The sequence below is a fragment of the Pseudomonas sp. E315 genome (assembly GCF_055406205.1).
In genome coordinates this window covers 631,960-689,630 of sequence record NZ_JBUZPJ010000001.1, presented here as the reverse complement: position 1 = coordinate 689,630, position 57,671 = coordinate 631,960, and the positions used below count along the sequence as shown (strand labels likewise).

The following is a 57,671-nucleotide window of genomic DNA, read 5'->3' as shown; positions in this document are numbered from 1 at the left end:
AGCAACTCTCGATCGTCAGGCAAATCCCCCGGGGTCCTGATGATTCGCACCACTTGCTGTTCACCTGCCCACAAACGAAACAACGAAGGCATGGCAATAAAGGGCGCCGCAGATTGCATGTCCTCACTGTCACCACTGATCCAAGCCTTGGAAAAATAGGCATTCGGTGCGCTGTTGCTGATTAATGTCGCGACACTGCGCTCATGGGCATTAAAAATGATTGGCGCTCGGCGCTCAGAAGCTGCCGCTTGAGCAATGCCTACGTCTATTAATATCAGCGCCAGCCACGGAATAATCCCCAACCCCTTTTTTACACACATATTGCCTCCCGCCCCAGTACCTAATTAACCGCTAAGTGGTGGCACGGCACTTAATGAATAACTGTGGCGCCCTGAACAGGCCCAGTCGTTAATAACCATACGATCGCCAAGCCACTGGCAGCCTGCATCGACATGAGCAACCAACGCTTATATTGTTGGCGCCTAGTTGGGTTCCACATGGCCCCGCCTTTGTTCTTGTGGCTTTAATTCGCTCGTTTGAAACGCACTCCCCAGCTTCGCGGTTTGGTTAAAGTTTTTGACAAGGACGCTGAACCGATCTTTAGCGTTTTTAAGATGTTTGAGATGTTCACGCAGCATCAGCACTCCGCGCTGCAATTCACCTTCGCGTTTTTGCAACTGCGCCAGCCGTGCCTCCAACAAAGCTGACAACGCTTCGGCGCGGGTGTTTTCCTGCTGCAATAAGTCGAAAAGCCGGGCGCTGGCACGCTCACGAGCGTCTAGGTCTTCGGTTAATTGCTGGAGTGCCGCACTGTGCTCAGAAATCATCTGAGCGCTATCTTGTGATGCTTGAGCTAACAAATCACGATCGTGTAACACCTGTTTATGCTGTTGGCGTAAGTCGTCCTCTTTATCACGCCACTGGTGCTCTTTTTCCTGTAACGCAAGGTCGCGCCCATCGAGTAATTGCTGCTGTTTGAGGGCGCCTTTTTTTTGTTCAGCTAAACGGTTGGCCATACCGGTCAACGAGCCAAGAGTGTCTTGGCTGACATTGCCAACATCCATCTCGAACACCTCCAACACGGGCGTAAGGCTGGTCACGCCCTCGTGGCCGAGCCCCATTTGTGACACGTCGAGCCTGGAAATCGCATTCATTAGCACCGATTTGTTTATCGCCAATGACTGGTGCGAAGTCACAACGTTCTGAAATAACACCTGATCGTCAAGACTGATCAAGTGATACGTCGGCGGTATCGTTTTAATTAACCTCATGTTGTTCAGCCTTTCACGATTTGATGCAGCACCTGCAATGCAACTGCCCGATCACGATCAGTTTCCAATGCGCCCAGGCTGTAACTGCCCGCCGTCTCAAACAACGTGGCCACATACAAACGGACAACGCCTGCGTGAGGTTCTTCATTTAAGGTGTACACCAAAAAGCTCTTGCTGATTTGTGGCACCGCAAACCCAAACAACAAGACGGCATTAAGATGCTCGCCCATTGGATTTAAGAGGGTGATACTTCGCAACAACATGTTTGAGCACTCCTTTTTAAACAGTAGCGAGTATCTGACTTAAAGAACGCTGATTTTACCTCGTCGCCCACGCAGACAACCCAAGAATAAGCCTGAGTGAAGCTGGATATTTCTTGTAAGTAAGCTGTTTTTTCTTGCGGCACATTAACTCCATAGTGAACTGTTATTCTTTACAGCTCATTCTGCTAAACACTCAAAAACATCAAATTTAATGGGCCGTCGCATTCGTAATAACAATGCGCTAACGCCTGCTATTAATTTTTTAATATCGCTCACGCGTTATCCCGTACTCGCTTGCACGGCCACGGTAAGGCGCGTGTCCCTATTTTTGCGCACGCAGTGGAAAACATGATTGAGGCCAAACAATTAACCCGACACTTTGCGGGAAAAACAGTGCTCGACAACCTTAGCTTTCAAGTCAGGCAAGGTGAAGTGCTGGGCCTGCTAGGGCCCAATGGCGCAGGTAAAACCACAACGTTAAAGCTGCTCACCGGTTTTCTGCCGGCCACATCTGGCAGCGCAACCATTCTGGGTTTTGATACCAGCACCCACTCGCGCCAGGGTCAACGGCTTATTGGCTATCTACCGGAAGGTTCGCCCTTCTACGGCGACATGAGCGTGGGTGGGTTTCTCGAATTTATCGCCGCCGTGCGCAATTATCGCGGGGCGAACAAACGCAGCCGTATTGCCAGTGTCATTGAGCGTTTAGACCTGAGCCGGGTGTACAAACAACCTATCGAAACCTTGTCCAAAGGCTTTAAACGGCGGGTCGGTTTGGCACAAGCCGTTCTCCATGAGCCGCCAGTATTGATTCTAGATGAGCCCACCGACGGCCTGGACCCACAGCATCGCCAGCAAGTGCTCGCGATGATCAGTGACTTGGCCCAAGACAAACGGGTGATTGTCTGCACCCACCAACTCGACGAGGTGCCGGGGCTCTGTACTCACGTGTTGTTGCTCAAGGGCGGGCGCAAAGTCGCCAATGGCACAACTCTGGAACTGACCAACCGTTCGCGCTTGCACAACGCCGTGCATCTGTACCCCGCGCATGCACTTGATCTGCTGGCGTTGGTGCTTTTACCCGGCGTGGCCAGTGTAGAGCCGACCCTCGGCACACCGGGCGCCATCACCTTACTGGCAAAGCCGGGCGCGGTGATTTTGCCTTTTGTCAGTCAATTGGTCACTGCGCGCCAGTGGCCGGTTAAACGCCTGCAATGTGAACCCGATAGTTTTGCAGCCGCGTATCGGCACCTGATGGGCGAGGTCGCTCAATGAAGTTGTTAATGGTCGTGACTCGACGCGAGTTAACGAGCTACCTGATCGCGCCACTCACTTACGTATTCATCATGGCGTTTGTCGCCCTCTGCGGGATCATCACCTTCTACCCCGGGGATTTTTATGAGCGCAATCAGGCTGATCTCATGCCATTTTTTGACGCTCACCCTTGGGTTTATCTGTTTTTACTGTCGGCTTTGGCCATGCGCCTGTGGGCACAAGAACGTCAATCCGGCTCCATCGAGCTATTGATGACATTGCCCGTGGGCGATTTCGCCAGGGTTGCGGGTAAGTTTCTAGCCGCATGGCTCGTCGCGGGTTTTGCGCTGACGTTGACCTTCCCAATGGTGCTCACCGTCAACTATTTGGGGGCGCCGGACAATGCCGCGATCCTTGTTGGTTACTTGGGCAGTTGGTTGCTCGCGGGGGGCTATCTGGCGATTGGTTCGTGCATGTCCGCCCTCTCCAAACAACAGACAACGGCCTTCGTGCTGACCTTACTGGTGTGTTTGCTATTCATGGGCAGCGGCTTGGCGCTTGTTCGTGACGCCTTATTACCTTGGGCACCCGTGGGGTGGGTGGACGCAATCGCCGGTTTAAGTCTGCTTGAGCGTTACAGCGCGATGAGCAAGGGCCTGATCGATGCTTTCGATCTGCTCTATTTCATCAGCTTGATAGTGGCCTGGTTGTGCGCAACTGCCGTGGTCATCAATCTGAACAAAGCCCGGTGAGGTCTTGGTCATGAAACGGCACTTTATCTCGGGGCTTGGCCTTGTTCTTATCGCGTTGGCTTTTTTGTCTTTTAATGGGCTGACGAAGCTGTTGCTGCCAGAAGTCCAACTCGACCTGACTGAGCACCAGCTTTACACCATCAGCCCCGGCACGCGCCAGACTCTGAACACGGTGCAGACGCCGATCACGTTACGCCTGTACTTCTCCGAGACTCAGGCCCGAGAACTGCCACCCCTGCGCAATTACGCTAAACGCATTGAGGCCTTGCTGCGCAGCTATGAGCGTTTGGCCCCCGGGCGTATCGCGCTGCACCTTATCGACCCCGAGCCGTTTTCCGAGGATGAGGAGCAAGCAGCTCGCTTCGGTTTGCAGGGCGTGCCTCTAGAACGAGGCGGCGGCCCTTTGTATTTTGGGCTTGCCGCAACCAATGCCCTTGGCGACACACAGGTCATCCCATTGTTCTCACCCAGTGAAGAGCAAATGCTGGAGTACGACATCAGTCGCCTGCTGCACGTACTCAGCCATCCCCAACGCCCGTTGATCGGGGTCATGTCGACACTGGCGATTGAGGGCGATTCGAACAACCCGCCTTGGGTGATGTTTGAAGCAATTGCCCAGCAATTTGAGCTGCGTGACATCGCGCCCGAAGCCGATGTGATCCCACCCGATCTATCCGTGCTGGTTTTGGTGCACCCTAAGCAACTGAGCGAACCCACGCAGTACGCCATCGACCAATTCGTGCTCGGTGGTGGCAAGTTACTGGTTTTTGTTGACCCTATGAGTCAGATAGACACCCGTGTTGAAAACGCTTCGGGCCTGCCTGAGCTGTTCAACGCTTGGGGCTTGCAATTGCTGGCTGGCAAGGTGGTTGCCGATGAGCGTTATGCCATGATCGCGCCTAACCAAAAACAACAACCCGAACGGCAAATGACTTGGTTGAGCCTTACGTCTGAGGCACTGAGCGCGCACGACATCAGCACCACCGACCTGCAGCATCTGAGCTTGGCGACTGTGGGTGTGCTCGAGCCGCTGGCACACGCCAGCACAACGTTTATTCCCCTGATGCAAAGCTCCGAGTCGGCGGCACTGTTGGATGCCCAAAGCGTTGGACTGTTGGGTGAGCTGGGCGCACTCAGGGCTGGAGGCCAGCGCTATACCCTCGCGGCGCGCATTCACGGGCCTGCGCGTTCAGCATTCCCCAAGGGTTTGCAAGGGAATGACGAGGGCCTTAAGCACGCAACCAACATCAATATCATCGCCGTGGCCGACACTGACATGCTCAGTAATCGGTTGTGGCTTGAGCCAACGCAGCCCTCAGACCCCGCGCCCCTGCGCTCATGGGCCGACAACGATGCTTTTGTCATCAACGCGCTGGATTACCTGACAGGCTCCGACGCGTTAATCAGCCTGCGTTCCCGAGGCCGTTTCAGTCGCCCGTTTGACGCAGTGGACGCACTGCGACAACAGGCGCAGGGGCGCTTTCAAACGACCTATGAGCAGCTCAGTAAGCACTTGTCTGAGACAGAACGCATGCTGGCGACCTTACGGCTCAACCCTGACCCTAACCAAGCACAACTGCCTGAAAAACAGCGTGAAGCGTTGATCCTGCACGAAAACCGGCAGCGCAAATTGCAGCAGGATCTGCGTCAGGTTCAGTTTGAGCTCAACAACGATGTAGATGCCCTGCACCACTACTTGAAACTTCTCAATATCGCCTTAGTGCCGCTGCTGGTCTGTGCCGTAATGTTGCTGGTGTTATGGGGCCGCCACCTGCGCCGTACAAAAGGGAACTAAACCATGCGTGCAAAAAGCTTATGGATTTTAGCCGTTGCCAGCGCCGCGTTTGTGAGTGCGCTGTTTTACTTGCAACCCAAACCTGCCCCCAAACCACCTGCCATGCCTTTGTGGTTGCCCCAGTTGGACGTGGGCCAAGTAACAGCCCTCGTCATTGCACGCCCCGGCCAGCCTGAAATCCGAGTTGAGCGCAGAGACTCGGGCTGGTTCGTGGCCTCATTGCAGCAATTTCCCGCTGCTCCCGCCGGGATCGTCAAGCTACTGCGCGCTCTGACCGAAGCTCGCACGCTAGAACCTCAAAGTTCTGCACCACAACACCGCGCCGCACTCGGGCTGGATGAACAGGCCTCTCGGCTAACCCTGGAGCGCTCTGGTGAGCAACCACTGACTTTATTGCTCGGCAAGCACGTAGAGCACGGTGGCCAAGTGGTGAACGTGCTTGATACCCAGGCCACTTGGCTGATCAATTCCAACCTTGAGTTGCCGCACGACTCACTGGCATGGATTGATCGGCGATTGACCCAAATCCCACTCGGACAAATCCGCCAACTGTCACTCACCTACCCCAATGGCGTTCGAGTGCAAATCTCTCGATCAGCAACAGATGAAAAACAACTGGTGGTGCAGCAACACCCGAGCCAGCCGCCACTTGCGGGCGAGATTGCAGCACATGACCTGCTTGGGCTTTTTAGCCAATTGAACATATTGGGCATCGCCGATGGGGCCGACGCACACCCCATGACCCAGGCTGATCTTGGCTTCGAGTTACTGACTTTTCACGAGGGCAAAGTCACAGGGCACCTTCGCCAGCGTGAAAATCAGTACTGGCTGAAGCTCAACGCAGTGGAGGGGCTCAGTGCGCAGTATGTTCGGCCACTCATGGACTGGACGTTGCGGGTTGAAGCCTCACTGTCATCGCAACAATAAGGCCTGTGTACATGTCATCGCTGGCACGCATGAGAGCCTGACATGCTGAACCTATAATTGAGCGCTTCTTAATACCCTTGATCGCCGGCAAATCCATTTCTATAAAGGCTAGTGATAGCCAGCCAAATCCGGTCAGTGCTAGTGTCGGGCGTCCGAATCCGTGCCATCATCCCCGCCGCCCCACAGAACACAGAGAGCTGACATGAGAGTCTATTTTGAGAGAGGCCATGTAACCCCATGATTGAGGTCACCGAGGTTTCCATTGCCCAATTGCGTGCTGCGCTCGAATCTGGTCAGACCACGTCGGTAGAACTGGTTCAGGCTTATCTCGACAGAATCAATGCCTACGACGGCCCCGACACCCCCACTGCCCTCAACGCAGTTGTGGTGCGCAATGAGCAGGCAATCAAGGAGGCCCAAGCGTCTGACGCCCGCCGTGCAAAAGGCGAAACGTTAGGCCCGCTCGATGGCATTCCTTATACCGCCAAAGACAGTTATCTGGTCAAAGGGCTCACCGCAGCCTCTGGTAGCCCGGCCTTTGCCAAACTGATTGCCTATCGCGACGCGTTCACCATTGAGCGGTTGCGTGCCGCCGGCGCCATCTGCCTGGGCAAGACCAATATGCCGCCTATGGCCAATGGCGGGATGCAGCGCGGGGTTTATGGCCGAGCCGAGAGCCCTTACAACGCCGCCTACCTGACAGCCCCTTTCGCGTCTGGCTCATCAAACGGCGCGGGTACGGCAACGGCTGCCAGTTTCGCAGCATTTGGCTTAGCCGAAGAAACCTGGTCAAGCGGGCGAGGCCCAGCCTCCAATAACGGTTTATGCGCCTACACGCCGTCGCGTGGGGTGATTTCAGTCCGTGGTAACTGGCCGTTAACGCCAACAATGGATGTGGTTGTGCCCTACTCGCGCACGATGGCGGATCTGCTTGAAGTGCTCGACGTGGTGGTCGCGCACGATCCCGAGACACGCGGGGACTTGTGGCGCATGCAACCTTGGGTGCCCATCCCAAGTGTTTCCTCCATTCGCCCCGCCTCTTACCTGCAACTCGCAGTAAAAAGTGATGCTCTGGCCGGCAAACGCTTTGGTGTTCCGCGCATGTACATCAACGCAGACCCTGAAGCAGGCACAGCTGAGAAGCCTGGTATCGGCGGGCCCACCGGACAGAAAATAATCACGCGCGCTTCAGTGATCAGCTTATGGGAACAGGCTCGCCAGTCACTTGAGGCCCAAGGCGCTGAAGTGATCGAAGTGGATTTCCCCTTAGTCTCCAACTGCGAAGGCGATCGCCCTGGTGCGCCAACCGTGTTTAATCGCGGCCTGGTGCCCAAAGAGTTCCTGCACCACGAACTCTGGGATTTGTCAGCATGGGCATTCGATGATTTTCTTCGTGCCAATGGCGATCCAAAGCTCAACCGTTTGGCTGACGTCAACGGCGCCCTGATCTTCCCTCACGACCCGGGCACATTGCCAAATCGCGAGGACGATCTTGCGGCGGGCATGGATGAGTATGTGCGGATGGCCCAACGTGGCATCACGCCGTGGAATGAAATCCCTACGCTACCTGACGGGCTACGAGGCCTTGAGCACACACGAAAAATAGACCTTGAGGACTGGATGGATCAGCTCAAGCTCGACGCAGTGCTCTTCCCTACCGTGGCAGATGTTGGGCCAGCAGATGCGGATGTGAACCCGGCGTCGGCCGACATCGCGTGGAGTAACGGCGTTTGGGTCGCCAACGGCAATCTTGCCATTCGTCATTTGGGCGTTCCCACAGTCACGGTCCCGATGGGGGTGATGTCAGACATCGGCATGCCCGTCGGCCTGACATTTGCCGGCCGGGCTTATGACGACTCGGCGCTGCTGCGCTTTGCGTGTGCATTTGAAGCCATCGGCACAAAACGGTTGATCCCGCCTCGCACGCCACCCTTAACCCAGTAGAAACGCTTCCAGCCATGACCCGATAGGGTCATGGCTTGAGTTGTATCCTCAACTCGCCCCTCATCAGCATAAGAAAACAGTGAAGCTGCATCAGCGGTCATATCAACTCTTAAAAAGACGCGGTATCCGTCCGGCCAGGACTTCTGCCCAGCCCTGCCCCCGCAAAGCCAAAAAATGCTATGCACTTAAATTTAAGTGGCCACCCGTTCTGGCCTTTTAAGCGAGTATTTCATGCAGCCACAACGCCATTCCTACTCCACGTTTGTCAGCTGCTTTAGCCACTTTCAGAACACTACGGATATTTGGTGAATTTCATTCGACGGCCATGAAGTCGAACGGTTTTGCAGTAACGAATTGGCCCGATACCTCCTCGGTAAGGACACGGCTCATGTCCACCCCGAGGTCTAGTTTGCGGACACGTGCGCCTTCAGAGAAGTCAAGTTTCTTCAAATCCACCCAGAAAACGTTGGGTGAAGTTGCCGATTCGCCATAGAAGACCATGCTTTTCTGATCCGCCACCACACGCCAGCGGGTTGTGGAAAGGTTCGGTGCTTCAGGAAGGCTTACGCCATAGGGCACCGAAGCGTTGCGGATAACGCTGAACACTGCGGCGGTGGCGATCCGGGGGTCGTCGCTTTGTGTCACTGCGTTGATGTAAAAGCCGGCGCGTACGAAACGATCTTCGGAGCGGCCACTGCCGGGAAGGAAGTTGAGGGGATCGACGGCGCTCCAATATTTCTGGTTAGCGAGTTGATTGCCATAGGGTGGGTCGTTCGTCACCACCTGATACTTGCGGTCATGATGGATGTTCAGCTTTCCGTCGATCCACTCGAAAACAGCACTGTCGCCGAAGGCATCGGAGAGCGTCAAATGCAGCGGTGCGAGACTTCCTGGCCGACCGGGCACTTCACCACTTACCACTTCAACGGGATTCTTGCGCGTATGTTCAACCGCCTCAGAGACCGTCGCGAATTGATCAAGATAAAACTGTGCCCAGATCGAGAGCGACATCCGAGGCGTCTTGCCGTCGTCCTCGGGAAATTCTGTGGCGTTGAGCCAGAGCAGACTAGCGTTTAGGCCTGCCTCGTTCATGCCGTCGACCGTCGAAATGTCATAGCCAGAAACGGCTAGGCTGCCGAACTTCGATGTCCACTCAATCGAACGTGAACCGGACGCCCCATTGCGCTTCATCCCGCGAGGAAAGACCCAGAAGTTGCTAACCATGGGGTCCTTGAAGTCCATGTTTCGGCCTGTAATATTCCTGCCATCAGGGCCTTGATAGACAGCCCTTGTACAGGCTTGGACCTCGACGCTCAGCAGGGCGGCAGCAGTTAAGGTTGCGAGGGCGAGTGCGAATCGAGACATAGTGAATATCCATTCCTTAGAAGGCTGTGCGAAACCTTTTCTGATTCAGAACCGATAGGTCATTCCGAGAGCCGGGCCGCTGAGGCGCGTGTCGTAGACGTGACCGTTGTAATCGTAATCGACGTCGAGCAACTTATAACCTACGGAAGCAGAAAGGCTATCTCTGAAGGCATAATTAACGGTAATTAGCGTCGACCATGTGAACTCGGAGCCAGCTCCAAACCCACCGATGTCGGCGAGGCCTTGAACGGAGAGGTTTTCCGTGATGGGAATGAATGCGCGCAGACCGACCAGTGGATCGACCCAGCCGAAGCTTTCATCGTAGCTGGCAGATCCGCTCAGATCGCCACGGCTCCCGGTAAGCTTTATTTTGTTAGAGATGTGCCACAAGCGCGCACCCGCAAGGGCGTCGAGGCTGAACTGAGGCGCATCGATGACCCGATAGCCGCCCATAAGTGTTGCAGTGAATTGTTTCGTGTCGACTTTCGCATCGATGTTCCCACCCGGCGGTATAACACCGACGCCTGGAATCGAGAATGCTGGCAGCGGGCCGACACCATGGATATCTGTGGTATCGACATACATGATGTCGCCCGAGAAGACCAAGCGCTCATGCCGACCCCAAATGTTTATGAAACCGCCAACGTTAAGATTATCCATTACGTCGGAGAACGACTTCTCGACGCGGATTGTCGGGCCTCGCTGAAACGGCGAAATATGCCCATCTAGACGGGCAGCCCAAACATAGGGTGTAACCTGCAAGGCCCAATGTTGGTGTTCCGCTGGGGCATGCTCTTGCGGCACGTTGAGTAAGGCATCCTCTCTAGGCTCAGCATTTGCGCTGCTGACAAATAAGGCAATGACGATGACATACCAAGGCGACAGAGTCTCGCCGGTGCAGGTAAGAATCTGCTGCCCTTCAGGGCTGTGACGGGCACGTTTCAAACCATGACCCAAGTATCGTGATTTGCTGCTAGATCGAAATAGCATGATGCCCCCATTCTTCGCGTCTTCAATAGCTAGTGTGGTGTTTTACAAGTAACACTTAAAACTACTTATCCTGCGCTTCAGCCAACAGGCCGACGTGGGCGTGGAAATGGACGCTTTCAGGTATAGACCTACATTATCGTGAAGCTTATTTAGAAACAGTGGATCGGTAGAAAGTTTGAAGGTATTCCCAAGAAGCGTGCCAACTTGAGAGACGCAACCGCCACCGAGCTACCACGCCTTGGCTGACACCAAGGCCCAGAGCAACGAAGTTCCCTGACTCCCTCTGTGAACAGGCGGGATGATTTTGCCGGGGAACAGACGCCCTGCGGGCCCTTGCGCAGGCTAACTCAGCGCAGTCGTTCGGCTTTGTTAGCTTCAGATAGAGCAACGGGAGGTACTTCTCAGAATTAAGCGTAGTGCGATTTTTTGTTCTAGTTGCGAGACACCACACTTGCAACCAGTGCGGCTAAACCGTCGCTATAAACGCCTTCAAACAACGCCTGTGCTGCTTCATCGCTCACGCCTTTGGGTGTGAACCGCCCCGACCACGTCACACGAGCCCCCTCGCCCAAGGCTTCAACCCGCAGCGTTGCCACATAGTCGGTTACCGGGAAAGGCGCTTGAACAATGGAATAGCTGTAAGTCCTGGCTGCGTTGTCGAACGTTTCTAGCCGTTCAACGATGATGTCGCCCGTTGGCGTGTGCAGGCGACGCAAGCGCCCGCCTTCACCGGACTCACTTTTGGCAATAATGGGCAGCCAGTCAGGCAGCGAGTTAAAGCCCCCCACCAATTGCCAAACCTGATCGGCCGAAGCCGGAATATCGATAAACGCTGAAGCTGATGCCATGTGGGTGTTCTCTTTAAATTAAGAAGCCTGAAACTGTTTCTGCTGCCGACCTTATCACCATCAACGCTATAAATAACGGCCCAATGGGTTCATTACCGCCCTTGGGCTTACGCACTAAGGGCTGACAAACCCTGAGGTTCAACTCAGGCATTCACGTATGATGACGCCCCCCGATGGCCGCCCCATTAGCGTCACTAATCATTCAGGAGTTCTAAATGCCCAGGCTTTGCCGGTCTGTCCAAGAGGGTGAGTCCGCCCCGCGTTTCACCCCCAATATGCTGACGCTCGCAATGCTGCTGGGCGGTGTTGTGTCTACAGCGCAGGCGGCTGAAACCGAGTTGCCTGCAATCAGTGTCACAGGGGAAAAAAGCACCAGCTATTGGGTCGACAGCGCCTCGGCCACCGGCATTGAAGCAACGCCACTTCTGGATACTCCGGCCGCTATTTCAGTGTTCAACGATGCTTTGCTCAAGGATCAGCAAGCGCGTCTATTGAGCGATGTACTCAAAAATGACGCGTCAGTGGGCGAAAGTTATGCCCCCATTGGCTATTACGAAAATTTTGTGGTGCGCGGCTTTTCACTGAACTCAGCCAGCAGCTACAAAATCAACAATCGCACCATCACTGGCGAACAGAACGTTGCCCTGGAAAACAAGCAGCAAGTGGAGCTGCTCAAAGGGTTGTCAGGCTTGCAAAGCGGCGTCTCAGAGCCTGGTGGCGTGGTCAATTACGTGACCAAGCGGGCCGCCGATGTGCGCTCTGTGACGGTCTCCACAGACGATCGAGGCAGCGGTTATCTGGCAGCTGATGTCGGCGGCTGGTTTGGTAGCGAGCAGCAGTTCGGTCTACGCGCCAACGTGGCTCACGAGGACATTCACTCTTACGTTGAACACGCCAATGGGCAGCGTGACTTCGTGTCTCTCGCATTTGACTGGAACATCAGCCCCAATGCCCTGCTGCAACTGGATGTGGAGTACCAAACCAAAGAGCAACGTTCTGTGCCGGGCTACCAGTTGCTCGGTGGCACCGAGCTGCCCCACCATGCCTCACCCAAAAAGTTGCTGGCACACCAGAGCGGCTCAAAGCCGGTCACCATTGACTCGCTCAACCTCAACGGCAACTTCCAATACCGTTTCAGCGATAACTGGACAGGCAACCTGAGTGCCTCGCGCAGCAAGGTGGTGATCGATGACTACAGTTCGTTTGCCTGGGGCGGCTGCACCGTCGGCTGTGTGACACCTAATGTCGGTAATTACTTCAGCCCTGAAGGCAATTACGACATTTACGACTTCCGCAGCCCAGACGACACGCGACGTAACGATGAGGTACAAGCAGCCCTCAGTGGCAACTTCGAGACAGGCACGATTGGCCATGAACTGACCGTGGGCACAAGCGCGTTCCGACGCGTCGTTGATAACCGTACGGCGATCAATCATTGGCTGGGCAGCGGCAACATCGACAGCGAGCCCGAAGACCTCCCCCGTTACGATGGCCCGCTCAATGACAGCCATCGCCGTCTGGACAGCCGCCAGTACGGGGCGTTCTTCAATGATCGAATCAGCTTCAACGAACACTGGCAGACCGTCATAGGGGGCCGTGAAGTGCGCTTGGATGAGCGCACCTTCGACGATGAGGGCACCACAACCCGCCACACACAGCGTTATGAGTTTCTGCCTCAGGTAGCACTGATTTACAAACCCATCAGCACGATGTCGCTCTACACCCGCTACAGCAAAGGCCTGTCGCTGGGCGGCACCGCGCCGTGGTATGCCAGCAATGCATTTGAAATTTTGGCGCCCACTGTTTCGCGGCAACTCGAAGCAGGCATCAAGTACGACTGGCGACGCATGAGCCTGAGCGCCACGCTGTTTGAAATACGCCAGGCTTATCAATATGCCCGCCCCGACAACGCCGCTGAGTTCACCTTCGTGCAACAGGGCGAGCAGAAGAACACTGGGCTCGAACTGGCCGCCAACGGCTGGGCCACAGAACGTTTGCAAGTATCGGCCAGTGTTGCGGCTATTCGCTCCAGGGTCACAGGCTCCGGTACCCCGGCCTATGAAGGCCACCAAACCATCAACGTGCCAACCCTGCGCGCAAGCCTTTATGGCGACTACGCATTGCCTTGGGTGGAGGGTTTAGCCTTGCTGGGCGGCATGCAATACAGCGGTAAAAAATACGCAAGCCAGCAAGGCGAAGTTCAGGCAGGTGCGTATGCCATCTTCAACATTGGCAGCCGTTACAGCACTCGTATCGAAGGTTACGACACCGTGTTTCGACTGACCGTCGACAACCTGTTCGACAAACGCTACTGGCGGGACGTGGGTGAATACATGGGCGACAACTACGTGTTTCAGGGCGCACCGCTGACAGCACGCTTGAGCGCCTCGATCAACTTTTAATAGCCTCGTGCTACTCGTTAAAGGCTACAAAGGCCGTGTTTTTTGTTGGCGCTGGCGAAGGCTGCGATCTTTTGATGTGTTGAGCAGGGACAACACATCGCAGCCTTCGCCAGCCCCCAGAAAACGATAGCCACCTAACGAAAACCGCAGGCTAGAGGGCTTGGTTCGGCTTTCTATCATTCCGAATGATAATGACCTTCGCTGGGTTCGATTCGTGTGCCAGCACCCGCGCCAGCATTATCCGCCCATCTTAATAGCTTGGCGGACTCCCTCTCATGGAACAGTCACTTAAACAGTTGCGCTTCCCACTGGCGGCCTTGGCCATCGTGGTAATGAGTGCATGCGGCAAAACCCCAGAAACGACTGCTCCAGCACCTGCTGCAAAAGTCAGTGTGGCCAAAGTACTCGAACAGCCTGTCAATGAATGGGATGAGTTCACGGGCCGGCTTGAAGCCCCAGAAACCGTAGAAATTCGCCCGCGCGTGTCAGGCCAAATTGATCTGGTGGCATTCAACGAAGGTGCGCTGGTCAAAAAAGGCGACGTGCTGTTTCAGATCGACCCGCGCCCATTCCAGGCCGATGTTCGTCGTCTTGAGGCGCAGGTTCAGCAAGCTCGCGCCAACGCAACGCGTACCCAAAACGAGGCCCAGCGCGGTGATCGGCTGCGCCAGAGCAATGCTATTTCCGCTGAGTTAGCAGACTCGCGCACCACTGCCGCCCAAGAAGCTCGCGCCGGTGTTGCAGCCATTCAGGCCCAACTGGACTTGGCCAAACTCAACCTTAGTTTTACTCGCGTCACCTCGCCCATCAGTGGTCGTGTCAGCCGTGCTGAAATCACCGCGGGCAACATCGTGAGCGCTGATGTCACGCCACTGACCAGTGTGGTCTCCACTGACAAGGTGTACGCCTACTTCGACGCTGACGAGCGTGTCTTCCTCAAGTACAGCCAACTTGCCCGCCAAGGTCAGCGCGGCCAAAGCACGCCGGTTTACCTCGGTCTGTCCAACGAAGACGGCAACCCGCATTTGGGGCAGATGAACTTCGTCGACAATCAGGTCAACCCTAAAACCGGCACTATCCGTGGCCGCGCAGTCTTCGATAACGCTGATGGCAGTTTCACCCCAGGGCTGTATGCGCGCCTGAAACTGGTCGGCAGTGGCACCTACTCCGCCGTGCTGATCAATGACGAAGCGGTCGGCACTGATTTGGGCAAAAAATTCGTCCTGGTGATGGATGGCGACAACAAGTCGGTGTACCGCGCTGTTGATCTAGGGCCAAAAATTGAAGGTTTGCGCATCGTGCGCAGCGGCCTGAACAAAGACGACACCATTATCGTCAAGGGCTTGCAGCGGGTTCGTCCCGGTTCACCTGTTACGCCTGAGGTGATCCCGATGGCAAGCGAACAAACCCTCGCCGCCTTGGCACAACAACGACAAGCCCTGGAAGCCAGCAACCTGCCGCCAATCAAGCCCGCCAATGGCGCGCCAAAGTTGGCCAGCGTTGCGACTCCTCGCGGTTAAGGGACGATAACTCCGATGAATTTTTCTCAGTTCTTCATTCAGCGGCCGATTTTTGCCGCAGTGCTGTCCTTGCTGATTTTGATTGCAGGCGGCATATCGCTGTTTCAATTGCCGATCAGCGAATACCCCGAAGTGGTGCCGCCTACCGTGGTGGTACGTGCCAACTTCCCGGGCGCCAACCCTAAAGTGATCGGCGAAACCGTGGCCGCGCCGTTGGAACAAGCAATCACTGGTGTTGAAAACATGTTGTACATGTCTTCGCAGTCCACCGCTGACGGCAAAATCACGTTGACCATCACCTTCGCGCTGGGCACTGACCTGGACAACGCGCAGGTACAGGTACAAAACCGCGTAACCCGCACCCAGCCCAAGCTGCCCGAAGAAGTCACGCGCATTGGCATCACCGTAGACAAGGCCTCGCCGGATCTGACGATGGTGGTGCACTTAACTTCACCCGACAAACGCTACGACATGCTGTACCTGTCCAACTACGCCATTCTCAACATCAAGGATGAGTTGGCGCGCTTGAACGGTATTGGTGACGTGCAAATGTTCGGCATGGGCGACTACTCGTTGCGGGTCTGGCTCGACCCGAACAAAACAGCTTCGCGCAACTTGACCGCCACTGACGTGGTAACCGCCATTCGCGAGCAAAACCGTCAGGTGGCGGCCGGTGCATTGGGCGCGCCCCCTGCCCCGAATGCCACCAGCTTCCAGTTGTCGGTGAACACCCAAGGTCGTCTTGTTACCGAAGAAGAGTTCGAAAACATCATCATTCGCTCGGGTGACGATGGCCAGATCACCCGCTTGAAAGACATCGCCCGGATTGAGTTGGGTTCCAGCCAATACGCCTTGCGTTCGTTGCTGAACAATCAGCCAGCAGTGGCGATCCCTATCTTCCAGCGCCCTGGCTCCAATGCGATCCAGATCTCCAATGACGTTCGAGCAAAAATGGCCGAACTCAAGCAGAGTTTTCCGCAAGGGATGGACTTCGACATCGTGTACGACCCGACGATCTTCGTCCGTGGCTCGATTGAAGCGGTAGTCCACACCCTGTTTGAAGCGCTGATTCTGGTGGTGCTGGTTGTCATCCTGTTCCTGCAAACTTGGCGTGCCTCGATCATTCCACTGGTTGCAGTGCCGGTTTCGCTGATTGGCACGTTCGCCGTGATGCACATGTTCGGCTTCTCGCTCAATGCACTGTCTTTGTTTGGGCTGGTATTGGCCATCGGGATCGTGGTCGATGATGCGATCGTGGTGGTGGAGAACGTCGAGCGCAACATCGAACTGGGGCTCAACCCGGTCGATGCAACCAAACGCGCCATGCGCGAAGTGACAGGCCCCATCATCGCAACGGCGCTGGTGCTGTGTGCGGTGTTCATCCCGGCGGCCTTTATTTCAGGGCTTACTGGGCAGTTCTATAAGCAATTCGCGTTGACCATTGCCATTTCAACGGTCATCTCGGCATTTAACTCGCTGACCCTGTCGCCTGCGCTGGCCGCGGTGCTGCTTAAGGGCCATCACGCTCCCAAAGACCGTTTCACCCGTGTGCTGGACCGCTTGTTCGGCGGCTGGCTGTTCGGGCCGTTTAACCGCTTTTTCGTCAAAGCCAGTAACGGTTACGTGGGCACTGTGCGCCGGATCATCCGCGGCAGCGGTATTGCCATGCTGGTGTACGCAGGGTTGATGGTGCTGACATGGGCCGGTTTTGCCCACACGCCAACAGGCTTTGTCCCCCCGCAAGACAAGCAATACCTGGTGGCTTTTGCTCAACTGCCCGATGCCGCGAGCCTGGACCGCACCGAAGACGTGATCAAACGCATGTCCGAGCTTGCGCTCAAACAACCTGGCGTCGCTAACTCAATCGCCTTCCCCGGACTGTCGATCAACGGCTTCACCAACAGCCCCAACAGCGGCATCGTGTTCGTGGCACTCAAGGACTTTGACCAGCGCAAAGACCCAAGCCAGTCTGCGGCGGCCATTGCCGCCACACTGAACGGCCAGTTTGCAGACATTCAAGAGGCCTACATCGCGATCTTCCCGCCACCGCCGGTACAAGGTCTGGGAACCATTGGTGGTTTCCGTCTGCAAGTTGAAGACCGTGCCGGCCTTGGTTATGACGAGCTGTACAAGGAAGTGCAAAACGTTATTGCCAAGAGCCATAACGTGCCGGAACTGGCTGGGCTGTTCACCAGTTATCAGGTGAATGTGCCGCAAGTGGATGCTGCCATTGACCGCGAAAAAGCCAAAACCCACGGCGTAGCTATCAGCGACATCTTCGACACCCTGCAAATCTATTTGGGTTCGCTGTATGCCAACGATTTCAACCGCTTCGGGCGCACGTATCAAGTCAACGTACAAGCTGAGCAGCAGTTCCGCCTGGAGCCTGAACAGATTGGCCAGCTCAAAGTGCGCAACAACAAGGGAGAGATGATCCCGCTGGCCACCTTTATCAAGGTCAGCGATACCGCTGGGCCAGACCGCGTAATGCACTACAACGGTTTTGTGACCGCTGAAATCAATGGCGCCGCCGCACCCGGCTACAGCTCCGGCCAAGCCGAAGCAGCCATCGAGAAACTGCTGAAAGAAGAACTGCCTAACGGCATGACCTACGAATGGACTGAGCTGACTTATCAGCAAATTCTGTCAGGCAATACAGCGCTGTTCGTATTCCCGCTGTGCGTGCTACTGGCGTTCCTGGTACTGGCAGCGCAATACGAGAGCTGGAGCTTGCCGCTGGCGGTGATTCTGATCGTGCCCATGACGCTGCTGTCTGCCATTACCGGGGTGATTATCTCGGGCGGTGACAACAACATCTTCACTCAAATCGGCCTGATCGTACTGGTCGGCCTGGCGTGCAAAAACGCGATTCTGATTGTCGAGTTCGCCAAAGACAAACAAGAGGAAGGGCTCGACCCACTGGCAGCGGTACTCGAAGCCTGCCGTCTGCGTCTGCGGCCCATTCTGATGACGTCCTTCGCATTCATCATGGGCGTGGTGCCGCTGGTGCTCTCCAGTGGTGCAGGTGCTGAAATGCGTCACGCAATGGGTGTGGCGGTGTTCTCCGGGATGCTCGGGGTGACCTTCTTCGGCCTGCTGTTAACGCCCGTGTTTTATGTGTTGATCCGCCGTTATGTGGAGCGCAGCGAAGCACGCAAAGCGGCCAGGCACCTGAAGTTGGAGTCGCAACAATGAGCGTGAAAGTCTTGTTCCCAAGCCTGCTAGTGCTGGCCTTGAGTGCCTGCGCCGTAGGCCCGGACTATAAAACTCCAGCCACCGAGCCTGCGCACATCAGCGCCGACAACCTCAAAGGATTTGACCGGGCGCATTTTGAGGGCATTTGGTGGCAGCAGTTTGACGACCCAACCCTGAATAAGCTGGTGACTCAATCACTGGCGGGTAACCGTGAGTTGCGCGTGGCCTTTGCCCGGCTGCGTGCCGCGCGGGCTATTCGCGACGACGTCAGCAACGATGCAATGCCGACCATCACCAGCCGTGCCAGCAGCAATGTGGGCAAAGGCCAGGTGCCGGGGCAGACAGAAAAACGCGTTAACAGCGAGCGCTACGATCTGGGGCTAGATATGGCGTGGGAAATCGACCTGTTCGGTCGTATCCAACGCCAACTGGAAGCCAGTGATGCCGATGAACAAGTCGCCGCTGCAGATTTGTATCAACTGCAAGTCACCATGATCGCCGAGTTGGTGGATGCTTATGGTGAATTGCGGGGGGCGCAACTGCGTGAACGGATCGCACTGGCCAACTTGAAAAACCAGCAAGACTCCAAAGCGATTACCGAAAGCCTGCGCGATGCCGGTGTGGGCGATCAACTGGACGTAATGCGCGCTGATGCACGCTTGGCCGCCGTTGAAGCCAGCGTGCCGCAATTGCAAGCAGAGCAGGTGCGTCAACGCAACCGCATCGCAACCTTGCTGGGCGAGCGGCCCGACACATTGAGCGTCGACCTGAGCCCGGCCAACTTGCCTGCCATCGCCAAGGCCCTGAATATCGGCAACCCCGGCGATCTGTTGCAACGCCGTCCCGACATCATGAGCGCCGAACGCAAGCTGGCCGCCGCCACGGCACGCATTGGCGTGGCCAAGGCCGACTTATTCCCCCGCGTCAGCCTCAGTGGCTTTCTTGGCTTTACGGCAGGTCGCGGGTCACAAATTGGCTCAGCAGCCGCCAATGCCTGGGCCTTGGGCCCAAGCATCACTTGGCCTGCGTTTGATTTAGGCAGCGTGCGCGCACGCTTGCGCGGTGCGGGCGCTGAGGCCGATGGAGCCCTGGCCAATTACGAACAGCACGTCCTGCTGGCCCTTGAAGAGTCAGAAAACGCCTTCAGTGACTACGGCAAACGCCAACAGCGCTTGGTGGCGCTCATTCGTCAGAGTGAATCGAGCCGCACAGCGGCGGACTTGGCGGCCATTCGTTATCGCGAAGGCACGGTGGACTTTTTAGTGTTGCTCGATGCCCAGCGCGAACGCTTGGCTGCCGAAGACAGCCAGGCACAAGCTGAAGTTGAGTTGTATCGCGGTGTTGTGGCGATCTACAAGGCCTTGGGCGGCGGCTGGCAAGTCGAAACAGTGGCCAGCGCCCATTGATGTAACAACATGATTTGAAGGCTCCTTTGGTTGGTCGCATCCAACCGTTTAGCCCCGCGCTCATTCGGTCGCGGGGCTTTTTTTGGCCGCCCGTTTTACAAGGCCGCAGGCCGCCGCTATTGCACCATCTGCCCAACACGTCACTTTAAATGACACACACAAGGCTTGCTTCCCGTCGCCTGCTGTCCCAATCTTGCAGCTCATCCGCATGACTGTTTCTGGATACTGCATGTCCCAGCCTCGCCGCTACCTCGCTATCAGCCTTCTTTCTGCCTTTGTTGCAGCAGGCCTTTGGTACGGGATGCGACCCGCACCAACCAGCTCAACGCCTGTTTTGAACCACAGCTATTCCAAGGCCCTGGAGCAAGCCCATAACGGTCAACCTGGCGCGGCTCGCGTGCTCTATCAGCAATTGGCCCGCACTGATTTATCAGACGTGCGACGGGCCAGCCTGCATGCCGAACTGCCCAATTACCCCAGCCCACAGGCGCTGAAACTGGCCGATGCTGATTTAAATCACCCTTCGCCGTTGGTTCGGGAAGCAGCAATCCGCAGTGTGGTTGGACTGGTGCCCAACGCCCAGCGCACCTTGTTGCTGGGGCCGATACTCGATGACCCTGAACAAAGCGTGCGTTTTGCCGCTGCCAATGCCCTGCTGGGTTTATCGCCCGACGAACAAGGCCTGTACTTTGGCCCGCTGCAGCAAGTGATCGATGAATATGAGCGGCAGCTTAAAAACCAACCAGACAATCCGACCGCTCAGGGCCAGCTTGCACGCTTGTATTTGCACGAAGGTCAGCTTGATGAGGCGCAGGCCGCCCTTGAAAGGGTCACTCAGCTAGACCCAGAAAACCTCAAAGCAGTAGTGGCACAGGCTGAATTGCTGGATAAGCGCGGGCAAGCCGATCGCGCACGCCAACTGCTGGCCAAACAACTCGAAGCTCACCCCGAATCTGCTTACTTGCAACATGCGCTGGGAATCTGGCTGCTCAATCATGGACAAACCGAATATGCGCTACTGGGTTTGGCCAAAGCGGTCGAATTGGAGCCGGACAACAGCGATTACCGTTACAAATTGGCGACAGCGCTGCATGACCTGGACCAGTTAGACGCCGCACAACGCCAGCTTGAAGAGCTGCTGCAACGCCAGCCGTCCAACCGCAAAGCACGCGTGTTGTTGATTCGTTACTGGAAGGAGTCGGGGCAATTGCAAAATGTACAAGTCTTGCTTGCCCAACTGGAACAGCAAAACCCAGATGATCCTGCATTGCAGCAAGGGCTTTAATCAGCCTCATAAATCACACGAACAAAAAAACCCAACCTATTGTTTTTATTCAACTAATAACTCAATAAAAACATATTTTCTGATGAATGCTTAGCCCATCCTTGCAGAGTCCAATCAATCACCAGCGCTCACGCCTGCAATTCATTTGAATATCCCTCGTAAAAGGTTGAACCGCAGCCAGACGTCACGGTCAAGACCTATACCCGCCCAAGAGCGGTATACGTTAAGTGGCTTTTTCAGAGGTGGTGAATCCTGTGATGGTATGTAGGCCTATTGAGGAGCGCGTTCTAATCCTTGCGCCATTAGGCCGGGTAGACGCTAGCACCGAGCAAGCGCTGGAGCTTACAGGCGTGAATGCGGACATCATCCTGAACCCTGAGCATCTGTGCGATGAGCTGCAATCAGGTGCGGGCATGCTGGTGATCATGAGCACAGACCTGCGTGACACCGACCTGCGGCCGCTGATCAACGTACTGCAACGCCAGCCCGTGTGGTCAGACCTGCCCATTTTCATGATCACACCATCGCCACACAGCTGTTCAACTGAGTTAAGCCTGGCCATCGCGCAGTTGGACAATCTGGTGTTTATTGAGGCCCAGAGCCCACTCACAACACTGTGCAGCCTTATCAACAATGCGCTGCGTTCGCGCCACCGTCAGTATGAATACCGCGATTGTTGTATTGCCTTGGCAGAAGCTAGAACTTTCATCACAAACACAGCCCAACCCATTGATTTAAAAGCACAAGAGCTGTTGTTAACACAGCAAAAAAACGAAGAAGATTTGCGCCACGCACAAAAAATGGAAGCCGTAGGTCAACTCACTGCCGGCATTGCCCATGACTTCAACAATATGCTGACCGGCATCATTGGCAGTCTGGAGCTCATGCGGCGACGCTTGGCACGCGGCAAAACCGATGATCTGGATAACCTGATTGATATGGGCATCACCTCGGCCAATCGCGCCGCCGGGTTAACCCATCGCTTACTGGCCTTCTCGCGACGCCAGTCATTGGACTCAAAGCCGGTGCTCATGAACCAATGGCTCTTGTCAGCGCATAACCTTGTGCAACAGCACACCCCTGAAAACATAGAAGCTCACGTCAGTTTCGACGATCACCTGTGGACCGCCGAAGTCGATCCGCAACAACTGGAAAACGCCCTCGTGCATTTGGTGTCCAACGCCCAAGACGCAATGCCCGACGGCGGCCAGCTCAAGATCACAATGTTTAATCAGACTCTGGATGCAGACTTTTGTGCGAGCAACGTCAACCTCTCGCCGGGCGACTACGTGGTGTTGAGCGTGGCCGATAATGGCCACGGCATGACACAAAACACGCTAAGACGCGCCTTTGACCCGTTTTTCACCACCAAGCCTATCGGCCAGGGCACAGGGCTTGGTTTGTCGATGATTTATGGGTTTTGCAAGCAGTCACGTGGCCACGTCCGTATTCACAGCCAGGAGTGCGCAGGCACAACGGTTGAGCTGTATTTGCCGCGATTTCTGGGCGGATCAGCGCATTTAACGTCTGCCTGCCCGTCCAGGGCGACCACCTTAGCCAATGCAGACAAGACGCTACTCATCGTTGAGGACGATCATGCAATACGCGATTTGGTCAGTGATGTGTTACGAGAACAAGGCTATGTGGTCATCAACGCAATCGATGCCAATAGCGCTTTACCGATCATTGAATCCACGCAACCCATCGACTTGCTGATCAGCGATGTGGGCTTGCCGGGCATGAATGGTCGACAGTTGGCCGAAATAAGCCGTCAGTGCAGGCCCGAACTCAATGTGCTGTTCATTACCGGGTATGCGCAGCATGCCACTGCACGTAGCGGCTTTCTGGAGTCTGGCATGCAATTGATCACCAAGCCGTTCACCTTTGACGTACTGACCGCCAAGGTCAACGAGATGATTGCTGCCAGCCGCACCCAAGTGCGGCCTTAAGGTGTCAGGCCAAGAGTTTCTGAATTTGTGCTTGCAGCGTGTCAAGGTCGAAGGGCTTGCCCAAAATCGGCGCTGTACGCGTAATTGGGCTGTCCGTTTCGCGGATTTCGGCCGGGTAACCGCTGATGAATATCACCTTCAAATCTGGCCGTAGCATGACCGCAGGCTCAGCGATTTGAACCCCGGTGATCCCACCTGGCAAGCGGAAGTCAGTGATCATCACGTCCAGATGGGGCTTGCTCGCCAATATCTCGAACGCTTGCTCGCCATTTTCAGCCTGCAACACGCGATAACCTTCGCCTGACAAATAGGCGGCCAAGACCATCAGGATCGAAGGATCATCCTCGACGATCAAAACAACATCTTGCGCATCTTCACTCATGAGAAAACCTTAATTCTTACGATTGCTGCCAATACGACCGTGATCGGCGTCATAGGTTGCGCCGACATTAAGTGTTTTGTACCAACGGCAAGCACACCTTGAACACAGCCCCCTCACCCAAGGCACTCTGCACGAGAATCTGGCCGCCGTGTGCGGCAACGATTTGCTCGGAAATAAACAGGCCTAAACCCAGCCCTGCCACCACTCTGCTCCCTGAAACCCGCTCAAACTGCTGAAAAATGCGCTGCTGGTTTTCTTCGCTGATCCCTATGCCCTGATCGCGCACTTCAATCACCGCCTGCTCGTCTTCAACATAGACAGACACATCGATCGGTTTTTTGCCGCCGTAGCGCAGGGCGTTGGTCATCAGATTAGAAATAACCTGTTCAATCCTGAATTCATCCCAATGCCCCACCACCGACTGCTTAGCGTTGAAATGGACGCTCGACTGCGCAGCACTGATTTGCGGCGCAAAATTCTCCAGCAAATTGGCCACTAGCACAGACAAATCGAACTGCCCCGGCCTGATTGACAGCTTGCCGGTGCGAATCCTCGACACGTCGAGCATGTCCTCGATCAACCGGATCAGGCTCTGGATCTGACGCTCATCGCGGTCAACCATGGCCTGCATTTTGTCCATCGTGAATGCAGTGGTGTTATTGCGAGCCAAGTGCATCTTGCGTAACTGGGTTTCAAGGATCAGCCCATTGAGCGGCGTTCGCACTTCATGGGACACGATGGACATAAAGTCGTCCCGCATACGTACAGCATGCTCAAGCTCACCTTGGGTGACTTGAAGTTGGGCCAACAAGGTTTCCTGCTCGCGACGACTTTGCTCCAGCGCTTGAACCTGAAGCTTCATGGCCTTGCTTTGTCGGTACAAATCGACAAATACATTGACCTTGCTCTTGACCGCATGAATGTCCAACGGCTTGTGCAGAAAATCGACAGCGCCGCTTTCATAACCCTTGAACGCATAGTTCATTTCACGCCCGGCCGCGCTGACAAACACGATGGGGATGTTCTTGGTTTTTTCAGTACCACGCATCAACTCGGCCAGCTCAAAGCCATTCATACCTGGCATTTGCACGTCGAGGATGGCCATCGCGAACTCATGTTGCAACAGCAACGACAAGGCCTCGTCAGCAGACAAGGCCTTGTAAACCGTACGATCCTCGCGCTTGATGAGCGCCTCGAGCGCCAGCAAGTTCTCCGGCAGATCGTCAACGATCAGCAGTTTGGCTTGAATATCACTTAGTAGCATTCGATTCGTTCCAGCTCGACAAGCAGACGGCCGATGCCGCGCAAAGGGAGGATGTAGTCGGGTTTCGAACGATCCAATGCGGCTTGCGGCATCGTCGAAACCAACGCTTCTTCAGGGTTCTGGATGATGGTCAAACCACCTGACTGCTTGACCGTGGCCAAACCCTGAGCACCATCCTGATTGGCGCCAGTCAGTAATATCGCGGCCAGACGCTGTTGATACGCATCGGCCGCGGATTCAAAAAGGTAGTCAATCGAGGGCCGCGAATAATGCACCCGCTCCTCTCGACTCAACGAAAAACTGTAATCGTGCTCCACCGATACGTGGTAGCCCGGTGCGGCAAAATATAAGGTGCCGGGTGCAATCAACTCTTTGTCATCAACCTCTTTGACCGGTAAACGCACTCTTCTGGCAAATACCTCGGCCAACTGACTGCGTCGCTCATCAGGCAGGTGCAAGACCACAATAATCGGCAAGCTAAAGCCCTGCTTCAGATCGGCCAAAATCGTCAATAGCGCTTCCACGCCGCCTGCGGACGCCCCCATAACAATGGCGTCTACTCGTCTCAGACCCGAAAACTCGAAGGATTGCTGAGTCATAACTTGCGGTAAATCCGTTCTTGTTTGCGCACGGGCGTGAACTGTTTGCTGTAATCCGAAAAATCCAGGGTTTCCTTACTGCCCAACATCAAAAAACCACGATGGCACAGTGAATCATGGAACAGACCAAAAGCCCTGTTTTGCAGGGTTTTATTGAAATAAATCAATACGTTACGGCAAGAAATTAAATGAGTTTCTGAGAACACGCTATCGGTCGCCAAGCTGTGATCGGCAAAGGTCACGTTCTCGCACAAGGTTTTGTCAAAAATCGCGTAGTCGTAAGCGGCAGTGTAGTAATCCGAAAATGAACGCTGCCCCCCGGCCTGCTGATAGTTGTGGGTGTAGGCACGGACATTTTCCATCGAAAAGATGCCCTGCTTAGCCTTCTCAAGCGAACGCGGGTTGATATCCGTCGCGTAGATGATAGTGCGTTCCAGCAGACCTTCTTCACGCAACAAAATAGCCATCGAGTACACCTCTTCCCCGGTGCTGCATCCGGCCACCCAAATTTTGAGCGAGGGATAGGTTTTGAGGATTGGCACGACCTCCTGACGTATCGCCAAAAAGTGCTCCGGGTCGCGAAACATCTCACTGACCGGAATCGTCAGATACTGCAGCAACTGCATAAACGCCGTAGGATCGTGCAACACCCGCTCTTGCAGCGCAGAGATGGTCGAGCAGTCAAACTGGCGCATGGCGTGATGAACCCGGCGCTTGATCGAAGCGCCAGAGTAATCACGAAAGTCATAGCTGTACTTGAGATAGATCGCTTCAATCAGCAGTCGCAACTCGATGTCGGTGTTTCGATGCACTTAGATACGTTCCATTTTGGGCAGCCATACACGAATCAACGAAAACAGTCGGTCCAAATCAATAGGCTTGGCCAAGTAATCATTGGAGCCCGCTTGCAAGCAGCGTTCCTGGTCATCCTTCATGGCCTTGGCGGTCACCGCAATGATCGGCAGCTTGCGCCAGCGCGGGTTCTTGCGAATTTCAACCGTCGCCTCGTAGCCATCCATCTCGGGCATCATCACGTCCATCAGCACCAGATCAATGTCATCGACCTCATTCAAACGCTCGATCGCCTCGCGACCATTTCGGCCAATCACCACAATGGCGCCCTTGTGTTCCAGAGCGCTGGTCAAGGCGAAGATGTTTCGCACATCGTCGTCTACCAGCAAAATCTTGCGGCCCTCAAAGACCTTGTCGCGGCTGCGAGCGGTCTTAAGCATCTTTTGCCGTTCATGGGACAACTGAGATTCGACTTTGTGCAGAAATAATGTCACTTCATCGAGCAATCGTTCAGGCGAGCGCGCGCCCTTGATGATGATGGAGCGCGAGTACTTGCGCAGCTCGGCCTCTTCATCGCGAGTCAGGTTGCGCCCGGTGTAAACAATCACCGGCGGAAACGAGCAAATGTCTTCCGTGGACATGCGCTTGAGCAACTCATTGCCCAGCATGTCCGGCAACTTCAAGTCGATGATCATGCAGTCGTAAATGTTGCCGCGCAGCAGATCCAGAGCATCCTGAGCCAACCCTACTGCCGTGATTTCGATGTCTTCGTCGCCGATCAGCCGTGCGATGCTGTCGCGCTGCAAGTCATCGTCTTCGACCAGCAGAATGCGTTTAACCTTCTGCGTCAGCTTGGCCTCAAGCCGTGCAAACACATCCTTAAGCTCTTCGCGGGTGGTGGGCTTGACCGCGTAACCGACGGCGCCCATGTGCATGGCCGCTTCAACACGGTCTTCGACAGAAATCACATGCACAGGAATATGCCGCGTGGAGGCCAGTTCTTTCAGGCGCTGCAACACCGTCAGCCCGGAATGGTCGGGCAGGCGCATATCGAGCAGGATCGCATCGGGAATAAATTGTTCCGCCAGGCTGAACCCTTCGTCAGCACCATGTGCAACCAAGCATTGGTAGCCCAATTCATGGGCAAGATCGAACAGAATGCGCGCAAAGTTGGGCTCATCTTCAATCACCAAGATGCAGCGGGTTGCGAATGGGGCTTTTTCACGATCATCGTTAAAGCGCGGGATCTGGGGCACCACAACCGGCAGCGGTAGTGCAACCGGCGCAGTTCTGGCGAGCGCCGGAGCTGGCTGCGCCACAACCTTGGCCAAGGGCTGGGGTTGCGACTCATCCATTTCTACAAACTGCTCAGGCAATACGAGGGTAAAAATACTGCCCTGCCCCGGCTCGCTGGTCACGCTGATAGAGCCGCCCAGCAAGGTGGCCAGATCGCGTGAAATAGACAAGCCCAGGCCCGTACCGCCATAGCGGCGATTGGTGGTGCCATCCGCCTGGCGGAACGCCTCAAAAATGCTTTCTTGCTGATCAGGGGCAATCCCGATTCCCGAGTCGCGCACCATAAAGGCGATGCTTTCACCCGGCTGGCGGGACACCAACAGGCTGACTTGGCCTTTTTCTGTGAACTTGATGGCGTTGGACAGCAGGTTTTTCAGGATTTGCTCAAGGCGCTGGCGATCCGTGAAGATCATGTGCGGCGTGCCCGGTTGCAGCTCAAGCTCGAAGTTCAGCGACTTCTCGCCCGCCAGTGGCTGGAACATGCTGCGCAGCCCTTCGGCCAAACGTGCAACGCTGGTGTTTTCCGGGCGCACTTCAAGCTTGCCCGCCTCAACCTTGGAGATGTCCAGAATGTCGTTAATCAGGTTGAGCAAATCATTGCCCGCCGAATAAATCGACTCAGCGAACTTCACTTGCTCGCCGGTAAGGTTTTCTTGTGAGTTCTCTGCCAGCAGCTTGGCCAGAATCAGCGAGCTGTTAAGAGGCGTACGCAGCTCGTGAGACATGTTGGCAAGAAATTCAGACTTGTACTTGCTGGAACGCTGCAACTCTTCAGCACGGTCTTCAAGCAAGACTTGTACCTGATTGAGCTCAGTATTTTTGCGGTCCATTGCATCGCGCTGATCAGCCAACGCTTCGTTGGTTTGCTCAAGCTCTGCCTGTTGCGTCTCAAGATGGGTCTGCGACTCTTTAAGAATCCGCGATTGCTCTTCGAGTTCTTCGTTAGCCGTCTTCAACTCTTCTTGCTGCACTTGCAGCTCTTCGTTGAGCTGCTGGGTTTCAGCCAACACCTCCTGCAAACGCTGACGATAGCGAGCCGCCTCGATTGAGGTGCCAATGTTATTGGCGATTAGCTCAAACAGTTCAATGTCACGGTCGGTCAACGGGCGCAGAAAACCCAACTCAATCACGCCATTAACGCGGTCATCGTCACTGGTCGGTACAACCAACACACTGCGTGCTGTGCCCTCACCCAGCCCTGAGCTGACCTTAAAGTAGTCTGCTGGCACATCATCAAGGCGAATCAGCTTATCTTGCTGTGCGGCTTGGCCGACGATGCCTTCGTCGTTGTGGATCAACTGGTCCCGGGCTTCTTGTTCGCGAGAAAACCCATAACTGGCGATGCGTTTAAGACTGCCGTGATCCTCACGCACGTAAACCGCTGCCACCACAGCGCCCAAGTATTGAGCGCAAAACTGCAAAATATTGCGCCCCAGCATGTTGATCGTCAGGCGCCCAAGCACTTGCTCAGCCAGTTCCGTTTGCCCGTTACGCAACCAAGCTTGACGCTCTAATCGCTGCGCACTCTTAAGTTTTGACTCAAGGCTATCGCTGTAACTTTTTGAAAGTTCGTATAAATCCCGCCGACCGATATAAGCCAAAAAGACGCTTAACCCCAGTACAAACACCAAGTACAGGCTGACGCAGATGACCGTCGTGCGGCTGACCTCTTCATTGCGATTAACCCGCAGCTGCTGCTCCATAGAGATGAAGTCATCGAACTCTTTGCGTATCTCATCGGTCAGGCGCTTACCGCGACCGGCCTGCACCGCAGCTCGGTAGTCGCCGTCTAGACGACGCATATCAATCATCGACTGGGCATACGCGCTCCAGTCTTCCTGCAAGGCCTCAAGGCGTTTGAGACGGTCGATCTGCTGCGGGTTGTCGCTGACTAACCCTTGCAAGCTGCGCAACTGCCCTAGAATTTGCGGCTTGGCCACTTCATACGGGTCTAAAAAATGCTCGTCGCCTGTGATCAGGAAACCCCGCATACCCGTTTCAAGGTCAACCGACAGCTTTACCGCTTCGTTAGCGTTGTTAATTACCCGGTCGGTGTGCTCCACCCACTGGATCACTGACAGCAGATAACTGATCATCGCCACAAACAACACAGCACTGAGCACACCTACGCCCAAGGGCAGGCCAACGTTGCGACTTAGCAATTTGCGGAAGCTTTGCTCATCAACCGATGCAGGTGATTTCATGTTTGCGGGCTCATGACAGTCATCAAAAGCGCAGAGTTTGCCGTATTACCGAGTAAAAATTCTATTTTCTTACTTTCATACGTACAATTTCGTACGCAAAAATTCCGATCGAGGCCAGCTAGGGTTACGCTTGCACCTCTTTTACGTCGCTTTTTTGCATGACTGCGGGAACTAGTTTGGGTCTATCGTTTACTGATAAAAGAAGTCAGCGAATGACTGGCCCCCACCCGCGCTTAAATTTTTTCGGGATAACCACTATGCCTGCAACACCCTCCACCATCCTTGTCGTTGAAGACGATGCCATTGTTCGTATGCTGATCGTCGATGTCCTGGAAGAGTTGGAGTTCAAGGTGCTGGAAGCTGATGGCAGTGAAACGGCTATACCGCTGTTAGCCGATATCAGCAGCGCCATTGACTTGCTGATGACCGATGTCGGCTTGCCCGGCATGAATGGACGCGAACTGGCAGAGAAAGCGCGTGAGTTACGACCGCTGCTGCCCATTCTGTTTGCCAGCGGCTATGCAGAAAACCTCGAACTGGGCCACAACATGCAAGTGATCGGCAAACCTTTTTCAATTGATCAGTTGCGCGACAAGGTCAAAAACATCTTGTCGGTAGCGGCATAGACTCATTCAAACCAGAGCAGCGCAATTGACGACCCTTTATCAGTCGTGCTCTCCTACACATCTTGTATCAGGTGCCCTTCACAGGGTGAAACGGGAAACCGGTGCGTCAGGCGTTAATCGTCCTGACTAGTCCGGCGCTGCCCCCGCAACGGTAAGCGAGAGAAACATCAAAGCCACTGTGCGCTGCATGGGAAGGTGATGTTTTGAGGCTCAAGTCACTTGAGCCCCTCGCAAGCCCGGAGACCGGCCTGATTACGTCGAAAAACAAACCCGCGGTGGGCGGGCGCTGTTGAACCCTGCGAGCTTCGTTCGTGGGGTTTTCTTGCGCTCTGAATTGCCCGCTGCTTGATCAGAGGGAAGCGCCATGTCAATCAGCACCCGTCAAACCCATACCGCTACGGCCGCATCAACCCAAAGCCAACGCATTGTTGCCGCCGTCAGTGCTGCCGTGCTGGGCGCTTTTCTCGTCTACTTTGCGGGTTTTTCGCACATCGAAGCGGTTCATAACGCCGCACACGACACCCGTCACAGCTCCGCCTTCCCGTGCCATTGAGATCTCACGTCCATGATTAAGCGAATTGCTCAAACGGCAGGCTTTGCGGGTTTGCTGGCAGCCTTGCTGTTGACCTTGTTGCAAAGCCTTTGGGTCGCCCCCCTGATTCTCCAGGCCGAAACCTATGAAACCCCGGCTGGCGCCCACGCGCATGAGCACGACGCGACAGCCGTCCCAGGCCACAGCCATGACGCCGAAGCTTGGGAGCCTGAAGATGGCTGGCAGCGCGTGCTCTCGACCACTGGTGGCAACTTAGTAGTAGCGGTTGGCTTTGCCCTGATGCTGGCGGGGTTTTATACCCTGCGCGCCCCCACCCGCACGTCACAAGGCCTGCTCTGGGGCTTGGCGGGTTACGTCACTTTTTGTTTGGCGCCGACCCTCGGCTTGCCGCCTGAACTACCCGGCACAGCGGCTGCCGACTTGTTACAACGCCAGATCTGGTGGGTGACCACGGCTGCCTCTACCGCCGTGGCGATTGCACTGGTGGTGTTGGGCAAGCATTGGGCGTTGAAAATACTGGGCGTGGTTATTCTGGTCATTCCACACATCATGGGCGCACCACAGCCACTGGAGCACTCAAGCCTGGCCCCCGAAGCGCTGGAAACTCAGTTCAAAATAGCCTCACAACTGACCAACCTTGCGTTCTGGTTGGCCTTGGGCGCTATTAGCGCTTGGTTGTTTAGCCGCAAACCTGCAAGTAACTACTCGGCATGAAACCTGACAGTACAGCGCCAATACTGGTGATTGGCCTGGGCTGTCGACAAGGTTGCAGTGTCGATGACGTGTTGGCGCTGATCGAGCATTCATTGAGCCACGCCGGGATCGCGATAAGTGAACTCTCGGCGATGGCCAGCCTTGATCGCAAAGCCGACGAGCCGGGGCTGACGCAATTGGCCGAACAACTCAATCTTGCGTTTGAAGTGTTCAGTGCCCAACAGCTTGCCCCTTTCGTATCACGCTTGAGCCAACGGTCTGAGCGGGTATTCGAGCAAACGGGGTGTTGGGGCATTGCAGAAAGCACCGCATTAGCCTTGGCCGAGCGCCTGGGCGGCGCGCCGGCGAGGCTATTGATCACACGCCAAAGCACGCCGATGGCAACGTTTGCATTGGCCTGCACTGAGCAAAAAGCGCGATAATCCGCCGCCTCACTATGAGCGTTGTTCAAGAGCAGCTCTATTTCGCCCCTTTCAAGAGACTCCCATGACTGTTTATTTCATTGGTGCCGGCCCCGGCGATCCAGAGCTGATTACCGTCAAAGGCCAGCGTTTGATTCGCACCTGCCCAGTGATTATCTACGCCGGTTCATTGGTTCCCACGGCCGTGCTGGAAGGTCATCAGGCCCAGCAGGTGGTCAACAGTGCCGAGTTGCACCTTGAGCAAATCATCGAGCTGATCAAAAGTGCCAACGCCAAGGGCCAAGACGTTGCTCGCGTTCACTCAGGCGACCCAAGCCTGTATGGAGCGATTGGCGAACAAATCCGTTGTTTGCGTGAGCTGGATATTGCATTCGAGATTGTTCCGGGCGTCACTGCCACGGCCGCCTGTGCAGCCTTGTTGGGCGCAGAGTTGACCCTGCCTGATATTTCACAAACCGTGATTTTGACCCGCTATGCCGAAAAGACCTCGATGCCTGCGGGTGAAGAGTTAGCCAGTTTGGCGCAGCACAAAGCGACAATGGCAATTCACCTCGGGGTAAAAAACCTTAAGAGCATCGTCGGCGAATTGACCCCGCATTACGGCAGCGACTGCCCGATTGCCGTCATCCATCGCGCCAGCTGGCCCGATCAAGATTGGGTGACCGGCACACTGGCAGACATTGCCGAGAAGGTTCAGGCAAAGGGTTTCAAGCGCACAGCGCTGATTCTGGTAGGCCGGGTGTTGGCCAATGACAGTTTCTGCGCGTCATCGCTGTACCGTGCGGGGCATGCGCACCTTTATCGGCCCTGATCACATCCCTCGCCCCCACAAAGTTTTGTGGCGTTTGGCGATTCACAGCCATAAAAAAACGGTGCTCACGGGGCACCGTTTTTCTTCATGCTAGCAGCGAACACCCTGTTACTGATGGCTCAGTAGTAGGCGTTTTCTTTCTGCGAGTGGTCGGTCACGTCACGCACACCTTTGAGCTCTGGCACACGCTCAAGCAAGGTACGTTCAATGCCTTCACGCAGGGTAACGTCTGCCTGACCACAGCCTTGGCAACCACCACCGAACTTGAGGACGGCAATTCCGTCTTCAACCACTTCAATCAGGCTGACCTGACCGCCGTGACTCGCCAAACCGGGGTTGATCTCGGTTTGCAGGTAGTAGTTGATGCGCTCGTTAATCGGGCTATCAGCATTGACCATTGGCACTTTGGCGTTGGGCGCCTTGATGGTCAATTGGCCACCCATGCGATCAGTGGCGTAGTCCACGACCGCATCTTCAAGAAACGCTTCGCTGAACGAATCGATCCAGGCCGTGAAGCTTTTAAGGCCGATGGCTGTATCTTCAGGTTTCACTTCATTGGGTTTGCAGTACGCAATGCAGGTTTCAGCATACTGGGTGCCCGGCTGGGTGATAAAGACGCGGATGCCGATGCCCGGGGTGTTCTGCTTGGACAGCAGATCAGCCAGGTAATCGTGGGCGGCGTCGGTAATCGTTATGGCGCTCATGGAATCTCCTCGCAGACATGGGGCGCAGTTTACGCCAATCGGCGCGCCTGACAAAGTCCTAGTATTTTTGTCAGGAAAGCTGCACCCCACGCAGTAAAACAATCGGGCCGACTACAGGTTCTCGTAGCGGTTCATATCCAGCACCCCAGCCTCAACCGGGTCAGTCTCGTTGATGTACTCGCCCAAGTCGTGAAAGTACTGCCAAAACTGCGGGTGGCTTCGGCGTATCCCCCAACGCTCAACGATGGCGTCAAAAGCCTCTTGGTCCTTGCATTGCTCCATCGCCTCGACAAAAGCCTCCACCTCGCCCGCCGCAATATTGAACATAAAATTGGGGTAGCTGCTGAGCACTCCTGGATACAGAGTCAACGTATCCAGGCCAGGTTGCAGGCGATATTCCTCACCCAGCATGAAGGCCACGTTGGTGTGCGCGCGGTTGCGCAACAAGCTGTAAACCTCGCGCTTACCGTTGGCATCCTCGATGCGCAGCATGGTTGCTTCAGGCAGTTGATTAATCACTGCCAGCCCCGCCGCCGGGCGTGAAGTTAAACGACTGAGCGACTGTTCGGCGTACTGAAACGCCTGAGCCACATTAGGTCGCGAACAATAAGCGCCGGTGCAGCGATTTATCGGATCAGGCCGCGCATTCAGGGTGCCAGTGCGCTCAATCAGCTTGAGTGCGAAGTCCCGCTTAGGGTCCGACAGGTCAAGCTTCATGCCGGTCGGGGTGTCAGTGTCGATTTTCTGGTAGTCCATCCACATCTTCAGCTTGCCGCTGTTTTGATACCAATCGCTGAGAATGCTCGCCCGTGAATTGGCAGGCATCAAACGCAAAAAGTTAACCTCGGCGCCATTACGGATCAAATCGAAATACAAACGGGTTTGCGCTTGATGCGACACATTACCGAATACATCGAAGTTAACCGCCAACTGATAGTACGTGCGCTCAAGCAACGGATAGTCGAACAGCCACAGCGTTTGCGGCACATCGCCGATCAACCCTTTGGTCACGCTGGCACTGTCAAAGTGCCGGAAGATGGTCAGCAACGCGTTGTCATTGCCCGCCCACAGGGTCGACCAGCTCGGCGGTGGCATTTCGGCATAGGCTTGCTGACGCAATTGCTCATAGTCATTACGTTTGTCGCGGTACGAATGCCAAAGGGTAATGATGCTGCCCACATCATCAATTTGCCCCGGCATCGCCAGCAGCGGCGTGGCTTCACCTCGATAAGCGGCATCAACGACATAACGATCGCGCGCAGGCTCCTGGAACACCGCCCAGAAATTATCGCGGATCACGTCCGTCGCAATTTGCCCTCGGCAAACCGGGCCTCGAATAAAGGTGCGCACAAAGTACTCGGCGTTATCGAGCATGAATTGGTAGCGCGCGACAGCCGGGATAGCTTCAAAAGTTTCAAACGGGTTAGCCCGCCCCCGTGGCCCATAACCGGGCAGCTTGGCCGCATGCCAATCACCGCTGTAAAACAGCTGTTTAACTCGCGCCAGCTTACGTGCGCCCATCGGGTAAGTGATGTGGGTTTTGTGCACAATCACGCCTTGCACGGGCATCAAGCGGTAGTAAAACCCAGTGCCAGGGTCGTCATTGGGACGGCGCGTGGCGATCAGATCAATCGGTTGACCGCTGGGTGTACGCGAACGCACCCACTGGAAGAAATGCCCGGGTACACCGTTATCAAAATAGGCATGGGCCAAAAACAAATGCTCGTATAACCAGCGCGCAACCAGTGCTTCTGTTGAGCCCGGACGATTGAGCAGAGCTTCCCACTCATCAATCTGCGCAGCCTCAATGTCGCTCGGTTTGATTGCATGCTGGTCAACCGGCGCGCCTTGAGCTAGCCAGGCCTGAACTGTCATGTACTGCTTGTCCGTGAGACCGGTAACGGCCAAAGGCATGCCTTCTTTGGGATGACTTTGCGCATAAGCATTGAATTCGCCCGGCGCTGGGCAGGTATTTTCCCGGTTCAGGCCCAGTACGATCTCTTGAGGTAACTTGGCATTGGGTGTGAGCGGCGTGCTGTGCCCCAATTCGAGCATTCGCGCCATCAGTGCTGCTTGTGCGCCCTGGGCATCCAGCACCGAATAAAACCCTTTGCGCTGCCACGCTTGTGGCCCTTGGGCGTCATAGAAAATACGCGTGGGCGGCACGGCTGTGGTGCGGTCACCTTGGTAAACCGGCACCTTGGTCGCGCCACGGGTTGCCCCTTCTGCGCTGCCCAAATTTAGCTGGCAGGCGGCATCGTTACACGCATGGCAAGCCACGCATTTTTCAGTGAGGATCGGCTGAATGTCACGGGTATAAGAAATAGCCGGGCTGGCAAGGGGTACTTGGCCCAGCGCAGTACTGCACACCACCAGCATCACGGCGCCGGAAAGGAGGCGAAAAAACATGTGCCATTGTCCTGATATTAGAAATGTCGCGATTCTACCCGTGCAGCACTCGTATCAACATGAGCGAAATTCATGTAAATCGGCAAGTGCTCAAATCCCACGCAGGTTTGTTATGATTTGCCATCTTTTGCATGGCTCTAACAGGTAGTCCTATGTCTGACCGCAGCGCTCGTCTCAAAGCACTTCAGCAAGCCCTCAAAGAGCGCATTCTGATTCTCGATGGCGGCATGGGCACTATGATCCAAAGCTACCGTCTAGAGGAACACGACTATCGTGGCACACGCTTTGCCGATTGGCCGAGCGACGTAAAAGGTAATAACGACCTTTTGATCCTTACGCGCCCCGATGTGATTGGCGCGATTGAAAAGGCGTATCTGGATGCCGGTGCCGATATTCTCGAAACCAACACCTTTAACGCCACCCAAGTGTCTCAGGCCGATTACGGCATGCAGGCACTGGCCTACGAGCTAAACGTAGAAGGCGCACGTCTGGCTCGCAAGGTTGCCGACGCCAAAACCCTAGAAACGCCGGACAAGCCCCGGTTCGTTGCTGGCGTACTCGGCCCGACCAGCCGCACCTGCTCGCTGTCCCCGGACGTAAACAATCCCGGCTACCGCAACGTGACCTTTGATGAACTGGTGGAAAACTACACCGAGGCCACCAAAGGCTTGATCGAAGGGGGCGCGGATCTGATTTTGATTGAAACAATCTTCGACACCTTGAACGCCAAAGCAGCGATTTTTGCAGTGCAGGGCGTGTTTGAAGCGCTTCACATTGAGCTGCCGATCATGATTTCCGGCACCATCACCGATGCGTCCGGCCGCACATTGTCTGGCCAGACCACCGAAGCCTTCTGGAACTCCATCAGCCACGCCAAACCGATTTCAGTAGGTTTGAACTGTGCACTGGGTGCCAGCGAGTTGCGCCCCTACCTCGAAGAGTTGTCAAACAAAGCCAGCACTTACGTCTCGGCCCACCCCAACGCCGGCCTGCCAAACGAGTTCGGTGAGTACGACGAACTGCCCGCGCAGACGGCCAAGGTCATTGAAGAGTTCGCCCAAAGCGGTTTCTTGAACATTGTGGGTGGTTGCTGCGGTACCACGCCGGGTCACATCGAAGCCATTGCCAAAGCGGTGGCCGGTTACGCTCCGCGCCAAATCCCCGATATTCCCAAGGCCTGCCGCCTCTCAGGGCTTGAGCCTTTCACCATCGACCGCAACTCGCTGTTCGTAAACGTCGGCGAGCGGACCAACATCACCGGTTCCGCCCGTTTTGCCCGCTTGATCCGCGAAGACAACTACACCGAAGCGCTGGAAGTGGCCTTGCAACAAGTGGAAGCCGGCGCCCAGATCATCGACATCAACATGGACGAGGGCATGCTGGATTCGAAGAAGGCGATGGTGACCTTCCTCAATCTGATTGCCGGTGAGCCTGATATCTCTCGCGTGCCCATCATGATCGACTCCTCCAAATGGGAAGTGATCGAAGCCGGCCTTAAGTGCATTCAAGGCAAGGGCATCGTCAACTCGATCAGCATGAAAGAAGGCGTAGAGCAGTTCATCCATCACGCCAAACTGTGCAAGCGTTATGGCGCGGCCGTCGTGGTAATGGCGTTCGACGAAGCCGGTCAGGCTGACACCGAGGCGCGCAAAAAAGAAATCTGCAAACGCTCCTACGATATTTTGGTTAACGAAGTGGGCTTCCCCCCGGAAGACATCATCTTTGACCCGAACATTTTCGCCGTCGCTACCGGCATTGAAGAGCACAACAACTACGCTGTGGACTTTATCAATGCGTGCGCCTACATCCGCGATGAGCTGCCTTATGCTCTGACGTCGGGCGGCGTGTCCAACGTATCGTTCTCGTTCCGGGGCAACAACCCGGTGCGCGAGGCGATTCACTCCGTGTTCTTGCTGTATGCGATTCGCAACGGCCTGACGATGGGTATCGTGAACGCTGGCCAGTTGGAGATCTACGACCAGATCCCAACCGAGCTGCGCGACGCGGTAGAAGACGTAGTACTCAACCGTACGCCTCACGGCACTGACAACTTGCTGGCAATTGCCGACAAGTACAAAGGCGATGGCAGCGTCAAAGAAGCCGAAACCGAAGAGTGGCGTGGCTGGGATGTGAACAAGCGTCTTGAGCACGCACTGGTCAAAGGCATCACCACCCATATCGTTGAAGACACCGAAGAATCACGCCAATCCTTCAAGCGCCCGATTGAGGTGATCGAAGGCCCACTGATGTCAGGCATGAACATCGTCGGCGACTTGTTTGGTGCCGGCAAAATGTTCCTGCCGCAGGTGGTCAAGTCTGCCCGCGTGATGAAGCAGGCGGTGGCGCACTTGATCCCCTTCATCGAACTGGAAAAAGGCGACAAACCCGAGGCCAAAGGCAAGATCCTGATGGCCACGGTTAAAGGCGACGTACACGACATTGGCAAGAACATCGTGGGCGTGGTACTGGGCTGTAACGGCTACGACATTGTTGACTTGGGCGTGATGGTCCCTGCTGAAAAAATCCTTCAGGTGGCCAAAGAGCAAAAGTGCGACATCATCGGCCTTTCCGGCCTGATTACGCCGTCGCTCGATGAAATGGTTCACGTTGCACGCGAAATGCAGCGTCAAGACTTTCACCTGCCGCTGATGATTGGTGGCGCGACCACGTCCAAGGCGCACACAGCCGTCAAGATTGAGCCCAAGTATCAAAACGATGCCGTGATCTACGTGACCGACGCCTCCCGTGCTGTGGGCGTGGCCACGCAATTGTTGTCCAAAGAGCTCAAGCCAGGCTTTGTCGAAAAAACCCGCCTGGACTACATCGAAGTTCGCGAGCGCACTGCCAACCGCAGCGCCCGCACTGAACGATTGAGCTACCCGGCTGCCGTGGCTAAAAAGCCGCAGTTCGACTGGGCCAGCTACCAGCCCGTCAAGCCGACCTTCACGGGCGCCAAAGTGCTGGATAACATCGACCTCAAGGTACTGGCGCAATACATCGACTGGACGCCGTTTTTTATCTCGTGGGATCTGGCCGGTAAGTTTCCGCGCATCCTGACTGATGAAGTTGTCGGAGAAGCCGCGACTGCGCTGTATGCGGACGCACAAGAGATGCTCAACAAATTGATCGACGAAAAACTGATCAGCGCCCGTGCCGTGTTTGGTTTCTGGCCTGCCAATCAGGTCAATGACGACGATCTGGAGCTATATGGTGACGATGGTCAACCATTGGCCACGTTGCATCACTTGCGCCAGCAGATCATCAAGACCGACGGCAAGCCAAACTTCTCGCTGGCCGACTTTGTTGCACCAAAAGACAGCGGCGTAACCGACTACGTGGGAGGCTTTATCACCACCGCAGGGATCGGCGCCGAAGAAGTGGCCAAGGCGTATCAAGATGCGGGGGATGACTACAACTCCATCATGGTCAAAGCACTGGCCGACCGTTTGGCTGAAGCCTGTGCCGAGTGGTTGCACCAGCAGGTACGTACCCACTACTGGGGTTATGCTCAGGACGAGCAACTGGCCAATGAAGACTTGATCAAAGAGCAATACAGCGGCATCCGCCCTGCTCCCGGCTACCCGGCTTGCCCCGATCACACCGAGAAGGCCACGCTGTTCAAATTGCTGGACCCTGAGGCTGAAGAGATGCGCGCAGGCAAAAGCGGCGTGTTCTTGACCGAGCATTACGCCATGTTCCCTGCCGCAGCCGTCAGCGGCTGGTACTTTGCCCACCCGCAAGCCCAGTACTTTGCAGTGGGCAAGGTCGACAAGGACCAGATCGACAGCTACACCGCACGCAAAGGTCAGGACCTAAGCGTGACCGAGCGTTGGCTGGCGCCGAACCTGGGGTATGACAACTAAATAATCGCAACCTGCACCAAATCCCACGCAGGGTGTGGCCCGCAGGTGCTGCCCGGGCACGAAGGCGGCGATCTATAGGATCTACAGATCGCCGCCGACGGCAGCTGCTCAATTACTGGACTATGCTGACCCAAACGCTACACGCGTGGAGGGATGTATGGACGATCCAGCCAACAACAAACCACCTACCTTCTGGCAGGTGCTGCACAGCGTCATGGCTGCCGCTTTTGGGGTGCAAAGCGCCAAAAACCGAGCCCGTGATTTCACCCACGGCAAGCCCAGCCAGTTCCTGTTCATTGGCCTGTTATTTACCGCCGTTTTCGCATTAACCCTGTTCGGCATCGTCAAGTTGATTTTGCATCTAGCAGGCCTTTAAGGCGCTTTAAGGACAGGTTTCAAACTGAAGGGATAGCGGTAAGTATCAGGTTTGCCCTGAGCCGAGTACCGCGAAAAGTCCAGCTTATAAGTGCCACTGCGAGTGACCGCCAATAACTGCTGTGCCTGCTTGATATTAAGCAGTTGCAACAAGGGTAACTGCCGATCTCTGCCACCGAATCGTGAAGTGTCGACGCCCTTGGCATCATCACTGAGCAACACCATCGCCCAACCCCCAACCGTAAAGTGCCCAGCGACCAAGGCACTCAATCGACCGCTCACCCTAGCCTCCAACGCAGGTATCGAACTGTTTACAGCACTGAACAAGAGATCGCGGCCGGGGATGCGCCCCGCCTCTTCTGCTGCGCGCATGGCACCGAAGGCCATTTCGTCATTGGCGCACCAGACCATCGCCGTTTCGGGATAGCGCTTAAACAGCAAGGCTGCTTGTTCATAAGCGCGCTGCTGGTTCCACTCGCCATAAACCACTTGTCGCAAACGCACCTCAGGGTGCTCTGCCAAAGCTCTGCGCAGCCCCTTTTCGCGCAATTGCGCAGCAGGCGTATTCTTCACACCCGAAAACGCAAGCAGATCCACCTTTTGCCCTGCGACCAATGGGCCGTACTGGCGAATCAACTCGTTGAGCATCAAGTAGCCAGCCTCTTCATCATTGGCAACCATGCTGCCAATCCAGCCGGGGTAGTTTGCCTCTATGGGCTGAACGAGCTTGGTTTGCTCGGGGGTCAGGGCGTTATTGACCATAAACAGCTTCACCCCGCTGCCTTGAGACAGGCGCAGAATTTGCGGTGCTATGTATTGTTCATTGACGAAAACCAGATAGTCAGGACGATTAGCGCCCTGCAAGGCTTCACGTGCCTGATGGATCGCTGTTTGCGCCGAGCGCTCGGCGTATTGGATGTCTAGCTGCAAACCTAATTCACTGGCAGCTGCCTGCATGAACTGCGAATAGGTCAGCCAAAAGGTTTCTTTCGCATTGCCAGGGTTAAGAAACACGACGGAGGCTGCCTGAGCCATTGCCGAACATAAAAGACACAGTATCAACGCACTGCTGCAGATGACGTTAACAAGCATGGCGACCCTAACCTTGGCAATGGATGTGCTAAACAGCCCGAACAATACCATCTCATGCTCGAAGAATAACCTTTCTCGTCAACAGGATGATCTGAAGCCCACTCTTGGGAAGTAGTTCAAAAAAATAGAGCTAACAAATTGCATGACCCAAGGTCGCGCTATCGTCTAGCGCGATATATATTGCGCACTTTCAAAAATATCTTAATTCAAGAAGGGAGAGCATTAACCCCCTCAACACTCAAGAACTTGGTACTCATTTTTTACGCAAATGAAGCCAAATGAGAAGCATGCTACTCCTGCCATGCTTCTCACCAACAACACCTAAACACTATATCCGCACAACTATCCAACCACGTGTCCGCTATATTTTAACAAGCCGCCAAGAAGTTTCCCTCTCATGTCCATCAAGACCCTGCTCAAAATCTACATTGATGCCCAATACGCCCAAATACACGTCATCGGAACCTGGCGCGCTTTTAAAAGCCCCAGGAAACTGCTCCAAATACCCATCGTCCTTATCAAAGGTGTTGAATAATTTTACTTCGGCGCCAGAGCGTATTGGGTGCGGGCTCACGCTTGGCCCTTCGTTTGGAGCTTGATTTTGATTTTGACTTTGACTTTGGCTTTGGCTTTGGCTTTGGCTTTGGCTTTGGCTTTGGTTCTGATTCTGGCCTTGGCCTTGGCTTTGGCTTTGATTCTGATTCTGGCTTTGGCTTTGATTCTGGCCTTGGCTTTGATTCTGGCCTTGGCTTTGATTCTGGCCTTGGCTTTGATTCTGGCCTTGGCTTTGATTCTGGCCTTGGCTTGAACCCTCTAATGGTAAGGGCTCTTCACCCCCTACAATCAACCACTCTCTATTGCTTGTGAGTTGATCGTTCACAACTGCAACTATTTCATATCGATCCGAAACAGGATTTATATTACCGACGGCTAGGTGGCCGGCAATTTTCACATCTTCCCCTGAAGCCCCGAAAGCATTTCTTAGTAATATTCTCTGACCACTCAATACTTCCATGCCTGGTAATACAGCGACATTCTCAGCAGAAGGCTCAATTATCCAAAACAGTTGAGGCGCAGTATTATTATTATCAAACTTACCCGACACAATGTTACACGATGCGTAAGGGCTATCAGTATATCCAAGAAGACAAGAGTCTCTTGAAACGCACTCTATCTTGACTTTATCCCCATACACTAAAATTTCATTAGCCATGCAACACCTCCAGACAGCGTGATTTTGCTTACATCCCAAACCAAGTATCCAAACCTACCTTCCTGCTGTCTACTATCAGAAGTCACAGTAGACAATTCATGATTTTCATCGTATGAAAATCAAAACCTTGAATAGACTTTAAGCCGACGACACTAAATCCATCTACATATTCAAAACAACGTCTTCTTATACTATGTGTATGCGGGCAGCTAAATTACCGATATTCAAACGCCATTAAAGAGATGAGCACGGCCCCTTAAATTCTCTTGGACCGTTCCAAATTTTTCTGATGAATGCACACTAGTTCTTACGCGCCCATAGGGCCGCCCAGCTTAAAGAAGCTGACCGCACCTACGCGCACATCGTGGATGTGATGGTGATGGAGGGCAACGCACACATTAAAGCCGTGTGCTCTTACGGCTGATGACGGATTTTCTCATCACTGGTGAACAAGGCTTTTTCTGATCAATTCACCAGCCACGGATTAGTACAAGCACCACCCGTGATGTTGCGCCGAGCTTACTGGTGGCTAACCCAGAAAACAGCCGCTGAAACCACCAGCACAATCAGAAAAAAAATGGCCCAAGCGTCGACCTTGCTATCGTTTTTACGTGCCTTGACAGGAGTACTCATCGCATCGCCTCTTTTCGGTTTTATGGGTGAATGCTTCAAGACTTCTTCACAGTTAAGTCGAGCAATGCCCTTCTCACAAGTAAGGTATTGAGAATCAACCTCTTATAGTCGTTTTGGTTCTTTGCATATGCTTAAACATCACTTTTGCGCATAACAGCAAACTGGTATGGTGCCTCGCTCCGTGGGGAGTGCGCGGCCGTGCGCGCAGATAAGCTGTTAGCAGCCTGAGAACAGGACCTATATGTACGTATATGACGAGTACGATCAGCGGATCATCGAGGACCGCGTCAAGCAGTTCCGAGATCAGACCCGACGCTATCTGGCAGGTGAGCTGAGCGAAGAAGAGTTCCGCCCCCTGCGCCTGCAAAATGGCCTTTATGTTCAACGTTTTGCCCCGATGTTGCGGGTGGCGGTGCCTTATGGCCAGTTGACTTCGCGCCAAGCGCGCATGATGGCCAAGATCGCCCGCGACTATGACAAGGGCTACGCCCACATCAGTACCCGGCAGAACGTGCAATTCAACTGGCCCGCACTCGAAGACGTGCCGGACATTCTTGAAGAGCTGGCCACCGTGCAAATGCACGCCATCCAGACCAGCGGCAACTGCTTGCGCAACGTGACAACCGACCAGTTTGCCGGTGTTGCCGCCGATGAGGTCACCGACTCGCGTCCGTGGTGTGAAATCGTTCGTCAATGGACGACCTTTCACCCTGAGTTCGCTTACCTGCCGCGCAAGTTCAAAATCGCGATCAACGGCTCTGCCTCTGACCGCGCGGCCATCGAAGTGCATGACATTGGCCTGGAGCCCGTGTTCAACGATGCGGGCGAGTTGGGCTTCCGTGTATTGGTAGGGGGCGGCTTGGGCCGTACGCCTGTCATTGGCGCATTCATCAACGAGTTCTTGCCGTGGCAAGACTTGCTCAGTTATCTCGAAGCCATCCTGCGGGTTTACAACCGCTATGGCCGTCGTGACAACAAGTACAAGGCGCGGATCAAAATTCTGGTCAAAGCGCTTACGCCAGAAGTCTTTGCAGAACGCGTAGAAGCCGAAATGGTTCACCTGCGCGGCGGTTCAACCACGCTGACCGAAGCTGAAGTTGAGCGCATTGCCAAGCATTTCGTTGACCCCGATTACAAAGCCCTACCCGACTTCGGCGCCCAATTGGCCGAGCTCGACCAGCAGCACCCGGGTTTTGCCCGTTGGCGCTCGCGCAACACCTTGGCTCACAAAAAGCCTGGCTACGTTGCAGTCACCCTGTCGCTTAAGCCCACAGGCGTTGCGCCCGGCGACGTGACGGATAAACAGTGGGATGGCATTGCCGACATGGCAGATCGCTACAGCTTCGGCCAACTGCGAACCTCCCACGAGCAAAACATCATTTTGGCGGACGTTGAAGAAAGCCAGCTGTTCACCATGTGGGGCGAGTTGCGCGAGCAAGGCTTCGCCACCCCTAACATTGGCTTGCTAACCGACATGATCTGCTGCCCTGGCGGCGACTTCTGCTCGCTGGCCAACGCCAAGTCGATCCCGATTGCCGAATCGATCCAGCGTCGCTTTGATGATCTGGACTACCTGTTTGATATTGGCGAGCTGGACCTGAACATCTCCGGCTGCATGAACGCCTGTGGTCACCACCACGTCGGTCACATCGGGATTCTGGGCGTTGACAAGAAAGGGGCCGAGTTCTATCAGGTTTCCTTGGGCGGCAGCGCCAGCCGTGACGCCAGCCTTGGCAAAATCCTGGGGCCATCGTTTGCTCAGGACGACATGCCGAATGTGATTGAGAAGCTGATCGACGTGTACATCGAAAAACGCACTGAAGATGAGCGTTTCATCGACACCTACCAACGTATCGGCATCGACCCTTTCAAGGAGCGCGTCTATGCAGCGAATCATTAAAAACAACGAGGTCATCGACGAAACCTGGCACTTGCTGCCCAAGGACGCGAGCTTCGATGGTATTTCCAACTGCGACGACCTGATCGTTCCATTGGTGTTGTGGCGCGAGCACGGTCACGCGCTCAAGGCCCGTGATGGTGGCTTGGGCGTATGGCTGGACAGCGATGAAGAGGCCGAAGAAATTGGCCCGGACGTGGAACACTTTCAGGTGATTGCCTTGAACTTCCCGGCTTTCACCGATGGTCGTAGCTACTCCAATGCTCGCCTGTTACGTGACCGCTATGGTTACAAGGGCGAGCTGCGGGCCATTGGCGATGTGCTGCGCGACCAGTTGTTTTACCTTCATCGTTGCGGCTTTGATGCGTTTGCCATCCGGGCCGACAAAGACCCGTATGAAGCGCTGCAAAGCCTGAAAGACTTCAGCGTTACCTATCAGGCTTCGTCGGACCAACCACAACCGTTGTTCCGTCGCCGCTAAAACGACAAAGGAGCCGTGCAATACACTGCGCGGCTCCTTTGTGGGCGTGTTTACTGGCGCTTTGATAAGCGCCAGTTTTGTTTGTGTCACCAGAAACGCTGTTGGGTCAAACGGCTCCACAACGAATCTACCACGCGCTCTGCCGAGGTACTGGCAGCCAAACCCACGCGTTCCTGCAAGCTTTTACGCTGGGCGTAGTGCAAGTGATACAGCTGTGCTTGCTTGGCCCGTTCCGACAAATACTCATCACTGGTTTGCAGCTCGTCGACCAGTTGCTTTTCGACTGCCGCCACACCCAGCCAAACCTCACCTGTGGCCACCTCATCAATCGCCAGTTGCGGGCGATATTTAGCCACAAAGTTTTTGAATAACTGGTGAGTGATGTCCAAGTCCTGCTGAAACTTCTCACGGCCTTTTTCAGTGTTTTCACCAAACACAGTCAGGGTTCGCTTGTATTCGCCTGCCGTTAGCACTTCGTAGTCAATGTCATGTTTTTTAAGCAGACGGTTAACGTTCGGCAGTTGGGCCACGACACCAATGGAACCCAAAATTGCGAACGGCGCGCTGATAATCTTCTGCCCAATGCACGCCATCATGTAACCCCCGCTGGCCGCCACCTTGTCGATGCAGATGGTCAGCGGAATGCCCGCCTGACGAATGCGCGCCAGTTGTGACGATGCCAAGCCATAGCTGTGAACCATGCCGCCGCCGCTTTCAAGGCGTAAAACCACTTCATCAGTGGGGGTGGCCAGCGTCAGCAAGGCAGTAATCTCATGACGCAAGCTCTCGGTGGCCGAGGCTTTGATATCGCCGTCAAAATCCAGCACAAACACCCGAGGCTTATCTTCAGGTTGCTTTTTGAGCTTTTTATCCGTTTTGCCTTGCTGCTTACGCAGTGCCTTGAACTGATCCTTGGACAGCAGTGACTGCTCAAGCTTTTCACGCAGGCCCTTATAAAACTCGTTCATTTTGGTGACCTGCAACTGCCCGGCAGAGCGGCGACGCCCCTTGCCACGCAAGGCCGCAATCGTGACCAGCACCACCATAATGGCAATCACCAACGTGACGGTTTTAGCCAAAAAACTGGCGTAATCGGCAAAAAATTCCACAGCCTCTCCTCAAATGCCTGTGCAGCCCTTGGGTCAGGGCCGCGTAATGCCCGTCAGCATACCGGCGTGATCTACTCGCGACCAGCCGTGAAACACCTTGCAGCAAGCACTTACGGGCAATTCAAACAAGCGTATGTTTTTTCATTGACAGGTTCCCGGCATCCTCCTAACCTCGCCAGACTTTCAACGTGGCTGGATGACGCAGACGTGGGCAGCATCTATTTGATTCGACATGGCCAAGCTTCCTTTGGGGCCGACAACTACGACGTGTTGTCGCCACTGGGTGAGCGTCAGGCGCAAGTAGTTGGTCAGCACCTTGTTGATCTGGGCCTGTCATTCGACCGCTGCATTGCTGGCGACTTGCTGCGTCAACAAGACACCGCGCGCCATGCCATGAGCCAATTCAGTGCTGCTGGCCTGGCGGCTCCCACACTCGAAACAGACGCTGCCTTCAACGAATTCGATGCGTTCGCCGTTCTGAGTGCTCTGGTGCCAGGTTTGCTGCCTGATGAGCCCGAAGCGCTAACCACCTTAAGTAATGTGGCTGCGAACCCACAGGAGTTCCAGCGCATCTTTGAGCGGGTCATCGCCCGCTGGCTCAGCGGCACCTATGACACACCTGAGCTGGAAAGCTGGCTAAGCTTTGTCGAGCGTGTGCAAGGCGGCTTAAACCGTATACTCGACGCTGCCAGCCACTCGCAAAATATCGTCGTGTTCACATCCGGCGGTACCATCACTGCCCTGCTCCACATACTGACCCAAATTCCGGCCAACGATGCCTTCAAGCTGACTTGGCACATTGCTAACACCTCGCTCAACCAACTCAAGTTTCACGGTCGCGAGGTCACCCTGGCTTCCTTTAACAGTCATGTGCATTTGCAACTGTTAAAGACGCCATCACTCATCACTTACCGATGAACGATGGCAACCGCAGCCTGCGAGCTGTAGTCACCCACCATAAAAGGATCGAACCATGACTTCTGTAGCTGATGCCGTTCAAGCAATGAAAGCTAAATTCAACCCAGCCGCTGCTGCGGGCCTGGATCTGGTCTTCGGTTTTCGCATTGATGACACCAAGAACTTCTCCCTGATCGTTAAAGACAGCACCTGCGAGCTCAAAGAAGGCGAGAACCCGGACGCTCAAGTAACACTGGTAATGGATGGCGAAACACTGGAAGGCATCGTCAGCGGCGAGACCGACGGCATGCAAGCATTCATGGGCGGCAAACTGCGCGCTGAAGGCGACATGATGTTGGCCATGAAGCTGAGCGAACTGTTCCCGGCTTAAGCCACACGCATCACCCAAAAAACCGAAGCCCACGCCGCTTCGGTTTTTTTTGGTCTGAGTTTCACTCAACCGCTATCAAGGACACTGATTAACCACTAACACCCCTGCCTATAGGGCTTGTGGGCTGCAAGACGGCTCATTAGATTAGCGAATGTTGTCAGGCCTCAAAAATAAGCAGAAGAGATAGACATGGCCCTTACCGACTCGTCCACTCACATCCGTTCTGGCGAAGAACTTGACGTCAGCCTGATTGATTCCTACCTCAAGGCCCACATTCCAGGGCTGACGGGCCACCCCCTGATCAGCCAATTTCCGGGTGGCGCCTCCAACCTGACTTACTTGATTGAATACCCGGGCCATGAACTGGTGTTGCGTCGACCGCCCTTTGGTCAAAAAGCCAAATCAGCCCACGACATGGGGCGTGAGTTCCGCATTCTCAATCAGCTCAAGGACGCTTTTCCCTATTGCCCAAAAGCCTATGCCCATTGCACCGATCCAACGTTGATTGGCGCTGAGTTCTATGTAATGGAGCGGGTCAAGGGGATTATCTTGCGCTCAGACCTGCCGGCCGAGCTCAGCATGACGCCACAGGACACGCGCCGACTGTGCCACAGCTTTATCGACAAAATGGTCGAGCTGCATCAGGTCGATTACACCGCGTGTGGTTTAGGCGAGCTGGGCAAGCCTGAAGGCTATGTGCAGCGCCAAATCAGCGGTTGGTGCGAACGTTACGAAAAGGCCCTGACCCCGGATGCCCCTCGCTGGGAGGCCGTCAAAGCGTGGCTCAAAGCCAACATGCCGGCCGATCACCCGACACCCGGCATCGTGCATAACGACTATCGCTTCGACAACGTGATTCTGGACGCCAATAACCCGATGCAGATCATCGGCGTGCTGGATTGGGAGCTGACGACCCTTGGCGATCCGTTAATGGACTTGGGCAACACGCTCGCCTACTGGATTGAAGCCGATGACCCCGCTCCCGTACAACTGATGCGCCGCCAGCCGAGCAATGCGCCCGGCATGTTGACCCGCCGCCAGTTCGTTGATTACTACGCCGAACGCTCGGGGATTGAGATCGACAATTACGACTTTTATTACACCTACGGGCTGTTCCGCCTGGCGGGCATCGTTCAGCAAATTTACTACCGCTACTACCACGGCCAGACGCAGGACAAACGCTTCGCCCAGTTCGTGCAAATGAATGGGCTGCTTGAGCAGATGAGTCTCAAGGTCATTGAGCAGTCCAGCCTCTAAATTCGCGATCACGAAGGAATCAGCATGTCCAAGACTCAACTGTTCGACCTCGATGGCAAACTCGCTTTCGTTTCCGGCGCCAGTCGCGGCATCGGTGAAGCCATCGCCAAGTTACTGGCCCAACAGGGCGCACATGTCATTGTCTCTAGCCGCAAGCTGGACGGCTGCCAGCCAGTGGCCGACGCAATCATCGCTGCGGGCGGTAAAGCCACAGCCATTGCCTGTCATATCGGCGAAATGACGCAAATCACTCAAGTGTTTGCACGCATCCGAGAAGACTTTGGCCACCTCGATATTTTGGTCAACAACGCCGCCACTAACCCGCAGTTTTGCAACGTACTGGACACCGACCTCAGTGCCTTCCAGAAAACCGTCGACGTTAACATTCGCGGGTATTTCTTTATGTCCGTTGAAGCAGGCAAGTTGATGCGTGCCCACGGCGGCGGCAGCATCATCAACGTGGCCTCGATCAATGGCGTGTCGCCGGGCGAGTACCAAGGCGTTTACTCGATGACCAAGGCCGCGGTGATCAATATGACCAAGGTGTTTGCCAAGGAATGCGCGCAGTTCGGCATTCGTTGCAATGCCTTGCTACCCGGCCTGACTGACACCAAGTTTGCCTCGGCACTGGTCAAAAACGACACCATCCTGAATGCTGCCTTGCAACACATCCCGCTCAAGCGTGTGGCTGCGCCCAGCGAAATGGCCGGGGCCGTGCTGTATTTGGCCAGCGACGCATCCAGTTACACCACTGGCGTGTCACTGAACGTGGACGGCGGCTTTCTCTCATAAATGATCGTGAGCAAGCGCGTGCCTACAGCCATGCAAGACGTGTAGGCGCGAGCGTGCTCTCGAAAGCGAAACCCAGAGCTACAAAGGCCGAGCACCGACGGCTACCAAGCAACGCTCTGCCTCTTGCACGATCTCGGTAATCAACTGCTCACAACTTTTAAGCTCAGCAATTGCAGCGGCCACTTGCCCACAGGGCAAGATGCCTTCATCCGGTACACCGTCCACCATCGAGCGCTGCAACAGCACTGGCTGATTGGCCGCCATCACGGTTTGGGACAACGCGCCCGGGTCTTCCTTCACTGATTGTGCAAACACACTGAGCATGTGGCCCAAACTCATGCCAGTGTGTTGCTTCCACTGCCATGCGCTGCCCAATGCAATGCGCAAACGGCCAAACGCACTGGCCTTTTCCAGACGATTGATAAACACGTTTTCGATCATTCGGTGGCGCATCCCGTCGACCGCCGTAGTCACGCGAATTTTTTGCGGGTCCGCGACCTTAACGTAACGCTCAAGCGTCGCCAGCGGAGTGGGTGACTCCTGGGTCATCAAAAACCGCGTGCCCATCGCAATGCCCGCAGCGCCCGTCGCCAATGCGCCTGCCAAACCGCGCCCGGTTGAATACCCTCCGGCAGCCAGCACCGGCACTTGCACCGCATCCAATACTTGGGGCAACAAAATGGTGCTCGGCACACCGCCGGTGTGCCCTCCACCCTCGCCGCCCTGCACGGTGATCATGTCGGCGCCCAACTCAATCGCCTTGATCGCGTGCTTGACCGCGCCCACGGTCGGAATACACAGCACCCCGGCTTTTTTAAATCGCTCAATGGTCTGACGATCTGGCCCGCGCCCATAACTGACAGCACGCAAGCGGTATTCAATCGCCAAGTCGACGCACTGCGCGGCGTTCTCCTGAAACATATGAAAGTTCAGGCCGAAGTTGCTGCCACCTGTGGCCGCAATTACCCGCTGAATTTCACCTTCCAGCTCTTGCGCCCCAATGGTCGCGCCAGCCAAAAAGCCAAAGGCTCCAGCCCGAGTGCTGGCAATCACCAGATTGGCGTCAGCCACCCAGCCCATTGCCGTTTGCACGATGGGGTAACGGCAACCCAAGGCTTGGGTCAGTGCGGTTTGCAGATAAACACTCATCCGCGCTCTCCCGCAGCGGCTTTATTAGCCTGCGCCATAGCCTTGGCATCAAAGCCGCCCAGCTTGTCACCTGACAACAGCTCGTTATGGCTGTGAGCAAAGTGATGCCAGGCAAAAGCGGCATCCATCGCTGAACGCTTGCCCTGCAAATCCTCAACGTGATTAATCGCCTGCTTGGTCAGCGCCAGCCCCATGCGTGGCTGTTTAGCAATTGCTGCGGCCAAGGCATACGTGCCGGCTTCCAGTTCATCGCGCTTGAACAGACGATTGACCATGCCCATTTGATAGGCGCGCTCGGCGTTCATGCGGTCGCCGGTAAACAAAAACTCTTTGGCAATTCGTGGGTTCAGCTCATACGGGTGAGCAAAATACTCCACCCCCGGAATCCCCATGCGCACCACAGGGTCCTGAAAGAACGCATCGTCACTGGCCACAATCAGATCGCACACCCACGCCAGCATCAACCCGCCGGCAATGCACGCACCCTGCACCATTGCGATGGTCGGTTTGGGCAGTTCACGCCAGCGCCGACACATGCCCAGATACACCTCTTGCTCGCGGGCATACAAATATTCACCCCCTGGCTTATTGGTGTGGTCCCACCACAGGTGCGCGCGGTCAAACGACTTATTGATGTCGCGCCCCGGCGTGCCAATGTCATGCCCGGCTGAAAAGTGTTTGCCATTGCCCCGCAGCACAATGACTTTCACCGCGTCGTCATTAACCGCCCGGCGAAACCCTTCGTCCAACGCATAGGTCATCTGCGAGTTCTGCGCGTTGTTCACCGTAGGCCGGTTAAGCGTCAGCGTGGCAATGCCATCTGCCACGGTATACAGCACCGGCTCTTCGGTCTCATACACAGCGCCATCAGCCCGCTGCACAAATTCATTGTCACTGCTCATGCTGACTCCTTGGCCTCAGGCCTGGCGAATACCAGGCGGATTGCCCTTAAGCGCAGCGGCGCGGTAGTCATGAGGATCAAGCCTGCGAATCATTGCCAGTTGCTCCAGCGTAGGAGCCACGGTTTGCTTGAGATCAGCAGCCTTAAGCAAGGGGAAGCCCGTTTGTGCCTGAACGTCTTCAAAGCTCACTCCCGGGTGCAACGAGCGCACTTGAACAGCCCGGCCCGGGCCACCAAAGTCCATCACGCACAAATCGGTAACGATCAGACGAATGTCCATCAAATCGCGGCGCATGCCCTCTTCCCAGCGCTCATCCTTAAAACCCACGCCAGACACCATGTCCACTTCGCCTGAGACAAACGCCCGGGTGTTATGGGCCGGCACAAAAAACGAGTTGATGTGATTGATGCTGTTACCCGGCAAGCCGCGCACCCCCAGCATTGCCACTTTAGGTTTTTGATAATCGCCAATACACGACAGGTTGGTCTGCCCCCAGCGGTCGATCTGGGTCGGGCCGATCATTGCGTGGCGGCGACCACCCCATACACATTCAAATACCCGCTCAAACGACAAGTACCCTGAATAACGCGGCACAAAGTCACCACGAGGCCCAAGCGGAATCGGTTCTTCAACCAAAAACGCCTCGCTGTCGGTCATCAACAGTTCCGGGCTATGGCTTAACTTCGCCAGGCTCGCGCCCAGACGCGGGATCACGCCCAGCCCCGAAGCGACCACTTCACCGTTGTCACGCCAGGCTTCACTCGCCGCCACGATCAACAGTTCCGCCAAGGTAAATTCACACGTCGCAGTCATGGTCATACTCCTTAAAACACAGGCAGAGGCAAAGTGCTCAACCGATCAACACCGCCATTGCTGGCCTGATAAGCGCTTTCGCCCGGCGTCACAAACTCGGCCATATAGCCTTGCCAACCGCCGTCCTCCCCAGCACTGGCGCTGTAACGCTTCAAATGGCTCATGTCCCAGCCGTAATCAGACGGACACGACGTGGGGTGGGCGCCAAACGGCGCGTGTACTACGCCACTCACCAAATAACGCTCGAAGGTGTTAAAGCGCGCTTGCGCCGCTTCCAGACTCAAACGTTCTTCAATGCGCTCACACGACACAAAACACTGCTTGGCTGCACGAGCAAACAGGTGATCAAAATACGGGTCGGCGCCAGTCACCAATGTATTGCCCAGTCGATCGGCCACGTTGACATGCAAAAAAGCGATATCCAGATTCAGCGCGGGCATCGCCAGCAGCACTTCACCATCGTCATAAGGTGACTGCACCTGCTTGATGTCTGGGCTCATACGGCTGACATCGGTGGCCAACCCGCAGCGTGTTGGCAAAAACGGCAAACGCATGCCCGCGGCACGCAACCCCCATTGCAGCATGCCTTCATCCAGCTCCATCAGCTCCAGTTCACCGGCCTCACGGGCTTTGCGAAAGTAAGCTTCCAGCGGAATCGCATCCAGCGTGGCAAAACCAAATACCAGCTTTTTGACCTTGCCCGCGGCACACAACATGCCGACTTCAGGGCCACCGTAAGCAACCACAGTCAAGTCCTTGACGTCCGAACGCAGGATCTCGCGAACAATCGCCATCGGCTTGCGCCGTGGGCCCCAGCCACCAAATCCGATGGTCATGCCATCACGCAATTGGCCGACCACGTCCGCCGCTGTCATTTGCTTGTTCATGTGATGCTCCTTACTGCGCAGACACAGAAAAATCGTGGCCCCACAGGCTTACCCGGGTGAATTCAAATGCGCTGTGGTCTTTCCAGTCCACCAGCAGACCGCCATAGCCGTACTCCAGATCAAAACCTGAAGGGGTTTTCATATAAAACGAGGTCATGCGGTCATTCAGGTGCTGGCCGAGAGTGGCCGACAGCGGCACGTTATGGGCGATTCGTCGATCATGAGCACGGCCCACTTCCGTCATCGACTCAACCTCAACCATCACGTGTACACAGCCCGAAGGCACTGGGTATTCGGCCAAAGCCAAACTGTGGTGGCGGCTGTTTTTGCAATGCAAAAAGTGGATGCGAACCGGCGGTGCTGACGGGTTTGGCCGGAAGTTAAAAATGTCCGACAACTCAAACCCCAGCACCTCTTTGGCAAACGCCAGCGTGGCGTCAAAATTGGGCGCAGGCAGCACGGTGTGACCCAACCCCATGTCCCCGGTCAAAAAGCCCGGCACCCCCTGCGGCGACACAAACGGCTGGCAATCAGAACGATGGCCCCAGCTCAGCTCGTGGTGATTACCGGAAGGGTCGGTGACCTGCAATAGCGCTTGCACACCCCGCTGATCACACTGCTCAGCGCTGCCGAGTTGCCAGCTGACGTCTGCTTGCTCCAGGGTTTTGATGGCCACGTTAAAGGCGCTTTCGTTGGCCAACTCCCAGCCGGAAGCCAAATAACGTGACTCACCGCCGGGCACAATCAGCATCCGAAATGGGCGCTCGTCCATCTTCACGTACAACCCACCACCGGGGGCTTCAGTGACCATCATCCCGAGAACGTCTTCGGCATAACGCTGCCACTGGTCAGGGTCGGCGGACTCTGCAACGAAGTAGCTCAAACCACGAATGTCGATCATGCCTGCTCCTCAATGCCTGTTTTTATTGGCTGAGGGCAGTATGGGAAGGAAGGTTGGGGGGCTCATCGTCCGTTGAGACTAAAGGCTGGCAGACGGTGTCAATATCCATTTGATGTATCGCGGCACTGTACGGGTGGAGCCCTTACGCCAGCTCATGTTTGATAAACGTATCAACCCGTGGGAGCTGCCGTAGGCTGCGGTCTTTGGATGGTTTTGGTTTGGGTTTGGGTTTGGGTACATATCCATTGGGGGCGCCACGGCGCTCTACGGGTTGCGCCCTTACGGCGCGTCACTTTTGACAGACGCCTCAAAAGTAACCAAAAAGTCTTGCCCCTCCATTGGCCCTCGCTGCGCGAAGGTTCCCTCATTCCATCGCCGCTCCATGGGTCGCGCCGTACGGGCATCCATGCCCTACAGCGCTAACCCGGCTCCTGCCGGGTTACCCACTGCGCAACGATTACATTCGGCCGGCTGGCAAGGGGCTTTTGAGTCGTCTGGACTATTAGGGGGCAGCAGTTGGTTTTTTAGATAAAACCTGTAACTGTTTTTCGCTTTTTCGCTTTTTCGCTTTTGATTTTGATCTACAGGCCCCTTCGGAAGGCCGAGTGTAGGTTCTGCGCAGTGGGTCTCCCGGCAGGGAGCCGGGAGAGCCGTGTTGGGCCAAGGATGGCCCGTCACGGCGTGCCCACGGAGCGGGGCCGTAGCGAGGGAACTTGAGCGCAGCGAAAGCCGCACGCTGGGGCAAGGCCTTTTTGGTTACTTTTGCGGCTGTTTGGCAAAAGTGACGCGCCGTAAGGGCGCAACCCGTAGAGCGCCGTGGCGCCCCCAACGGATATACACCCCGGCCTAAAAGATCAAAAGATCAAAAGATCAAAAGATCAAAAGATCAAAAGATCAAAAGATCAAAAGATCGCAGCCTGCGGCAACTCCAACCCCCCCACCCAAATAACAGGCAATGGTTTTCACATATAAAGAATCACCAACTCATTAATCACCGAAGGCCGCTCATTACCCAACACATGCGTATTGAGCTCCAGCGTCAATTGAGTCCCACTTTTAACCCGTTCCACCTTCTTGACCCGTGCCCGCGCATGAATCGTCGAACCCGCAGGCACCGGCGACGGAAAACGCAGCCGATCCGAACCATAGTTGACCATGTTGCTGAACCCAGTGATTTCATACCCCAAATCCAGCTTCAATTTCGATTGCAGAATCTGAACCAACGCCCCATGAGCAATGGTGCCGCCAAACGGACTTTGCTTACGCGCACGCTCAGGGTCGGTGTGAATCCAGTAGTCATCACCTGACAGTTGAGCGAAGGCATCAATCAGCCCCTGATCAACCACAATCTGATTACTCCACGGGCCGAACGTTTCGCTGACAAGCGTCTGCAACGTGGCCTCATCATCCAGTGCTATTTGGCGCACAGGCGCTTTATCAGCCACTGGCTCTACAACCGGCTGCTCTGTGCTGCGTAGACCTTTGAGTTGGCTAGGGTCTTTATCCAACCCGGTAAAGCGCAACAACCGCGTGCCTTTGGCATCAACCTCGGCAAATACAGGCTGCAAACGCATGCCGATTTTGACCTCAGCCTCGTCCAGCCCTACCAAGTTGCTGTTAATGCGCACGCCTTGGTCCAGCTCGATCACGGCCAGTATCTGCGGCATTTCATCAGCGAAGTCAGGCAAGGTGGCGATCCGGGTCACGGTAAAGCTGTACAAGCTCGCACCACCGCTCACCTCACGCCAGGTCAGTTCATGGGCCAAGCAGACCGGACAGTGCCGACGCGGGTAGAACACCCAGTGGCTGCATTGGTTGCACTGCTGAATCAGCAAGCGTTCAGCTTTTAAACCTTCCCAGAACGGCGCAGAAATCTCGGTCGGGATCGGCATTGGTTTGTTATTCGACATTGGATTTATGCTCCCTGAAGTATCAACGCGCCCTGCTCACTCATGACGCCACCGGTGCCCGAGACGTACACCGTGTCACATCGTTTGAGCTGACGCTCACCCGCTGCACCGGCAATTTGTGTCACTGCCTCGATCACCTGGGACATGCCGCCCGCAGAGCCCGCCTGACCAAAGCTGAGCTGGCCGCCGTGGGTGTTCATCGGGAAGTCGCCGCGCCAGGTCAGGTCGTGCTCGCGCACAAAACTCATGCCTTCGCCTTTGGCACAGAAACCTGCGTCTTCAAGGGTCAGCAAGGCGGTGATGGTGTAGCAATCGTAGATCTGCGCGGCATCAACGTCGGCAGGTTTGAGCCCTGCCATGTCGAACGCTCGACGTGAAGCAGGGCCAATCGGTGTGTGCACCATATCAGCGGCATAAGACGGCGACTTGAACGCCAGGTGCTCACCAAAACCGGTGATGAAAGACGGCCGTTTACGTGCGCGAGCGGCCACTTCTTTATTGGTGATAATCATCGCGGCACCACCGGCCACCGGCATCACGATTTCCAGCACATGCAACGGGTCCGCCACTTTTTTGCTGGCCAACACTTGCTCGATGGTCAGTGGTTGCCCATAAAACATGGCTTGCGGGTTGTATTGGGCATTGGTGCGCTGATCGACCGCGATTTTGGCCAGCGCACGCGGGTCGTAACCATATTGAGCGGCGTAACGCTGAGCAATCATCGCGTAACCGGTGTTCTGGCCCATGTGCCCGTAAGGCAAATCGAACTCTGCTTCCGGTGCGCCAAAAGCAGTGCTGTGCCCGCCAAAACGCATGGCTCGTGCCATCCAGCTCGGGTCTTCGTCCGGGCCCATCGGAGCCATTCGCGCGGGCAATACGCACAGCACCGCTTGGCACAAACCTAACTCAATGGCCGCTGCCGCGCGCCAGACCATGCCCACCGAGGTGCAGCCACCCAGGTCAACCACTTCGGCAAAGTTAAGACGCAACCCCAAGTATTCAGCCGCCATTGCAGGCACGAACACTGAGGCCTCATGAAACTGCGGGCCGTTGATCACCAGCCCGTCCAGATCCGAAGCTTGCAAACCGGCATCGCGCAGCGCTTGTGCGGCCAAATCTGCAACTTGCTCCAGATGGAACATCCTCGGGGCCGTGGCATATTTTTCG

At 55.3% G+C, this 57,671-nt stretch carries 47 protein-coding genes and 1 riboswitch (2 of these 48 only partly in view); of the genes, 24 read left to right on the top strand and 23 right to left on the bottom strand.

Going from position 1 to position 57,671, the window contains the following annotated elements:
* The 3 genes from ACZRJQ_RS03170 to ACZRJQ_RS03160 form a co-directional block, all read right to left on the bottom strand.
* A protein-coding gene (locus tag ACZRJQ_RS03170; RefSeq protein WP_463976943.1) for a fimbrial biogenesis chaperone crosses the window boundary here: on the bottom strand, positions 1–320 show its 5' portion. 394 nt of this gene lie to the left of the window's left edge; 320 of the gene's 714 nt are visible here — the first part of the coding sequence; its start codon is at positions 318–320; its stop codon lies beyond the left edge, outside the window.
* Positions 321–482: 162 nt separating this feature from the next.
* Complete coding sequence (locus tag ACZRJQ_RS03165) at positions 483–1,235, bottom strand: hypothetical protein (protein ID WP_463976942.1); 753 nt, start codon at positions 1,233–1,235, stop codon at positions 483–485.
* Positions 1,236–1,276: 41 nt separating this feature from the next.
* Complete coding sequence (locus ACZRJQ_RS03160; protein WP_463976941.1) at positions 1,277–1,534, bottom strand: hypothetical protein; 258 nt, start codon at positions 1,532–1,534, stop codon at positions 1,277–1,279.
* Positions 1,535–1,882: 348 nt separating this feature from the next.
* Here ACZRJQ_RS03160 and ACZRJQ_RS03155 point away from each other — a divergent pair, with 348 nt between their 5' ends.
* From ACZRJQ_RS03155 to ACZRJQ_RS03135, 5 genes are all read left to right on the top strand, one after another.
* Positions 1,883–2,809, top strand: a complete 927-nt coding sequence (locus ACZRJQ_RS03155; protein ID WP_463976940.1) for an ABC transporter ATP-binding protein — start codon at positions 1,883–1,885, stop codon at positions 2,807–2,809.
* Positions 2,806–3,540, top strand: coding sequence for an ABC transporter permease subunit (locus ACZRJQ_RS03150; protein ID WP_463976939.1), 735 nt, complete (start codon positions 2,806–2,808; stop codon positions 3,538–3,540). The genes ACZRJQ_RS03155 and ACZRJQ_RS03150 overlap by 4 nt, the downstream gene beginning before the upstream one ends.
* Before the next feature lie 10 nt (positions 3,541–3,550).
* The gene (locus ACZRJQ_RS03145) at positions 3,551–5,335 is read left to right on the top strand and encodes a GldG family protein (RefSeq protein WP_463976938.1); all 1,785 of its coding nucleotides are present in this window, start codon (positions 3,551–3,553) and stop codon (positions 5,333–5,335) included.
* A gap of 3 nt (positions 5,336–5,338) precedes the next feature.
* Positions 5,339–6,262, top strand: coding sequence for a DUF4340 domain-containing protein (locus tag ACZRJQ_RS03140; RefSeq protein ID WP_463976937.1), 924 nt, complete (start codon positions 5,339–5,341; stop codon positions 6,260–6,262).
* Positions 6,263–6,499: 237 nt separating this feature from the next.
* Entirely contained in the window at positions 6,500–8,206 is a 1,707-nt protein-coding gene (locus tag ACZRJQ_RS03135) for an amidase (RefSeq protein ID WP_463976936.1), read from the top strand.
* 312 nt (positions 8,207–8,518) lie between these two features.
* Here the strand turns inward: ACZRJQ_RS03135 and ACZRJQ_RS03130 are convergent, their stop codons facing one another.
* From ACZRJQ_RS03130 to ACZRJQ_RS03120, 3 genes are all read right to left on the bottom strand, one after another.
* Complete coding sequence (locus ACZRJQ_RS03130) at positions 8,519–9,571, bottom strand: linear amide C-N hydrolase (RefSeq protein WP_463976935.1); 1,053 nt, start codon at positions 9,569–9,571, stop codon at positions 8,519–8,521.
* Positions 9,572–9,616: 45 nt separating this feature from the next.
* On the bottom strand, positions 9,617–10,561 hold the full coding sequence (locus ACZRJQ_RS03125) for a porin family protein (protein WP_463976934.1): 945 nt from the start codon (positions 10,559–10,561) through the stop codon (positions 9,617–9,619).
* A 431-nt stretch (positions 10,562–10,992) separates the two neighbouring features.
* Entirely contained in the window at positions 10,993–11,409 is a 417-nt protein-coding gene (locus ACZRJQ_RS03120) for an SRPBCC family protein (protein ID WP_463976933.1), read from the bottom strand.
* A 215-nt stretch (positions 11,410–11,624) separates the two neighbouring features.
* On the opposite strand from ACZRJQ_RS03120, the gene ACZRJQ_RS03115 reads away from it, so the two are divergent.
* From ACZRJQ_RS03115 to ACZRJQ_RS03090, 6 genes are all read left to right on the top strand, one after another.
* On the top strand, positions 11,625–13,811 hold the full coding sequence (locus ACZRJQ_RS03115) for a TonB-dependent siderophore receptor (protein WP_463976932.1): 2,187 nt from the start codon (positions 11,625–11,627) through the stop codon (positions 13,809–13,811).
* 275 nt (positions 13,812–14,086) lie between these two features.
* Complete coding sequence (mexE, locus tag ACZRJQ_RS03110; protein WP_463976931.1) at positions 14,087–15,331, top strand: multidrug efflux RND transporter periplasmic adaptor subunit MexE; 1,245 nt, start codon at positions 14,087–14,089, stop codon at positions 15,329–15,331.
* Between the two features lie 15 nt (positions 15,332–15,346).
* On the top strand, positions 15,347–18,526 hold the full coding sequence (locus ACZRJQ_RS03105) for an efflux RND transporter permease subunit (RefSeq protein WP_463976930.1): 3,180 nt from the start codon (positions 15,347–15,349) through the stop codon (positions 18,524–18,526).
* Positions 18,523–19,932, top strand: a complete 1,410-nt coding sequence (locus ACZRJQ_RS03100; RefSeq protein ID WP_463976929.1) for an efflux transporter outer membrane subunit — start codon at positions 18,523–18,525, stop codon at positions 19,930–19,932. Before ACZRJQ_RS03105 ends, ACZRJQ_RS03100 begins: the two co-directional genes overlap by 4 nt.
* Before the next feature lie 229 nt (positions 19,933–20,161).
* The gene (locus ACZRJQ_RS03095; protein WP_463976928.1) at positions 20,162–21,217 is read left to right on the top strand and encodes a tetratricopeptide repeat protein; all 1,056 of its coding nucleotides are present in this window, start codon (positions 20,162–20,164) and stop codon (positions 21,215–21,217) included.
* Between the two features lie 254 nt (positions 21,218–21,471).
* Complete coding sequence (locus ACZRJQ_RS03090) at positions 21,472–23,166, top strand: response regulator (protein ID WP_463976993.1); 1,695 nt, start codon at positions 21,472–21,474, stop codon at positions 23,164–23,166.
* 4 nt (positions 23,167–23,170) lie between these two features.
* On the opposite strand, the gene ACZRJQ_RS03085 is transcribed toward ACZRJQ_RS03090, so the two are convergent.
* From ACZRJQ_RS03085 to ACZRJQ_RS03065, 5 genes are all read right to left on the bottom strand, one after another.
* Positions 23,171–23,548, bottom strand: coding sequence for a response regulator (locus ACZRJQ_RS03085; protein WP_463976927.1), 378 nt, complete (start codon positions 23,546–23,548; stop codon positions 23,171–23,173).
* 67 nt (positions 23,549–23,615) lie between these two features.
* A complete protein-coding gene (locus tag ACZRJQ_RS03080) occupies positions 23,616–24,812 on the bottom strand; it encodes a hybrid sensor histidine kinase/response regulator (protein WP_463976926.1) in 1,197 nt (398 codons plus the stop codon).
* Complete coding sequence (locus tag ACZRJQ_RS03075) at positions 24,803–25,411, bottom strand: chemotaxis protein CheB (RefSeq protein WP_463976925.1); 609 nt, start codon at positions 25,409–25,411, stop codon at positions 24,803–24,805. The genes ACZRJQ_RS03080 and ACZRJQ_RS03075 overlap by 10 nt, the downstream gene beginning before the upstream one ends.
* Complete coding sequence (locus ACZRJQ_RS03070) at positions 25,408–26,223, bottom strand: CheR family methyltransferase (protein ID WP_463976924.1); 816 nt, start codon at positions 26,221–26,223, stop codon at positions 25,408–25,410. Before ACZRJQ_RS03070 ends, ACZRJQ_RS03075 begins: the two co-directional genes overlap by 4 nt.
* Positions 26,224–29,703 (bottom strand): response regulator, encoded by a 3,480-nt coding sequence (locus tag ACZRJQ_RS03065; RefSeq protein WP_463976923.1) that lies wholly within the window; start codon positions 29,701–29,703, stop codon positions 26,224–26,226.
* A gap of 257 nt (positions 29,704–29,960) precedes the next feature.
* Here ACZRJQ_RS03065 and ACZRJQ_RS03060 point away from each other — a divergent pair, with 257 nt between their 5' ends.
* The 5 genes from ACZRJQ_RS03060 to cobM all read left to right on the top strand — a co-directional run bounded on the left by ACZRJQ_RS03060 (position 29,961) and on the right by cobM (position 32,829).
* Complete coding sequence (locus tag ACZRJQ_RS03060; RefSeq protein WP_463976922.1) at positions 29,961–30,329, top strand: response regulator; 369 nt, start codon at positions 29,961–29,963, stop codon at positions 30,327–30,329.
* A gap of 52 nt (positions 30,330–30,381) precedes the next feature.
* A riboswitch (cobalamin riboswitch) is annotated at positions 30,382–30,595 on the top strand.
* 98 nt (positions 30,596–30,693) lie between these two features.
* Complete coding sequence (locus tag ACZRJQ_RS03055) at positions 30,694–30,882, top strand: CbtB domain-containing protein (RefSeq protein ID WP_463976921.1); 189 nt, start codon at positions 30,694–30,696, stop codon at positions 30,880–30,882.
* 12 nt (positions 30,883–30,894) lie between these two features.
* The gene (locus tag ACZRJQ_RS03050) at positions 30,895–31,596 is read left to right on the top strand and encodes a CbtA family protein (protein ID WP_463976920.1); all 702 of its coding nucleotides are present in this window, start codon (positions 30,895–30,897) and stop codon (positions 31,594–31,596) included.
* Positions 31,593–32,018 carry a cobalamin biosynthesis protein gene (locus tag ACZRJQ_RS03045; RefSeq protein WP_463976919.1) on the top strand — a complete coding sequence of 142 codons (426 nt, stop codon included), beginning with the start codon at positions 31,593–31,595 and terminating at the stop codon, positions 32,016–32,018. The genes ACZRJQ_RS03050 and ACZRJQ_RS03045 overlap by 4 nt, the downstream gene beginning before the upstream one ends.
* Before the next feature lie 64 nt (positions 32,019–32,082).
* Positions 32,083–32,829 (top strand): precorrin-4 C(11)-methyltransferase, encoded by a 747-nt coding sequence (cobM, locus tag ACZRJQ_RS03040; protein WP_463976918.1) that lies wholly within the window; start codon positions 32,083–32,085, stop codon positions 32,827–32,829.
* Between the two features lie 119 nt (positions 32,830–32,948).
* Here cobM and nfuA read toward each other — a convergent pair whose 3' ends face one another.
* Together nfuA and ACZRJQ_RS03030 are read right to left on the bottom strand one after the other, a co-directional pair.
* A complete protein-coding gene (gene nfuA, locus ACZRJQ_RS03035; protein ID WP_019409695.1) occupies positions 32,949–33,533 on the bottom strand; it encodes a Fe-S biogenesis protein NfuA in 585 nt (194 codons plus the stop codon).
* Positions 33,534–33,644: 111 nt separating this feature from the next.
* Positions 33,645–35,942 carry a fatty acid cis/trans isomerase gene (locus ACZRJQ_RS03030; protein ID WP_463976917.1) on the bottom strand — a complete coding sequence of 766 codons (2,298 nt, stop codon included), beginning with the start codon at positions 35,940–35,942 and terminating at the stop codon, positions 33,645–33,647.
* 152 nt (positions 35,943–36,094) lie between these two features.
* On the opposite strand from ACZRJQ_RS03030, the gene metH reads away from it, so the two are divergent.
* Both metH and ACZRJQ_RS03020 read left to right on the top strand, forming a co-directional pair.
* Positions 36,095–39,805 carry a methionine synthase gene (gene metH / locus ACZRJQ_RS03025; protein WP_463976916.1) on the top strand — a complete coding sequence of 1,237 codons (3,711 nt, stop codon included), beginning with the start codon at positions 36,095–36,097 and terminating at the stop codon, positions 39,803–39,805.
* A gap of 157 nt (positions 39,806–39,962) precedes the next feature.
* Positions 39,963–40,181, top strand: a complete 219-nt coding sequence (locus ACZRJQ_RS03020; protein ID WP_463976915.1) for a DUF2970 domain-containing protein — start codon at positions 39,963–39,965, stop codon at positions 40,179–40,181.
* On the opposite strand, the gene ACZRJQ_RS03015 is transcribed toward ACZRJQ_RS03020, so the two are convergent.
* Positions 40,178–41,272 carry an ABC transporter substrate-binding protein gene (locus tag ACZRJQ_RS03015; protein WP_463976914.1) on the bottom strand — a complete coding sequence of 365 codons (1,095 nt, stop codon included), beginning with the start codon at positions 41,270–41,272 and terminating at the stop codon, positions 40,178–40,180. The two genes, ACZRJQ_RS03020 and ACZRJQ_RS03015, sit on opposite strands and share 4 nt — an antisense overlap.
* A gap of 361 nt (positions 41,273–41,633) precedes the next feature.
* A complete protein-coding gene (locus ACZRJQ_RS03010) occupies positions 41,634–42,485 on the bottom strand; it encodes a hypothetical protein (RefSeq protein WP_463976913.1) in 852 nt (283 codons plus the stop codon).
* Positions 42,486–43,359: 874 nt separating this feature from the next.
* Here ACZRJQ_RS03010 and ACZRJQ_RS03005 point away from each other — a divergent pair.
* Both ACZRJQ_RS03005 and ACZRJQ_RS03000 read left to right on the top strand, forming a co-directional pair.
* The gene (locus ACZRJQ_RS03005) at positions 43,360–45,018 is read left to right on the top strand and encodes a nitrite/sulfite reductase (protein ID WP_463976912.1); all 1,659 of its coding nucleotides are present in this window, start codon (positions 43,360–43,362) and stop codon (positions 45,016–45,018) included.
* Positions 45,002–45,496, top strand: coding sequence for a DUF934 domain-containing protein (locus ACZRJQ_RS03000; protein WP_463976911.1), 495 nt, complete (start codon positions 45,002–45,004; stop codon positions 45,494–45,496). The genes ACZRJQ_RS03005 and ACZRJQ_RS03000 overlap by 17 nt, the downstream gene beginning before the upstream one ends.
* A gap of 86 nt (positions 45,497–45,582) precedes the next feature.
* Here the strand turns inward: ACZRJQ_RS03000 and sohB are convergent, their stop codons facing one another.
* Positions 45,583–46,605: a protease SohB gene (sohB, locus tag ACZRJQ_RS02995; protein ID WP_463976910.1), complete on the bottom strand. Its 1,023-nt coding sequence runs from the start codon at positions 46,603–46,605 to the stop codon at positions 45,583–45,585.
* Between the two features lie 207 nt (positions 46,606–46,812).
* On the opposite strand from sohB, the gene ACZRJQ_RS02990 reads away from it, so the two are divergent.
* The 4 genes from ACZRJQ_RS02990 to ACZRJQ_RS02975 all read left to right on the top strand — a co-directional run bounded on the left by ACZRJQ_RS02990 (position 46,813) and on the right by ACZRJQ_RS02975 (position 49,942).
* The gene (locus ACZRJQ_RS02990) at positions 46,813–47,523 is read left to right on the top strand and encodes a histidine phosphatase family protein (RefSeq protein WP_463976909.1); all 711 of its coding nucleotides are present in this window, start codon (positions 46,813–46,815) and stop codon (positions 47,521–47,523) included.
* A gap of 55 nt (positions 47,524–47,578) precedes the next feature.
* Positions 47,579–47,893, top strand: coding sequence for an SCP2 sterol-binding domain-containing protein (locus ACZRJQ_RS02985; RefSeq protein WP_462023807.1), 315 nt, complete (start codon positions 47,579–47,581; stop codon positions 47,891–47,893).
* A gap of 189 nt (positions 47,894–48,082) precedes the next feature.
* The gene (locus ACZRJQ_RS02980) at positions 48,083–49,150 is read left to right on the top strand and encodes a phosphotransferase family protein (RefSeq protein ID WP_463976908.1); all 1,068 of its coding nucleotides are present in this window, start codon (positions 48,083–48,085) and stop codon (positions 49,148–49,150) included.
* Positions 49,151–49,174: 24 nt separating this feature from the next.
* The gene (locus ACZRJQ_RS02975; RefSeq protein WP_463976907.1) at positions 49,175–49,942 is read left to right on the top strand and encodes an SDR family oxidoreductase; all 768 of its coding nucleotides are present in this window, start codon (positions 49,175–49,177) and stop codon (positions 49,940–49,942) included.
* 78 nt (positions 49,943–50,020) lie between these two features.
* On the opposite strand, the gene ACZRJQ_RS02970 is transcribed toward ACZRJQ_RS02975, so the two are convergent.
* From ACZRJQ_RS02970 to ACZRJQ_RS02940, 7 genes are all read right to left on the bottom strand, one after another.
* Positions 50,021–51,091: an NAD(P)H-dependent flavin oxidoreductase gene (locus ACZRJQ_RS02970; protein ID WP_463976906.1), complete on the bottom strand. Its 1,071-nt coding sequence runs from the start codon at positions 51,089–51,091 to the stop codon at positions 50,021–50,023.
* A complete protein-coding gene (locus ACZRJQ_RS02965; protein WP_463976905.1) occupies positions 51,088–51,993 on the bottom strand; it encodes an enoyl-CoA hydratase in 906 nt (301 codons plus the stop codon). Before ACZRJQ_RS02965 ends, ACZRJQ_RS02970 begins: the two co-directional genes overlap by 4 nt.
* A 15-nt stretch (positions 51,994–52,008) precedes the next feature.
* The gene (locus ACZRJQ_RS02960) at positions 52,009–52,806 is read right to left on the bottom strand and encodes a CoA-transferase subunit beta (RefSeq protein WP_463976904.1); all 798 of its coding nucleotides are present in this window, start codon (positions 52,804–52,806) and stop codon (positions 52,009–52,011) included.
* An 11-nt stretch (positions 52,807–52,817) separates the two neighbouring features.
* Positions 52,818–53,693, bottom strand: a complete 876-nt coding sequence (locus ACZRJQ_RS02955) for a CoA transferase subunit A (protein ID WP_463976903.1) — start codon at positions 53,691–53,693, stop codon at positions 52,818–52,820.
* Positions 53,694–53,703: 10 nt separating this feature from the next.
* Positions 53,704–54,594, bottom strand: a complete 891-nt coding sequence (locus ACZRJQ_RS02950; protein ID WP_463976902.1) for a VOC family protein — start codon at positions 54,592–54,594, stop codon at positions 53,704–53,706.
* A 962-nt stretch (positions 54,595–55,556) separates the two neighbouring features.
* Positions 55,557–56,504 (bottom strand): bifunctional OB-fold nucleic acid binding domain-containing protein/MaoC family dehydratase, encoded by a 948-nt coding sequence (locus ACZRJQ_RS02945; RefSeq protein ID WP_463976901.1) that lies wholly within the window; start codon positions 56,502–56,504, stop codon positions 55,557–55,559.
* A 5-nt stretch (positions 56,505–56,509) separates the two neighbouring features.
* Positions 56,510–57,671: the 3' portion of a thiolase family protein gene (locus ACZRJQ_RS02940; RefSeq protein ID WP_463976900.1), read on the bottom strand. It continues 50 nt past the right edge of the window; the window shows 1,162 of its 1,212 coding nt (coding positions 51–1,212); its start codon lies off the right edge, out of view — the gene reads right to left on this strand; the stop codon is at positions 56,510–56,512.

Bases quoted from the DNA above. Each gene is read 5' to 3' on its own strand.
- ACZRJQ_RS03160 (WP_463976941.1), bottom strand. From the start codon at position 1,534: ATGTTGTTGCGAAGTATCACCCTCTTAAATCCAATGGGCGAGCATCTT.
- ACZRJQ_RS03155 (WP_463976940.1), top strand. From the start codon at position 1,883: ATGATTGAGGCCAAACAATTAACCCGACACTTTGCGGGAAAAACAGTG.
- ACZRJQ_RS03150 (WP_463976939.1), top strand. From the start codon at position 2,806: ATGAAGTTGTTAATGGTCGTGACTCGACGCGAGTTAACGAGCTACCTG.
- ACZRJQ_RS03145 (WP_463976938.1), top strand. From the start codon at position 3,551: ATGAAACGGCACTTTATCTCGGGGCTTGGCCTTGTTCTTATCGCGTTG.
- ACZRJQ_RS03140 (WP_463976937.1), top strand. From the start codon at position 5,339: ATGCGTGCAAAAAGCTTATGGATTTTAGCCGTTGCCAGCGCCGCGTTT.
- ACZRJQ_RS03135 (WP_463976936.1), top strand. From the start codon at position 6,500: ATGATTGAGGTCACCGAGGTTTCCATTGCCCAATTGCGTGCTGCGCTC.
- ACZRJQ_RS03130 (WP_463976935.1), bottom strand. From the start codon at position 9,571: ATGTCTCGATTCGCACTCGCCCTCGCAACCTTAACTGCTGCCGCCCTG.
- ACZRJQ_RS03125 (WP_463976934.1), bottom strand. From the start codon at position 10,561: ATGCTATTTCGATCTAGCAGCAAATCACGATACTTGGGTCATGGTTTG.
- ACZRJQ_RS03120 (WP_463976933.1), bottom strand. From the start codon at position 11,409: ATGGCATCAGCTTCAGCGTTTATCGATATTCCGGCTTCGGCCGATCAG.
- ACZRJQ_RS03115 (WP_463976932.1), top strand. From the start codon at position 11,625: ATGCCCAGGCTTTGCCGGTCTGTCCAAGAGGGTGAGTCCGCCCCGCGT.
- mexE (WP_463976931.1), top strand. From the start codon at position 14,087: ATGGAACAGTCACTTAAACAGTTGCGCTTCCCACTGGCGGCCTTGGCC.
- ACZRJQ_RS03105 (WP_463976930.1), top strand. From the start codon at position 15,347: ATGAATTTTTCTCAGTTCTTCATTCAGCGGCCGATTTTTGCCGCAGTG.
- ACZRJQ_RS03100 (WP_463976929.1), top strand. From the start codon at position 18,523: ATGAGCGTGAAAGTCTTGTTCCCAAGCCTGCTAGTGCTGGCCTTGAGT.
- ACZRJQ_RS03095 (WP_463976928.1), top strand. From the start codon at position 20,162: ATGTCCCAGCCTCGCCGCTACCTCGCTATCAGCCTTCTTTCTGCCTTT.
- ACZRJQ_RS03085 (WP_463976927.1), bottom strand. From the start codon at position 23,548: ATGAGTGAAGATGCGCAAGATGTTGTTTTGATCGTCGAGGATGATCCT.
- ACZRJQ_RS03080 (WP_463976926.1), bottom strand. From the start codon at position 24,812: ATGCTACTAAGTGATATTCAAGCCAAACTGCTGATCGTTGACGATCTG.
- ACZRJQ_RS03075 (WP_463976925.1), bottom strand. From the start codon at position 25,411: ATGACTCAGCAATCCTTCGAGTTTTCGGGTCTGAGACGAGTAGACGCC.
- ACZRJQ_RS03065 (WP_463976923.1), bottom strand. From the start codon at position 29,703: ATGAAATCACCTGCATCGGTTGATGAGCAAAGCTTCCGCAAATTGCTA.
- ACZRJQ_RS03060 (WP_463976922.1), top strand. From the start codon at position 29,961: ATGCCTGCAACACCCTCCACCATCCTTGTCGTTGAAGACGATGCCATT.
- ACZRJQ_RS03055 (WP_463976921.1), top strand. From the start codon at position 30,694: ATGTCAATCAGCACCCGTCAAACCCATACCGCTACGGCCGCATCAACC.
- ACZRJQ_RS03050 (WP_463976920.1), top strand. From the start codon at position 30,895: ATGATTAAGCGAATTGCTCAAACGGCAGGCTTTGCGGGTTTGCTGGCA.
- ACZRJQ_RS03045 (WP_463976919.1), top strand. From the start codon at position 31,593: ATGAAACCTGACAGTACAGCGCCAATACTGGTGATTGGCCTGGGCTGT.
- cobM (WP_463976918.1), top strand. From the start codon at position 32,083: ATGACTGTTTATTTCATTGGTGCCGGCCCCGGCGATCCAGAGCTGATT.
- nfuA (WP_019409695.1), bottom strand. From the start codon at position 33,533: ATGAGCGCCATAACGATTACCGACGCCGCCCACGATTACCTGGCTGAT.
- ACZRJQ_RS03030 (WP_463976917.1), bottom strand. From the start codon at position 35,942: ATGTTTTTTCGCCTCCTTTCCGGCGCCGTGATGCTGGTGGTGTGCAGT.
- metH (WP_463976916.1), top strand. From the start codon at position 36,095: ATGTCTGACCGCAGCGCTCGTCTCAAAGCACTTCAGCAAGCCCTCAAA.
- ACZRJQ_RS03020 (WP_463976915.1), top strand. From the start codon at position 39,963: ATGGACGATCCAGCCAACAACAAACCACCTACCTTCTGGCAGGTGCTG.
- ACZRJQ_RS03015 (WP_463976914.1), bottom strand. From the start codon at position 41,272: ATGCTTGTTAACGTCATCTGCAGCAGTGCGTTGATACTGTGTCTTTTA.
- ACZRJQ_RS03010 (WP_463976913.1), bottom strand. From the start codon at position 42,485: ATGGCTAATGAAATTTTAGTGTATGGGGATAAAGTCAAGATAGAGTGC.
- ACZRJQ_RS03005 (WP_463976912.1), top strand. From the start codon at position 43,360: ATGTACGTATATGACGAGTACGATCAGCGGATCATCGAGGACCGCGTC.
- ACZRJQ_RS03000 (WP_463976911.1), top strand. From the start codon at position 45,002: ATGCAGCGAATCATTAAAAACAACGAGGTCATCGACGAAACCTGGCAC.
- ACZRJQ_RS02985 (WP_462023807.1), top strand. From the start codon at position 47,579: ATGACTTCTGTAGCTGATGCCGTTCAAGCAATGAAAGCTAAATTCAAC.
- ACZRJQ_RS02980 (WP_463976908.1), top strand. From the start codon at position 48,083: ATGGCCCTTACCGACTCGTCCACTCACATCCGTTCTGGCGAAGAACTT.
- ACZRJQ_RS02975 (WP_463976907.1), top strand. From the start codon at position 49,175: ATGTCCAAGACTCAACTGTTCGACCTCGATGGCAAACTCGCTTTCGTT.
- ACZRJQ_RS02970 (WP_463976906.1), bottom strand. From the start codon at position 51,091: ATGAGTGTTTATCTGCAAACCGCACTGACCCAAGCCTTGGGTTGCCGT.
- ACZRJQ_RS02965 (WP_463976905.1), bottom strand. From the start codon at position 51,993: ATGAGCAGTGACAATGAATTTGTGCAGCGGGCTGATGGCGCTGTGTAT.
- ACZRJQ_RS02960 (WP_463976904.1), bottom strand. From the start codon at position 52,806: ATGACTGCGACGTGTGAATTTACCTTGGCGGAACTGTTGATCGTGGCG.
- ACZRJQ_RS02955 (WP_463976903.1), bottom strand. From the start codon at position 53,693: ATGAACAAGCAAATGACAGCGGCGGACGTGGTCGGCCAATTGCGTGAT.
- ACZRJQ_RS02950 (WP_463976902.1), bottom strand. From the start codon at position 54,594: ATGATCGACATTCGTGGTTTGAGCTACTTCGTTGCAGAGTCCGCCGAC.
- ACZRJQ_RS02945 (WP_463976901.1), bottom strand. From the start codon at position 56,504: ATGTCGAATAACAAACCAATGCCGATCCCGACCGAGATTTCTGCGCCG.